General features: G+C 74.4%; 38 protein-coding genes. 17 read left to right on the top strand and 21 right to left on the bottom strand.

What is annotated here, in order from left to right; all coding sequences use genetic code 11:
* Positions 1-57: 57 nt before the first annotated feature.
* Positions 58-330, bottom strand: coding sequence for an RICIN domain-containing protein (locus ACWDCZ_RS24345; protein WP_449816950.1), 273 nt, complete (start codon positions 328-330; stop codon positions 58-60).
* 354 nt (positions 331-684) lie between these two features.
* Complete coding sequence (locus tag ACWDCZ_RS24340) at positions 685-1,338, bottom strand: hypothetical protein (RefSeq protein WP_049649252.1); 654 nt, start codon at positions 1,336-1,338, stop codon at positions 685-687.
* Positions 1,339-1,652: 314 nt separating this feature from the next.
* Between ACWDCZ_RS24340 and ACWDCZ_RS24335 the strand changes: the two genes are divergently transcribed.
* Positions 1,653-4,550, top strand: coding sequence for an AfsR/SARP family transcriptional regulator (locus ACWDCZ_RS24335; protein ID WP_449816949.1), 2,898 nt, complete (start codon positions 1,653-1,655; stop codon positions 4,548-4,550).
* Between the two features lie 132 nt (positions 4,551-4,682).
* On the opposite strand, the gene ACWDCZ_RS24330 is transcribed toward ACWDCZ_RS24335, so the two are convergent.
* The 4 genes from ACWDCZ_RS24330 to ACWDCZ_RS24315 all read right to left on the bottom strand — a co-directional run bounded on the left by ACWDCZ_RS24330 (position 4,683) and on the right by ACWDCZ_RS24315 (position 8,043).
* Positions 4,683-4,955, bottom strand: coding sequence for a hypothetical protein (locus ACWDCZ_RS24330; protein WP_449816948.1), 273 nt, complete (start codon positions 4,953-4,955; stop codon positions 4,683-4,685).
* 208 nt (positions 4,956-5,163) lie between these two features.
* Positions 5,164-5,673, bottom strand: coding sequence for a hypothetical protein (locus ACWDCZ_RS24325; protein ID WP_449816947.1), 510 nt, complete (start codon positions 5,671-5,673; stop codon positions 5,164-5,166).
* Positions 5,674-6,127: 454 nt separating this feature from the next.
* The gene (locus tag ACWDCZ_RS24320; protein WP_049649268.1) at positions 6,128-6,991 is read right to left on the bottom strand and encodes a serine hydrolase; all 864 of its coding nucleotides are present in this window, start codon (positions 6,989-6,991) and stop codon (positions 6,128-6,130) included.
* A 101-nt stretch (positions 6,992-7,092) separates the two neighbouring features.
* Positions 7,093-8,043 (bottom strand): LysR family transcriptional regulator, encoded by a 951-nt coding sequence (locus tag ACWDCZ_RS24315; protein WP_375876100.1) that lies wholly within the window; start codon positions 8,041-8,043, stop codon positions 7,093-7,095.
* 165 nt (positions 8,044-8,208) lie between these two features.
* Here ACWDCZ_RS24315 and bla point away from each other — a divergent pair, with 165 nt between their 5' ends.
* The 3 genes from bla (at position 8,209) to ACWDCZ_RS24300 (ending at position 10,992) form a co-directional block, all read left to right on the top strand.
* Positions 8,209-9,168, top strand: a complete 960-nt coding sequence (bla, locus tag ACWDCZ_RS24310) for a class A beta-lactamase (RefSeq protein WP_449816946.1) — start codon at positions 8,209-8,211, stop codon at positions 9,166-9,168.
* 82 nt (positions 9,169-9,250) lie between these two features.
* Positions 9,251-10,330 (top strand): MBL fold metallo-hydrolase, encoded by a 1,080-nt coding sequence (locus ACWDCZ_RS24305; RefSeq protein WP_449816945.1) that lies wholly within the window; start codon positions 9,251-9,253, stop codon positions 10,328-10,330.
* 167 nt (positions 10,331-10,497) lie between these two features.
* Complete coding sequence (locus ACWDCZ_RS24300; protein ID WP_449816944.1) at positions 10,498-10,992, top strand: HAD domain-containing protein; 495 nt, start codon at positions 10,498-10,500, stop codon at positions 10,990-10,992.
* Positions 10,993-11,410: 418 nt separating this feature from the next.
* On the opposite strand, the gene ACWDCZ_RS24295 is transcribed toward ACWDCZ_RS24300, so the two are convergent.
* Positions 11,411-12,565, bottom strand: coding sequence for a DUF6183 family protein (locus ACWDCZ_RS24295; protein ID WP_449816943.1), 1,155 nt, complete (start codon positions 12,563-12,565; stop codon positions 11,411-11,413).
* Between the two features lie 330 nt (positions 12,566-12,895).
* Here ACWDCZ_RS24295 and ACWDCZ_RS24290 point away from each other — a divergent pair, with 330 nt between their 5' ends.
* The 4 genes from ACWDCZ_RS24290 to ACWDCZ_RS24275 are packed head-to-tail and all read left to right on the top strand — an operon-like array spanning position 12,896 to position 18,721.
* Positions 12,896-13,879 carry an ABC transporter permease gene (locus ACWDCZ_RS24290; RefSeq protein ID WP_449816942.1) on the top strand — a complete coding sequence of 328 codons (984 nt, stop codon included), beginning with the start codon at positions 12,896-12,898 and terminating at the stop codon, positions 13,877-13,879.
* A 22-nt stretch (positions 13,880-13,901) separates the two neighbouring features.
* Positions 13,902-14,849, top strand: coding sequence for an ABC transporter permease (locus ACWDCZ_RS24285; protein WP_449816951.1), 948 nt, complete (start codon positions 13,902-13,904; stop codon positions 14,847-14,849).
* Positions 14,846-16,972, top strand: a complete 2,127-nt coding sequence (locus ACWDCZ_RS24280; RefSeq protein ID WP_449816941.1) for a dipeptide ABC transporter ATP-binding protein — start codon at positions 14,846-14,848, stop codon at positions 16,970-16,972. Before ACWDCZ_RS24285 ends, ACWDCZ_RS24280 begins: the two co-directional genes overlap by 4 nt.
* A 51-nt stretch (positions 16,973-17,023) precedes the next feature.
* On the top strand, positions 17,024-18,721 hold the full coding sequence (locus tag ACWDCZ_RS24275; RefSeq protein ID WP_388048406.1) for an ABC transporter family substrate-binding protein: 1,698 nt from the start codon (positions 17,024-17,026) through the stop codon (positions 18,719-18,721).
* A gap of 114 nt (positions 18,722-18,835) precedes the next feature.
* Here the strand turns inward: ACWDCZ_RS24275 and ACWDCZ_RS24270 are convergent, their stop codons facing one another.
* From ACWDCZ_RS24270 to ACWDCZ_RS24245, 6 genes are all read right to left on the bottom strand, one after another.
* Positions 18,836-21,163 (bottom strand): Helicase associated domain protein, encoded by a 2,328-nt coding sequence (locus ACWDCZ_RS24270; RefSeq protein WP_449816940.1) that lies wholly within the window; start codon positions 21,161-21,163, stop codon positions 18,836-18,838.
* A 50-nt stretch (positions 21,164-21,213) separates the two neighbouring features.
* Positions 21,214-21,510: a hypothetical protein gene (locus tag ACWDCZ_RS24265; protein ID WP_449812296.1), complete on the bottom strand. Its 297-nt coding sequence runs from the start codon at positions 21,508-21,510 to the stop codon at positions 21,214-21,216.
* Entirely contained in the window at positions 21,507-22,214 is a 708-nt protein-coding gene (locus tag ACWDCZ_RS24260) for a hypothetical protein (RefSeq protein WP_049649264.1), read from the bottom strand. Before ACWDCZ_RS24260 ends, ACWDCZ_RS24265 begins: the two co-directional genes overlap by 4 nt.
* Complete coding sequence (locus tag ACWDCZ_RS24255) at positions 22,211-24,373, bottom strand: hypothetical protein (RefSeq protein ID WP_449816939.1); 2,163 nt, start codon at positions 24,371-24,373, stop codon at positions 22,211-22,213. The genes ACWDCZ_RS24260 and ACWDCZ_RS24255 overlap by 4 nt, the downstream gene beginning before the upstream one ends.
* Complete coding sequence (locus ACWDCZ_RS24250) at positions 24,373-24,849, bottom strand: hypothetical protein (RefSeq protein ID WP_449816938.1); 477 nt, start codon at positions 24,847-24,849, stop codon at positions 24,373-24,375. Before ACWDCZ_RS24250 ends, ACWDCZ_RS24255 begins: the two co-directional genes overlap by 1 nt.
* Positions 24,850-25,054: 205 nt before the next feature.
* A complete protein-coding gene (locus ACWDCZ_RS24245; RefSeq protein ID WP_449816937.1) occupies positions 25,055-25,972 on the bottom strand; it encodes a helix-turn-helix domain-containing protein in 918 nt (305 codons plus the stop codon).
* A gap of 229 nt (positions 25,973-26,201) precedes the next feature.
* Between ACWDCZ_RS24245 and ACWDCZ_RS24240 the strand changes: the two genes are divergently transcribed.
* The 3 genes from ACWDCZ_RS24240 to ACWDCZ_RS24230 all read left to right on the top strand — a co-directional run bounded on the left by ACWDCZ_RS24240 (position 26,202) and on the right by ACWDCZ_RS24230 (position 29,587).
* A complete protein-coding gene (locus tag ACWDCZ_RS24240; RefSeq protein ID WP_449816936.1) occupies positions 26,202-26,909 on the top strand; it encodes a CHAP domain-containing protein in 708 nt (235 codons plus the stop codon).
* Between the two features lie 381 nt (positions 26,910-27,290).
* Entirely contained in the window at positions 27,291-28,808 is a 1,518-nt protein-coding gene (locus tag ACWDCZ_RS24235) for a S8 family serine peptidase (protein ID WP_449816935.1), read from the top strand.
* Between the two features lie 239 nt (positions 28,809-29,047).
* Positions 29,048-29,587, top strand: a complete 540-nt coding sequence (locus ACWDCZ_RS24230) for a hypothetical protein (protein ID WP_143204700.1) — start codon at positions 29,048-29,050, stop codon at positions 29,585-29,587.
* Between the two features lie 125 nt (positions 29,588-29,712).
* Here the strand turns inward: ACWDCZ_RS24230 and ACWDCZ_RS24225 are convergent, their stop codons facing one another.
* Genes ACWDCZ_RS24225 through ACWDCZ_RS24215 form a run of 3 tightly spaced genes read right to left on the bottom strand, consistent with a single transcriptional unit; the run spans position 29,713 to position 32,317 of the window.
* A complete protein-coding gene (locus ACWDCZ_RS24225) occupies positions 29,713-30,315 on the bottom strand; it encodes a hypothetical protein (RefSeq protein WP_074005420.1) in 603 nt (200 codons plus the stop codon).
* Positions 30,312-31,571, bottom strand: coding sequence for a DUF7224 domain-containing protein (locus ACWDCZ_RS24220; protein ID WP_449816934.1), 1,260 nt, complete (start codon positions 31,569-31,571; stop codon positions 30,312-30,314). Before ACWDCZ_RS24220 ends, ACWDCZ_RS24225 begins: the two co-directional genes overlap by 4 nt.
* A gap of 2 nt (positions 31,572-31,573) precedes the next feature.
* On the bottom strand, positions 31,574-32,317 hold the full coding sequence (locus ACWDCZ_RS24215) for an ATP-binding cassette domain-containing protein (protein ID WP_380739715.1): 744 nt from the start codon (positions 32,315-32,317) through the stop codon (positions 31,574-31,576).
* Positions 32,318-32,719: 402 nt separating this feature from the next.
* Between ACWDCZ_RS24215 and ACWDCZ_RS24210 the strand changes: the two genes are divergently transcribed.
* Both ACWDCZ_RS24210 and ACWDCZ_RS24205 read left to right on the top strand, forming a co-directional pair.
* Positions 32,720-33,700: an endonuclease/exonuclease/phosphatase family protein gene (locus tag ACWDCZ_RS24210; protein ID WP_380739712.1), complete on the top strand. Its 981-nt coding sequence runs from the start codon at positions 32,720-32,722 to the stop codon at positions 33,698-33,700.
* 195 nt (positions 33,701-33,895) lie between these two features.
* Positions 33,896-34,231: a hypothetical protein gene (locus tag ACWDCZ_RS24205; RefSeq protein WP_375876079.1), complete on the top strand. Its 336-nt coding sequence runs from the start codon at positions 33,896-33,898 to the stop codon at positions 34,229-34,231.
* A 30-nt stretch (positions 34,232-34,261) separates the two neighbouring features.
* Here the strand turns inward: ACWDCZ_RS24205 and ACWDCZ_RS24200 are convergent, their stop codons facing one another.
* From ACWDCZ_RS24200 to ACWDCZ_RS24185, 4 genes are all read right to left on the bottom strand, one after another.
* Entirely contained in the window at positions 34,262-36,610 is a 2,349-nt protein-coding gene (locus ACWDCZ_RS24200; RefSeq protein WP_449816933.1) for an FtsX-like permease family protein, read from the bottom strand.
* Positions 36,607-37,293: an ABC transporter ATP-binding protein gene (locus tag ACWDCZ_RS24195; protein ID WP_049654433.1), complete on the bottom strand. Its 687-nt coding sequence runs from the start codon at positions 37,291-37,293 to the stop codon at positions 36,607-36,609. Before ACWDCZ_RS24195 ends, ACWDCZ_RS24200 begins: the two co-directional genes overlap by 4 nt.
* Complete coding sequence (locus tag ACWDCZ_RS24190) at positions 37,290-37,823, bottom strand: PadR family transcriptional regulator (RefSeq protein WP_117484913.1); 534 nt, start codon at positions 37,821-37,823, stop codon at positions 37,290-37,292. The genes ACWDCZ_RS24195 and ACWDCZ_RS24190 overlap by 4 nt, the downstream gene beginning before the upstream one ends.
* A 156-nt stretch (positions 37,824-37,979) precedes the next feature.
* Positions 37,980-39,236, bottom strand: coding sequence for an alpha/beta hydrolase (locus tag ACWDCZ_RS24185; RefSeq protein WP_449816932.1), 1,257 nt, complete (start codon positions 39,234-39,236; stop codon positions 37,980-37,982).
* Positions 39,237-39,381: 145 nt separating this feature from the next.
* On the opposite strand from ACWDCZ_RS24185, the gene ACWDCZ_RS24180 reads away from it, so the two are divergent.
* Positions 39,382-39,840 carry a MarR family winged helix-turn-helix transcriptional regulator gene (locus ACWDCZ_RS24180; RefSeq protein WP_049654428.1) on the top strand — a complete coding sequence of 153 codons (459 nt, stop codon included), beginning with the start codon at positions 39,382-39,384 and terminating at the stop codon, positions 39,838-39,840.
* A gap of 110 nt (positions 39,841-39,950) precedes the next feature.
* Positions 39,951-40,235, top strand: coding sequence for a hypothetical protein (locus ACWDCZ_RS24175; RefSeq protein WP_117484918.1), 285 nt, complete (start codon positions 39,951-39,953; stop codon positions 40,233-40,235).
* A gap of 52 nt (positions 40,236-40,287) precedes the next feature.
* On the opposite strand, the gene ACWDCZ_RS24170 is transcribed toward ACWDCZ_RS24175, so the two are convergent.
* On the bottom strand, positions 40,288-41,100 hold the full coding sequence (locus ACWDCZ_RS24170) for a maleylpyruvate isomerase family mycothiol-dependent enzyme (RefSeq protein WP_074005407.1): 813 nt from the start codon (positions 41,098-41,100) through the stop codon (positions 40,288-40,290).
* A gap of 221 nt (positions 41,101-41,321) precedes the next feature.
* Here ACWDCZ_RS24170 and ACWDCZ_RS24165 point away from each other — a divergent pair, with 221 nt between their 5' ends.
* Entirely contained in the window at positions 41,322-41,846 is a 525-nt protein-coding gene (locus ACWDCZ_RS24165; protein ID WP_074005406.1) for a SigE family RNA polymerase sigma factor, read from the top strand.
* The gene (locus tag ACWDCZ_RS24160) at positions 41,833-42,705 is read left to right on the top strand and encodes a hypothetical protein (protein ID WP_449816931.1); all 873 of its coding nucleotides are present in this window, start codon (positions 41,833-41,835) and stop codon (positions 42,703-42,705) included. Before ACWDCZ_RS24165 ends, ACWDCZ_RS24160 begins: the two co-directional genes overlap by 14 nt.
* Positions 42,706-42,813: the final 108 nt, after the last annotated feature.

The raw sequence follows: 42,813 nt of genomic DNA, 5'->3' as shown, positions 1-42,813 counted from the left end.
CCCCTCCCTCCCCGGGGGCCGCCCGCCGGCCGGTGTTCGGGCCGGCGGGCGGGGGGGTCACGGGTTCAGCTGCTGCAGGGTGAAGGCCGTCGCCCGGTAGGAGTACTGGGCCACGATGGAGTTGGCGTTGGCGGCCTCCGCGACCGCGAGCCAGTTGCCGGAGTGCTGCAGCTTGAGGACGAAGGCGCCGGAGGCCGGGTCCACGGTCTTCCAGAACTTCTGGTTGGGGCCGATGTCGCCCGAGCAGTCGAACACGCTGATCCAGGAGGCGTCCACGCTCCCGCTGTTGTAGCTGCCGATGCAGTCGCCGTTCTGCCGGTTGCGCAGCACGTAGCTGCTGGTGTCCTCGGGGGGCGCCCGGCCACCGGCACAGGCCCCACTGCTGGTTGCGCTGGCCGTTCCAGGGGTACTGGATGAGCGCTCCGTCGAAGAAGGTGCCGCCCTGGCTCATGTCGAGGACCTGCCCGGCCGGGGTGTTGATCCGGTAGTACCCCGAGCAGCTCCAGCCGTTCCAGTCGGACCAGCCGAACTTCGGCGGGGTGTCGGCGGACGCGGGAGCGGCGAGCAGCGTGCCGCCGGCCAGCGCGGCCAGGATGCCGGCGCCGAGCGTGCGCAGGGCGCCCGTCGTCCGGCGCCGTAGCGGGTTCGTCATGGGTTCCTCCGTCGTGGTGTGGGGTGGGCGGGTCAGCAGGAGAGCCGGATCTGGGCGGTGCGGCGCAGGGTGCCGGCCGGTTCGGTCTGGGCGCAGTTGACGCTGCCGATCTCCGGCAGCTCGTAGGTGGTGAAGCTCCCTCCGCCGCCGTCCGGGAAGGCGTTGATCCACACGCCGGTGGTCGGGCCGGTCTGGGCGCAGACGAACTTGGCGTACTCGCCCTGGACCCGGCGGGTGCCGCGGTAGAGGCCGTAGTAGCCGGGCTGGTTGAGGTTCCAGGTGGTCGAGACGGTGGTGCTGGTGGTGGTCGAGGTGGTCTTCTGGACGGAGAAGCCGACCTTGGCCTCGATCTTGACGAAGAGCACGCTCGCCGAGGCGCTGATCTCGGTGCTGCGGTTGACGACGGTGGTGACGGAGTCCACCCGGCTCAGGGTCTCGGTGCGCTGGCCGGTGGTTCCCGGGGCGACGTAGACGGCGAGGAAGTCGGTGACGACGGGGTCGACCTGGAGGGACGTCACGTCCAGCCAGGTCTGGTCCACGGCGGGGTTGCAGTTCGTCGTCGGCGGGCGGGTGCCGGCGTGGGCGGTGCCGGCCCCGATGCCCCCGATCTCCAGCAGGGTCATGATGATCGTGGCGGCGGCCGCGGCCGTCGCCGTCCGTCGGCGGGGCCGGTGGACGAGGGTCATCTGTTCTCCTCCGTGCTCTGGTGGATGGGCCGCACCCCTGCGGCCGGAACCGTGCCGGTGCGGGTGCGGGTGCGGGCGGTGGGGCGGTCCGTCGTGGGGGATGCCGTCCGGCCCGGTGACGATCCTGCGCAAGGCCGTCATGAATTCCTCACGACCCCATCACGCCGCGGGAGGGCGCCCCGGAGCGCGGCGCCGCGTCCAGGGCGCCATGGACACGCCGCCGCGCCCGGGCGAGGATGGCCCTGCCGCACCCGTCACTGGGGCTCGGGGCGCAGGACGACGCACGGCACCGTTCGATCGTCGGAGGCCATGGGGTGGAGTTCAGGATCCTGGGAGCACTGGAGGTGCGGGCCCGGGACTCCGGCCCGCTCGCCGTCGGCGGCCGGCTCCAACAGGCGCTCCTGGCCGTGCTGGTGGCCCACGTCGGCCGGACGGTGTCCGTGCCCCGGATCGTCGACGCGGTGTGGGACGAGTGCCCGCCCGCCACCGCCGACCGCCAGGTCCGGAACATGGTCGGGCTGCTGCGCCGCGCGCTCTCGCCCGGCCCGCGGCGCCCTTCACCGATCCGTACCGACGGGCCGGGCTACCTCCTCGCCGCGGACGGGGTCCGCGTCGACGCGCGGGAGTTCACCGCCCGGGTCGACGCCGCCGCCCGTGCGGGTGCCGACGGCGCGCCCCTGCTGCGCGAGGCCCTGGACCTGTGGCGCGGCCCCGCCCTGGACGGCCTGCCGGGCCGCGCCCTCGCCACCATCGCCGCGGGCCTGGAGGAGCAGCGGATGGCCGCCCTGGAGCGGCTCTTCGAGCTGGAACTGGCGGCCGGCCGGCACGAGCGGATCGTCCCGGAGCTCATCGGCCTGGTCGGGGCCACTCCCCTGCGCGACGGCCTGGTGCGGCACCTGCTGACGGCCCTGCTCCGCAGCGGGCGCCGGGCGGAGGGCCTGGCCGCGTACCGGCGGTATGCGGCCGACCTCGCGCGGGAGCTGGGCCTCGACCCTTCGCCCGAACTCCGCTGCCTCCAGCAGGAGTTGCTGGGCTCCGGCGCGCCGAACCCGGCCCCGCCCCGCGAGCCCGCCGCATCGAGGCGGCCGGCCGCCGCGGTACAGCGGCCCCTGCCGCGTCCCGCCCAACTCCCCTGGGAGTCACCCGCCTTCGTCGGCCGCGAGGCTCAGCTTCGCGCCATCGGACGCCACCTGGTCGGCCCCGGGGGGCCGGGCGGCCGTGCCCCGGCCCCCGGGGCCATCGCGCTCGTCACCGGTGCCCCCGGGGCCGGCAAGTCGGCCCTGGCGCTGCGCTGGGCCCACCGCACCCGGGACCGCTTCCCCGACGGCCAGCTCTTCACCGACCTGCACGGCTGGTCGTCCACCGGCCCGCAGCACCCCCACGCCGTCCTGGGCTCCTTCCTGCGCGCCCTGGGCGTGCCGGCCGAGGACGTCCCCGCCCGGCTCGACGAGACGGCGGCGCTCTACCGGTCCACGCTGGCCGGCCGGCGGGTCCTGATCGTCCTGGACAACGCCCTGGACGCCGCGCAGGTCCGTCCGCTGCTGCCCGGCGCCGGGGGCTGCGCGGTCCTCGTGACCAGCCGTGAGCGGCTCACCGGCCTCGTCGTACGGGAGGGCGCCCAGCGGATCGAGCTGGCGGAGTTCAGCCCGGACGAGGGCCGCGCCCTGGTGCGCCGGGTGCTCGGGGCCGAACGCGTCGAGGCCCGGGAGCAGGCCGTCGCCCGGCTGCTCGACGCCTGCGGCCACCTCCCGCTGGCCGTCGCGCTCGCCGCCGCCCGGCTGCGCGACCGCCCGCACCACGACCTCACGGACTTCGCCGCCGAACTCGCCGGCAACCGGCTCGACGTCCTCAGCGCGGACGGCGACGACCGGTCCGCCTGCCTGCGCACGGCCTTCTCCTTCTCCTACCGCGCGCTCGACGAGCCCGCCCGACGCCTGCTGGGGCTGCTCGCGACGAGCCCCGCCGTCGACCTGTCGGCGCCGGTCGCCGAGGTGCTCGGCGGCCTGGAGCGCGGAACCGGCGCGCGGGTCCTGCGCCGGCTGGCCGACGTCCACCTCCTCACCGAGCACCGCGCCGACACCTACCGCTTCCACGACCTGCTGCGCCTGTTCGCCGCCGAGCAGGGCACGCGGCAGGAGAGCCGACGCTCCCGCCGCCTCTGCCTGGAGCGCTGGTACGCGTGGTGCCTCCACCACGCCTGTGCCGCCACCCGGACGCTGGTGCCGGGGCGGCCCCACGTGGCGCTGCCACCGCCGCCCCGGGGCCTGGGCATCGTCACCTTCGCCGACCCCGCCCAGGCGCTGCGGTGGTGCGACGAGCAGCGGGCCAACCTCCTGGCCACCGCCGCCCACGCCTTCGAGCACGAGGACGACGACGTCGCCTGGAAGCTCCCCTCACTGCTGTGGCCCTACCTGCACCGGACCGGGCCGCACGCGGAACGCCTGGCCGTGAGCCGGACCGCGGTGGCCGCCGCCCGCCGGCTCGACGATCCGCTCGCCCTGGGCCTCAGCCTGAACGACCAGGGGCACGCCTGGGGCTCCGCGGGCGACCTGCCGCAGGCCCGCCGGCACTACGAGCAGGCCCTGGGGCTCGTCCGCGCGGCCGGCGACCGGGCCGTCGAGGCACTGGTGCTGGCCAGCCTGGGGGTCTCGCACTTCAACTGCGCGGACTACGCCGGGGCGGCCGACCACTTCGAACGCGCCCTGCGCCTGCTGGCCGCGGACGGTCCGGGCGCCGCCCGGTGGACGGTCCTGCTGTGCGAGACCAACCTCGCCAGCAGCCTCCTGATGCTCGGCCGGGCCGAGGAGGCGCAGGCCCTGGCCGAGCGGCTGCTCGCACCGGAGATCCGCCGGCTGGGCGGCGTCCCGGAGTGCAGCCTCCTGAACGTCGTCGGCATGGCCCGCTATGCCGCCGGCCGCCCCGAGGAGGCGCTGGTCCACCTGGAGCGCTCGCTGGCCGTCGGCCGGACCATCACCGGATACGTCGACCAGCGCGCCAACTCCCTGACCGCCCTGGCCGCCGCCCAGCAGGCGCTCGGCCGCGACGCCGACGCCCTGCGCTCCTGGGAGGAGGCCCTCGCCATCTACCGCGAACTGCCCGCCCACTACCGCGACGCGGCGGTCGGCCTGCTGACCTCCCTCGGCTTCACCCCGCCGACACCGCCGACACCGTCGTCCCCGGGGCACGAGCACGCCGTCCTGCCTGGCCCCTGACGACGCTGAACGTTCACGGCCTGTCCGGAGCACCGGACAGGCCGTGAACGGAAGGACGGTCGACCAGGCGACGGCGCCGGGCCGGGGCGAAGGCCGCGGGAACGGCGCCGACCGGCAGTCCGTCCGGGTTGCTCACCGGTTCGCGGTGGGTGACCCCTTGCCCGACGCGACGTCGTTGCCGGAGATGCCGATGCCGGAGACGCCGCCGGCGGCCCCGTTCTCGGTGGGCGACTCCTTGCCCGGCGCGACGTTGCCGAAGATGCCGACACCGGAGACGGGGTGGGAGCCGGTGGCGGCGAAGGCCGGGGCGGCCGTCGCGGCGCCGCCCGCGACCAGTGCCGCGGTGAGCGCGACCGCCGGGGCGAGGCGACGGGCCTGGTTCAGGACACGGTTGTTCTTGCGCATGCGAATTCCCCCTGGATTTCCGCTCCGGCACGCGGGCGAGACCGCGTCCGGGCAGCACGAAGTACACCTGGTGACTGAGTGATGCGTCGGCGGCCGGTTCCGGTTTCCGGCCGCTCACTCATCAGACGTGCGGGGGGCACGGAGGTTGCAGGTGGGCCTGGATTTTTTTTCGGCCCGCGAAACCCCGTGGGGACGCCGGCCGGCGGCGTCAAACCCGCCCGCCGGGGACGGGGGCGAGGCGGCCGAGCATCGCGATCACGGTGATCCGCGTCCTGCTGTCGTTCGTCGCCGCGCAGTGGGCGTCGACGCCCCGCTCGTCCGGTGCCTCGTTCGGCTCGGCCAGTCCCAGCCGGATCAGGTCGACGGTGTACTCGTGGCACCGGGAGTAGTCCGCGGCGGCGCTCACCGCTTCGGCATGGTCGATGCGACCGGGATCCGCGGCGCGCAGCAGCGCCGGGGTGGGCGGCGGGCCCAGCGTCTCCCCGATCCACCCCGAGACGGCCTCCCGGGGGCAGCCGCGCTCCAGCTTCGAGGTGGTCGCGGCGGAGAGCGCCAGGTGGATGAGGAGCGTCCCGAACCAGGCGGTGACCTCGGCCGGGGGCGTGTCCGTGCCCGCCGGCGGCATCACGGCCTGGTACAGCGCGGCCGGGTCGTCGGCGTGCGCGGCGGCGACGACCGCCTTCATCGCGCTGTCGAGGGCGGCCCTGTCGATGGTCATGTCAGCGGTTCTCCCCATGGTCGGCGGCCGTCAACGTAGCGCTCCGGCACGGTGCGTGGCCGGTGAAGGGGCGGATTTTCCCCGGTACGCGTGAGGAGGGGGTCGACCGGATTGACGGCTGTCGGCTGTCGGCTGTCACGCGATTCCCCGTGGGCCGCGGTTTCGTGGCGGCGTGATTCCCGACCCTGGTGGTCACGAGTCCCCCCGGGGGGACGGTGACCGGCACCAGGCGCACGCGGTGGCGGCACCCGTGGCTGTGGGCCGTCGCCTTCCTCCTGCCCGTCGTGCCGTTGGCGGCGCGGCCCTCGGGCCCGGGTCGGGACGCCCTTCGGCGCACGGGCCGTCAGGCGACCGCCGACGGGTGCGCGATGGCGGAGGCCGGGACGCGGGTGGCGCGGCAGCGGTGCCGCAGGGGCCTGCGGCGAAGCCACTGCCCTGGCCGGTGGGGCGCCGGTCAGTGCGCCCGGCCGGCTGCCGCCTGGGCCCGGAGGGCGTCGACGGCGAGGCGGGCGGCGGTGCCGATGGCGGCGTCGGCGGCGGGCAGGGTGATGGTGGTGGCGGCGGCGCGGGTGAAGACGGCGAGGGCGTAGCGGCCGCCGTCGGGGTATTCGACGACGCCGACCTCGTGGCGCAGCGTGGGGAGGGTGCCGGTCTTGCCGTGGACGCGGACGTCGTCGTAGGGGAAGCCGGAGGCCAGGCGGTGGGGCCAGACCTGGAGGCCGAGGAGGCGTCGCAGGGCGGTGCCGTGGTCGCCGGGGCAGGCGTCGCCGTGCCAGAGGGCGGCGAGCAGGGTGGTCATGTCGCGGGGGGTGCTGTGGTTGGTGAAGGCGGGGTCGAGGACTCTGAGGCGGGCGACGACGGCGGGGTCGACCGGGGAGTCGGGGCCGGTGTCCTCGGCGAGGGCGGCGATGAGGTCGCGGAGTTTGTGGACGGCGACGGTGCGGGTGAGGCCGAGGTCGGCCATGGTGCGGTTGACGGTGTCGAGGCCGATCCGGTCCCACAGGGTGTCGGCGGCGGTGTTGTCGCTGACGGCGGCGGTGAGGTAGGCGAGGTCGCGCAGGGAGAGGCGGGCGTCGTCGAGCATGGCGCCGAGGCCGGTGGACCCGGGGGTGCGGCCGGCGGCGGGGACGTCGACCTGCCGGGTGAGGTCGATCCGTCCGGCGGCGGCCTCGCGGTAGAGCGTCACGAGCAGGCAGAGCTTGTGGACGCTGGCGGTGGAGACGGCGGTGTCGGCGCCGAGGCCGATCTCGGCGCCGGTGTCGAGGTCGCGTGCGTGGAGTCGGCCGGTGACGCCGGCGTCGGCGAAGGCCGCGGCGATGCGGGTGCGCGCGGCGCGGCCGTGCGGGGTCCGGTCGGCGGCCGGGCGGTCGGCGTGCGGGTGCTCGGCGGCCGGGTGGTCGGCTGTGGTGCGGTCGCTGGTCACAGCGGGAACTCCATTGCGGGCCGGGGGTAGAGCGGGGGGCGGTGGGGCGGCTGGGGCAGCAGGCCGCCGGGTCCGGTCAGCGCCTCATGGGCGGCCTGGGCGAACAGCCGGACGGCGGGCCCGCCCCGCCCGGTCGGCCAGGCCGTGGAGGTCCGCCAGGCCAGCGGGGTGCCGGTGAGCGGACGCCAGACTGTACCCGGTGGGGGTGTGGTGCGCGGCACCAGGGCGATGGCGCTGCCGGTGAGCACGAGCGCCCCCGCGACGTCCGGTCCCGGCGGGTCGACGACGGCTTCAGGGGTGCAGCCGTGCCTGGTCAGCGTGGTGAGGACCTCGTCGTACAGGGCCGGGGCGGTGGCGCGCGGGAAGAGGACCAGGCGCAGGCCGGTCAGGTCGGCCACCGCGAGCTCCGGGCGGTCGGCGTGCGGGCCGCCGGCGGCGAGCAGGGCGCCGAGCGGCTGGTGCAGGACGGGGCCGAAGGCCAGTCCGTCGGCCGGGCAGGGGTGGCGGACGACGGCGACGTCGACGGTGTGCTGGGCGAGTTCGCGCACCACGGCCGCGACGGGCAGTTCCCGCAGTTCGAGCCGGGTGCCCGGGGAGGCGGTCTCGAAGCCGGTGAGCAGCGCGGCGAGGGTGGCCGGCCCGAGTTCGGGCGGGACGGCCGCGCGCAGGGTGCCGGCCCGTCCGCTGCGCAGGTCGGCGGCGGTGGCGAGGAGGCGGGCGGCGCTGTCCAGGGTCTCCTCGGCCTCGGCGAGCAGCAGCCGGCCCGCCGGGGTGAGGTCGACGCCGCGCGGGCCGCGGTCGAACAGGGTCACGCCGAGTTCGCGTTCGAGGCGCTGGATCCGCTGGGAGAGCGAGGGCTGGGCGATCCGCAGACGCTCGGCGGCGCGGCCGAAGTGCCGTTCCTCGGCGACGGCGCGGAAGTGGCGGAGGTGCCCCAGCAGGTCCATGGCCAGTAATCATAGGCGTTTTCTTATCGCTCACTTCACGATTGCGGTCTTGGACTGGGAGGTCCGCGGCCTGTTTAGCTGAGCGTGATCGCGCGGATCGCGGCGGTGTGGACCACCCCCGCGGGGCGCGACCGTGATGACACGAACCACCTGGGGAGACCACTGATGACGCCCGACCTCCGCCGTACCGGCACCCGTACCCGTACCCGCGTCGCGCTGCCCGCGGTGGCCCTGCTCGTGGCCGCGCTGGTCGGCGGGTGCGGCCGGGCGGACGGCGCCTCGACGGCGGCGGCCACCGGCGCGACTGCGGCGACGACAGCGGCGGGGGCGGCCTCCGCCGCCGCGGCGGACGCGGCCTTCGCGGAACTCGAGCAGCGGTTCGGCGCCCGGCTCGGCGTGTACGCGGTGGACACCGGCAGCGGCCGGGAGGTCGTCCACCGGACCGACGAGCGGTTCGCGTTCGCGTCCACGATCAAGTCGCTCGCCGCCGGGGCCCTGCTGCGCAAGGCCTCCGACGCGGACCTGGACAAGGTCGTCCCCTACCGCCAGGAGGACGTGCTGGCGTGGGCACCGATCACCTCGCAGCACGTGGCGACCGGCATGAAGCTGCGTGACCTGGCCGCCGCCGCCATCCAGTACAGCGACAACACCGCGGCCAACCTCGTCTTCGCCGAACTCGGCGGCCCGGCGGCCGTCCAGCAGTCCCTGCGCGACCTGGGCGACTCGACCACCAGCGTCGACCGCACCGAACCCACCCTCAACGAGGCGACCCCGGGCGACACCCGCGACACCAGCACGCCGCGCGTCCTCGCCGCCGACCTGCGCCGCTACGTGCTCGGCGACGTCCTCCCGGAAGGCCGGCGCGGGCTGCTGACGGACTGGCTGGTCGGCAACACGACCGGCGGCCCGTACATCCGCGCGGGGGTGCCCGCCGACTGGCGGATCGGCGACAAGACCGGCAACGCGGGCTACGGCACCCGCAACGACGTCGCCGTGGCGTGGCCGTCGGGCGGGCGCGCCCCGATCGTCATCGTCGTCCTGACCGACCGCGGCAAGGCCGACGCCACCTCCGACGACGCCCTGATCGCCCAGGCGACGAAGACCGTCGTCAGCGCCCTCGGCTGACGACCGTATCCGCATCCGTCCCGAAGGAGCATCCCCTCCCGAAGGAGCGCCCCTTCCCGACCGACCAGGAGCCCCGACCGCGATGATCCGACCCACCCGCCGGGCCGACACGGACGCCGACTTCACCCGGCGCCGTCTCGCCCAGCTCGCCGTCCTCGGCCTCGCCGCCGGGGCCGCGCCGGCCGCCCTTCCGGGCACGGCCTCGGCCGCCGCCCCCTCCTCGGTGAAGGCGTCGTCCGCCGGCCGCGCGCACTACGACCGCGCCCGCCGCCTCGCCGCCGACGACCCCGTGCTGCGGGCCCTGGTGACGGCGCTGACACCCGGCTCCGTCCTTCCCCCGCTGCCCGCGCCCGCGCCCGTCAAGCTGTTCGACAACCTGGTGCTGCTGAGCGCGGGCTGGGTCTCGGCGATGGCGGTGCTGACGGACGACGGCATCGTGCTGATCGACGCGCTCACCTCACCCGCCGATGCCGAGGGCGTCGTCGTCCCCGGGCTGCGGGCGGTCGGCGCCGACCCGGCGGCGATCCGGCACATCGTCGTGACCCACGGCCACGCGGACCACTTCGGCGGCGCCCAGACCCTCGCCGACCGCTGCGGCGCCCGCGTGCACATGTCCCCGGCCGACTGGGACCTCCTCGCCCGCACCCGTCCCGCCGACGCCCCCGTCCGCGACCTCGACATCGCGGACGGCGCACAGCTCACCCTCGGCGGCACGACGATCGAGCTGCACCACACCCCGGGCCACACCCCCGGCACCGTGTCCCCGGTCATCCCGGTCCGGGCGGGCGGCCGGTACCACAGCGCGATGCTGTGGGGCGGCCTCAACCCGCCCTCGACGGTGGCGGAACTGCGCACCCTCCTCGCCTCCGTCCACTCCTTCCGGGCCGTCATGCGCCGGACGAACGTGGAGGTCGAGCTCTCCAACCACCCGAACGACCACGGCCTCGAACGAGCCGAACAGCTGCGGCACCAACCGCCCGGCGCCGCGAACCCCTTCCTCCTCGGCGGCCCCCGCACGCAGCGGTACATGGCGGTCATGGACGCGATGGTGCGCGGCCGCATCGCCGACGCGGAGGCTGCGGAAGCGGCGGGGGCGGGAACCGGGGCACGTGGAGCCCGGACCGTGGCGGCGCCGCACGCCTGCCGCGGGATTCGGGCATGAAGCCGGAGCTTGTCGTCTGCGTGGTGTCCGAGGCAGACGCCGCTCCTCCAGGTCGGGTGGACAAGGCCGCACCACCCCGCACATGTACAGGTGGTGGATCGTTTCCCGCGTTCGCGGCGGTCGCTTCCCGTTGTGGCGGGGGTCCTACGGCGGCAGGATGAGTCGTCGTGACTGCCGACCTGCCATTGTTGCTTCTGGACGTCGACGGGGTGCTGAACCCGTTCGCCGCGGCGGTGTGCCCGGCGGATTACCAGGGGTACGGGTTCTTCCCCGATGAGGAGCCGGTGCGTCTGAACCGGGTCCACGGGCGGTGGCTGAACGGACTTGCCGAGCACTTCGAGATCGTCTGGGCGACGGGTTGGGAAGAGGAAGCGAACGAGATCCTCGCGCCGTTCCTGGGGCTGGAACGGTTGCCGGTCGTCTTCTTCCCACCCAAGCCGTTCGAACCGTGTGAGAAGGTGCCGGCGGTGGCGGCCTTCGTCGGAGAACGGGCAGCGGCCTGGGTGGACGATGCGCTGACACCGCAGGCCCGGGCCTGGGCCGACGGCCGCGCGGCCGCGACCTTGCTGGTCGACACCGATCCGTGCGTGGGCCTGACCTGGAGTGCGGTCGAGCAGTTGTCGCGGTGGTCGATGGACCTGAGGCGGCCGAAGGCTGAGTGACCGTCGGTGCCCGAGACCGCGAGGCGCTCCGATGCCGCTCCGCCGACCGGGACGTCACCCTGATCAAGCGGGCCACCGCCCCGGCCACCTCCGAGGCCCTGCGGCAGTACACCGGCATCGAGGGCCTGCCGGACCAGCGCGTCACCGGCTACCCGCTGGTCGACCCCACCGCCGCCGACCAGGCCGAGGCCCGGGCCACCGGCCTCCTCACCCGCTACGTGCTGCCCAGCGCCACCCTGTTCACCGCCCTGGTCGCCTGGCTGGTCACCGGCCTGGCACTGCGGCCGGTGGACCGGCGCCGCACCCGCCCTGCGGTCCGAGGAGGGGTGCACCGACGTTCGTCCGGTGGATCCCCGAACTCGGCCGGGGGGGGAGGCCGGGTTGCGGTCGCGGGGCTGGCGGCCGGGGTGGCGCGTGGTCAGTCGGTGTCGGTGGCGGCCAGGACCGCGAGGTGTCGGCCGTCGGGGTGCAGGGCGGCGAGGGCGAGGTCCCAGGCGACGTTGTGGAACCAGGGGGCGGACGCGGTGCCGAGGCGGAGCCAGGTGGTCTGGCGCACGCGGTCGGCGGTCCGGGTGATCGGCGCGTCGGCGGGGGTGCCGGTCAGGGCGGCCAGGGAGCGCCAGGCGGCGAGTCTGCCGTAGGCGCCGTAGTTGCCGTGGCCGTAGGCCGGTGCGCGCAGGGCGGCGGTGAGCAGGGTCCGCAGGGCGAGGTCGGGGTCGGAGGGGTGGAGCCGGGCCGGGGTCTGGCCGGGCGGCCAGGGGGTGAGTGGCAGGAGCGCGAGGAGTGCCGGGAGGTCTTCGGGGGTGACCGGGTCGGGCAGCCAGAACTCCTGGGCGGCGAGCTTGCCGTTGGACTGGGCGAGCCAGTGGGCGACGGCCGCGCCCATGGCCTCCGTCGTGGCGGGTACGCCGGTCTCGGTCGGTTCGGCCGCGGCCGCCCGCTGCCGCGTCGCCGGCGTGGTCTCCAGCGCGTCGCCCGGCTCCGGCCACACGGCCGGGACCGTCCAGGTCCAGTCGTCGGCGGCTCCCGCGGGGCGCCGCAGCCCGTGCTCCTCGGGCAGCAGGGCCAGCGGCAGTACGGCGAGCGGGTGGCCCTCGGCCAGGAGGGTGTCGGCGAAGGCGCGCAGCGCGGGGTAGCCGTTGACCGCGTCCGAGACGAGCACCGTCTCGTGGAGCAGGCAGGCCGCGAACTCGCGCGCGTCCGCGGTCTCGGGTGCCCGGTCGAAGACCTCGTCGGCGATGTCCTCGATGCGGTGCCCGTGGGCGACGACCGCGGCCAGGTAGCGCGGGGAGACGCCGGGGTGCGGCGAGTCCAGCACGCGCACCAGGGCGCGCAGGCTCTGCGGCCCCGGGCGGGCGGCCAGGGCGTTCAGTGTCCAGTACAGGGCCGCGGCACAGTGCCCCTGAAGGTCCCGTCCGGCGGCGGTGCGGGCGGCGAGTTCCGCCGCGAGGCCGCCGGCCCAGTCGAACTCGCCGGTGGCGACCCGCGATTCGACCTCGGCGCGCAGCACGGAGACGTCCGCGTCGTCGGCCTCGCACAGGGCGTCCACCGTGCGGGTGATGTCCTTGTCCATGGCGTGATTGTTTCCCGGCGGCGGGTGGTCCGCCGCCGGCGGCGCGCCCGCCGACGCTCGGCGTCGGCGCGGACCGGTGGCCGCCGCGGCCCCTGCGACCTGCGGATTCGACGAATTGTGACGCGAACGCGTCCATGTGCTGCGGGCGCGTTTCGTGTTCGTGTCCACTTGCCCTGGTCCCTGGTGCCGGGTGTCGCTCGCACACAGACTGGCCTCTGCACGGTCGTGCAACCACCCCTTGGATCGAGGAAGTTCCACCCGCATGCCCAACTCCCCCAGACCCGGCGCTCCCCGGCCGTACCCGTCGCATCCGGTGGGGAGGTGGCGTCCGTGCTCCGGTACGTGACCCGCAGGGCCGCGGGCTGGTTCCTGGTGATCGCCGTGGCCACCAACGCCACCTACTTCCTGGCCAGTTGGTTCCTCGACCCGCGTTCGAACTTCAAGGAGCTGCGCCCGGTCCGCACCGAGGAGCAGATCTCCCGGGCCCTGGCCCCGTACAACCTGGACCCGCACGAGCCGCTGCTGCACCGCTGGTGGGACTGGCTGACCGGGGTGCTCCTGCGCTTCGACTGGGGCCGTTCCCCGGTCGGGGTGCGGGTGAACGGGGAGATCGGCTACCGCTCCCTGGTCAGCGCCGAGCTGGTGACCGGTGCGACGGTCCTGTCGGTCGTCGTCGGTGTGGCGCTCGCGGTGCACACCGCCTCGCGCCAGTACGGCTGGCGGGACCGGGCCGCCCAGGCCCTGTCCATGGCGCTGTTCAACGTCCCGGTGTCGATCGCCGCCCTCGCGCTGGTGCTGCTGGCCATCCGGCTGAACGAGCAGGCGGGTTGGCACTTCCTGTACGTCGCGGGCGAGAACTCGCCCGGCGTGGAGGGGTTCTGGGCGACGGTCGGCGACCGGCTGCTGCACCTGGTGCTGCCGACGATCACCCTGACCCTGACGGGGTACGTGGGCTACCACCTCACCCAGCGCTCGCTGCTGCTGGACGTCATCGGCTCCGACTTCGTGCGCACCGCCCGGGCCACCGGGCTGACCCGCGCCCAGGCGATCCGCCGGCACGCCCTGCGCACCGCGCTGATCCCCACCGCCCAGTCCGTGGCCTTCGGCATCCCGGCGGTGTTCACGGGCGCGGTGCTCACGGAGACGATCTTCGGTTGGAACGGCATGGGCCAGTACTTCATCCAGACCATCAGCAAGAACGACGTGCACGGCACCGTGGCGACCGCCGCGTTCGCCGCCGCCCTGACGGCGGTCGGCGCGATCCTCGCGGACATCGCCACCGTCCTCCTCGACCCGAGGGTGCGGGTGAGCTGAGATGAGCACCCCTGTGACCCCCGTGAGTCCCGATGTGACCCCTGTGGGTCCCGACGCGGCCGCCGAAGGTGTCCTGGCCGCCGAGCACGACAAGCACGACGGCCGCTACCTGGGCCGGCGCCGCCTCTACCTGCGCCGCTTCCTGCGCAACCGGACCGCCGTCGCCGGCGTGGTGATCTTCCTGCTGCTCGTGCTGTTCAGCGCGCTCGGCGGCCTGTTCACCCCGTACGGCTTCGCGGACACCGACTTCTCCGCCCTCACCCAGGCCCCGAGCGCCGAGCACTGGTTCGGCACCAACCAGGGCGGCAACGACGTCTACGCCGCCGCCGTGCACGGCCTCCAGCGCTCGCTGGTGATCGCGGTGACCGTGTCCCTGCTGACCGTCGCCCTCGCCGCGGTCGTGGGCGCGGGCGCCGCCTACGTCGGGGGCCGGGTGGAGAAGGCGACCCTCGCCCTCATCCACTTCCTGCTGGTCGTGCCGTCCTTCCTCGTCCTCGCCCTGGTCTCGCACCGGCTGGCGGGCGACTGGCGGGTCCTCATCCTCGTCCTGACGGTGTTCGGCTGGATGTCCACCGCCCGCGTGGTCTGGTCGGTGTCGACGTCCCTGCGCGAGCGCGACTACGTGCGCGCCGCGGAGTACATGGGCGTGCGCCCCCTGCGCATCGTGCTGCGCCACATCATCCCCAACCTGGGCTCCCTGCTCATCGTCAACCTCACCCTGGGCGTGGTCTCCACCGTGCTCAGCGAGACCGCCCTGTCCTTCCTCGGCTTCGGCGTCCAGACCCCCGACGTGTCGCTGGCCACGATGCTCGCCGACGGCGCGGGCACCATCACCAGCGCCCCCTGGCTCTTCGCCTTCCCCGCCGGGCTGACCGTCCTGCTCACCGTCTCGATGACCTTCGTCGGCGACGGCCTGCGCGACGCCCTCGACCCCACGTCCACCACCGGCGCGGCAGGAGCCCGACGATGACCCTCGCACCCGCCCCCCGCACCGGGCCCGCGACCGGCCCCGCCGGGCCCGCACCCGTCCTGTCCGTACGCGGCCTGAGCGTCTCCTTCCCCTCCGAGGCCGGGCCGGTGGAGGCCGTGCGCGGCGTCGACTTCGACCTGCTGCCCGGGCGCACCCTGGGCATCGTCGGCGAGTCCGGCTCCGGCAAGTCCGCCACCGCCCTCGCCGTCATGGGCCTGCTGCCGCCCACCGCGCGGATCGGCGGCCGGATCCTGCTGGGCGGCCGCGACCTGGCGGCGATGGACGACAAGGAGCTCTCCCGGGTCCGCGGCAAGGACATCGGCATGGTCTTCCAGGACCCGATGTCCGCGCTCACGCCCATCTTCACCGTCGGCCGGCTGCTCTCCGAGGCCCTGCGCGTGCACCGGGAGCTGTCCCGGAAGGACGCCTGGGAGCAGGCGGTGGAACTGCTCGACCTGGTCGGCATCCCCGACCCGCGCGAACGCGCCAAGTCCTTCCCGCACGAGTTCTCCGGCGGCATGCGCCAACGCGTCGTCATCGCCCTGGCCATCGCCAACAGGCCCTCGGTGCTCGTCGCCGACGAGCCCACCACGGCGCTGGACGTCACCGTCCAGGCGCAGATCCTCGACGTGCTGCGCCTGGCCCAGCGCGAGACCGGCGCCGGCCTCGTCCTGATCACCCACGACCTGGGCGTGGTGGCCGGCCACGCCGACGACGTCGCCGTCATGTACGCCGGGCGGATCGTCGAGCACGCGGGCGTCGACGAGCTCTTCCGCCGTCCCACGATGCCCTACACCGCCCGCCTGCTGGCCAGCGTCCCGACCGTGGACAGCGGTGTCCCGCGGCCCCTGGTCCCGGTCGGCGGGGAGCCGCCGTCCCTGGTCGCCCTGCCCGGCGGCTGCCCCTTCGCACCCCGCTGCGCGGTGGCCGTGGACGTGTGCCGGACCACCGAACCAGGCCTGGCCGCACCGGACTTGACCTCAGCGGACCTGAACGCACCGGCGCCGGCCGGGCGGCCCGGCCGCGCCGCCTGCCACCGCGCCCGGGAGATCGCCGACGGCAGCCTCGACCCGGTCGGGGCGGCCCCGCCCGTGCCGACGGCCGGCCCCGCCGAGCGGACCGCCGGCGAGGTGGTCCTGCGCGTCGAGGACCTGGTCAAGACGTTCCCCGTCACCAAGGGCGCCCTGCTCAAGCGCCGGGTGGGCACCCTGCACGCGGTCAGCCACGTCGGCTTCGAACTGCGCGCGGGCGAAACCCTGGCCCTGGTCGGGGAGTCCGGCAGCGGCAAGACCACCACGCTGCGCGAGGTGCTGCGGCTGCGCGCCCCCGAGGGCGGCCGCATCGAGGTGGCCGGCACCGACGTCGCCACGCTGCGCTCGGCCGCCGAGGTGCGCGAGCTGCGGCGCCACGTGCAGATCGTCCTCCAGGACCCGACGGACGCCCTGGACCCCCGGCTGACCGTCTTCGACCTGCTGGCCGAACCGCTCCAGGCCGCCGGCGCCGACCGCACCGCCGTCCGCACCCGGGTCACCGAACTCCTGGACCTGGTGGGCCTGGACCGCGCCATGGGCGACCGCTTCCCCGCCGCCCTGTCCGGCGGCCAGCGCCAGCGCGTCGGCATCGCCCGCGCCCTGGCCCGCGAGCCGAGGCTGCTGGTCCTGGACGAGCCGCTGTCCGCCCTGGACGTCTCCGTGCAGGCCGAGATCATCAACCTGCTCGCCCGGCTGAAGCGCGAACTGGGCCTGGCCTACCTCGTGGTGGCGCACGACCTGGCCGTGGTGCGCTACTTCTCCGACCGCGTCGCGGTGATGTACCTCGGACACGTCGTCGAGTCCGGCGCCACCGAGGAGATCTTCGCCCGGCCCCGGCACCCGTACACCCGGGCCCTGCTGTCGGCCGTCCCGGTACCCGACCCGGAGCGCGAGCGCCACCGCGAGCGCATCGTCCTCGCGGGCGAGCAGCCCAGCGCCGCCCGGCTGCCGCAGGGCTGCGTGTTCGTCGACCGCTGCCCGCTCCACCGGGAGGCCGACGAGGCCGTACGCACGCGCTGCCGCACCGAGCGGCCGGCGACCGTCGGCGCCCCGGACGGCTCCGACCACCGGTACGCCTGCCACGCGGTCTGACCCCCGCCCCCCGCTCTTCCCCGTCTCACCGAATCCCACCAAGGACACCCCATGCGTCGGAAGCTCGCCCTGCCCCTCGCGCTCGCCGCGGCCGTCTCGGTCGCCGCCACCGCCTGCTCCTCCTCGTCCCCCTCCGGCGGATCCACCGGCGCCTCCCCCGGGCAGGACGCCAAGAACGCCGCCAAGGTCGCGTCCTCCGTCACCGACTACAACCCCCAGCCGTACGAGAACATCAAGGACGGCGGCACCTACACCACCGCGGGGACCTTCGACGAGCAGGGCAACCCGTTCAACGTCAACGGCACCCTGAACGCGCTGCGGGTCTGGTCCTGGTACAACGCCGACGCCATCACCTACTCGCCCACCGGCGAGGTCCAGTACAACCCGGACTACTACAGCGACGTGAAGGTCTCCGTCGAGGGCGGCGACCAGAAGGTCGTCATCACCCTCAACCCCAAGGCCGTGTTCAACGACGGCACCCCGATCGACTGGCGGGCCATCGAGGCCACCTGGAAGGCCAACAACGGCTCCGACAAGGAGTACGCGGCCTCCTCCACCGACGGCTACGACCGCATCACCTCCGTCACCCGGGGCGCGGACGACAAGCAGGCGGTCATCGCCTTCAAGGGCGTCAACGCCTCCTGGTCCGCGCTGTTCACCACCTTCCTGCACCCCCAGGCCGCCACCGTCGACAACTTCAACAAGGCGTACGTCAAGACCGCCCACCCCGAATGGGGCACCGGGCCGTACACCGTGGGCACCTGGGACGACCACTCCGGCAACATCACCTTCGTGCGCAACCCCACCTGGTGGGGCCGGCCGGGCAAGCTCGACAAGCGCGTCTACGTCAACCTGGAGAGCGCCGCCTCGATCAACGCCTTCAAGAACGGCGAACTCGACTACGCCCCCGTCGGGACGGCGGAGAACCTCAAGCAGGTGAAGACGGTCAAGGACGCCGAGATCCGCAGCGGCGGCAGCCCCTTCGAGTACTCGCTGTACCTCAACACCAAGTCCCCGCTGCTCGGCGACGTCCAGGTCCGCAAGGCCGTGCAGGAGAGCATCGACCGCGCCCAGATAGCGAAGATCCGGTTCCAGGGCCTCGACTACACCGAGCCGCTGCCCGGCTCGTCGGTGCTCTACAGCTTCCAGCAGGGCTACCGCGACAACGTCGCCTCCGTGCTGAAGTACGACCCGGAGCAGGCGCGCAGGACCCTGGACGCGGCCGGCTGGCAGCCCGGGGCCGACGGCATCCGCGCCAAGGACGGCAAGCAGCTCGCGATCGGCTACACCCTGCTCGGCGACGGCCCCATCGAGAAGGCCACCGCCAGTGCGTTCACCGCGATGCTCAAGGCCGTCGGCGTGAAGGTGGACGTCAACAAGGTCTCCGAGAACGACTTCTCCAAGGTCCTCAGCGACCGCCGCTTCGACCTGTTCATCTCCGGCAACCGCTCGACGGACCCCTTCGGCGCCCGGTACCTGTGCGACTTCTACTGCTCCGACCGCGACTCCAACATCACCGGAGCCGGCACCCCCGAACTGGACAAGGAGATCCGCGCCACCGGAGAGATCGCCGACCTCGGCCAGCAGATCGCGGCCGTCAACGAGGTCGAGCAGAAGGCCCTCCAGCAGTACTCCCTGCTGCCGCTCTACAGCGGCCCCTCCACCTACGGCATCCGCAAGGGCCTCGCCAACGTCGGCGCCGCCATCTTCTACAGCCCGCTGCCCGAGACCGTCGGCTGGCAGAAGTAGCGGCACCGCCGGCGCCCGGGACGGTCGGCTCTCCGGACCGTCGGGGGACGCACGGCGCACGTCGGACGTGCGCTCGCCGAAGGACGGCTCCGCGGGCCGCCCTTCGGCGGAGCATCACCCGGTCCGGCCGCCGGTGGCGGTCCCGGCGTGCCGGTGGAGGGCGTCCAGGAGCGTGATCTGACGGTTAGTCAGTTTGCCGTCGGTGCGGGCCTTGTCCTGTTTGCGCAGCCAGGTGCCGGGGCGGAAGGCCGGGTCGGCCTCGCCGCCGGTGCGGTTCACCGGGCCGTCGAGGGCTCCGCCGGCGGCGAGGTAGGCGAGCAGGCGGCGGTAGGAGCGGTTCCAGTCCGGCTCCAGGCGCCACAGCTCGTCCAGCGCGTCCAGCTTCGCCGCCTGGTCGCCGGTGAGGTTGTCGGCCTTGCGCTGGCGGCGCATCCACGCGCCCACCGCGTAGTCGTCCAGCTTCGCGGTGGCGGGGATGGCGAGGTGGCCGTGCCGGCGGTGGAACGCGGCGGCGTACGCGGCGCCGCGTACCCAGGCGTTGGCGTTCTTCGACCAGATCATGCCGAGCGCGTCCAGCTCACTGACCCGGGCGGCATCGAGCAGGCCCTGGCCGTGGAGGTGGCGCTGGCGGGCGAGCCAGGAGATCAGCTCGGCGTGCCTCGTCCTGTCGACGGGGTCGAGGTGGCCGTGCCCGGTGTGGAACCCGGCGGCGACGGCGTGCATCCGCTGCCACTCGGCCGCGCGCGGGTTGAACGCGCGCAGCTTGACGGTCTGGAGGATGCGCGCGGCGTGCCGACGGGCGTCGACCTTCAACCACTCGACCGGCGACTCCACCGGCGCCACCGGCTGCCGATCGCCCTCGGCCGGCTTGGCCGCGGTGGTGTGCGCGGCGGGCTGCGAGCGGTGGGCGCGCAGCTCGGTGATCCGGCCGACCACCCGGGCGTCGTGCGCCACGAGAGCGCGCAGGACCCGCCAGATCGTACGGAAGCTGGAGGCCTCGATCTCGGTGTCGGCCTCCGCCTTCACGGCCTCGCTGGCGTCGTGGACCTCGGACGGGTGCGCGGTGGCGGTGTCGTCGCCGGCCTGAGACGTCGGCAGGTAGACCGGGATGACGATCCACGAGACCTTGCCCTGCCGGTAGGACTGGCGCAGGGCGCGGCCGACAGCCTGGACGATGTCGATGACCGAGCTCTTGGGGTCGGCGAAGCAGACGGCGTCCACCGCGGCGACGTCGATGCCCTCGGTCAGCAACCGGCTGTTGCAGAGGATGCCGCACTCCTCGCCGTCCTCGCCGGTGTGGGCCTTGAAGTCGGCGAACGCGGCCCGGCGGTCGCGGAGGCGGTCGGTGCCGGCGACCGCCTTCGCCCAGATCCGCTCCGGGCGCTCCGCGTCCTCCAGCAGCCGGGAGGCGTCCGGCAGGGTGTCCGCGAACTCCCGTGCCGCGCTGACCCGGGAGTGGAAGGTGATGACGCGGCGCAGGTCGAGGTCGGCGACGGCGCGCAGCACGGCGATCTGCAGGGCCAGCCGCAGCAGTTCCTCGTTGGAGCGCTGGGTGCGCAGGTCGGCGACGGCGGGGAGGCGGAGCAGTTCGCGCAGGTCCTCGTCGGTGACGACGGGGACCAGGACGCGGTAGTCGGCGAGGTAGCCGTGCTCGATGCCCTGGCCGAGGGTCCAGGTGAAGACGGTCCGGCCGTAGATGCTCTCGTCGTCCATGGAGCAGAGCGCGGGCAGCGCCTGGCCGTCGGCTTCGGCGAGGTCGGCCAGGCCGTCCTTCGCGCGCCGGTCGTCGGCGATGCGCGGGGTCGCGGTGAAGTAGAGCCGCCGGGTGGCGGGGACCTGGGCGTCGTCGTGGACGGCCGCCCACGCCTTGCTCTCGGCGCCGGCGGTCCGGTGCGCCTCGTCGATGACGACCAGGTCCCAGGCGGGCAGGCCGAACTCGCGGTGGGCCTGGACGATCCGCTCCAGCGAGGCGTAGGTCGCGTACACGGTGACCGGCTGGTCGTCGGGGGCGCCGGCGACCAGGTCGGCGATCCGCGGGGCCTGGGTGGTCACCCGGGCGTGGACGCGGCCGCCGGCCTCCGCGCTCTCCAGCGCCTCCTCCCGTGAACAGGCCGCCACCGCCAGGCCGCGGCGTCCGCCTCGCAGGGACCAGGCCTCGGCGGTCTGCTCCAGCAGCTCGATCGTCGGCACCAGCACCAGCACCCGCCCCCGAGCGGCCAGGCGCCGGGCGCAGCCGGCGGCGATCAGGGTCTTCCCGGAGCCGGTCGCCGCGACGACCGTCGCGCGGCCGCCGTCCTTCACCTCGCGCACGGCGGCGGCAACGGCGTCCTTCTGGAACCCGTGCAGCGGCAGCGGGTTCGCCACGGCGATACCGAGCGGCCGCGCCGGGAGCGGCGGCCCGGTCGGCGCGTCCTGCTCGGCGGTAGCGGTGGTGCTCTCCACGACGCGGGTGTCTCCTTCGCGTACTGGGTGCCGGGTGCTGGGGGGAGGGGTCAGTGCTCGTCGGGGTAGGCGTAGCGGTGGAGGGCGTCGATCAGGCCTTCGACCAGGTCGCCGAACGGCGTGGTCCGCCAGTCGCCGTCGAAGCCGCCCTCGGCCAGGAGGATGTCGGCGAGTCGGTCGGTCAGCTCCTGGGCGTCCTCCTCGCTCGGCGGGGTGGCCGGGTCGAGGGCCACGCCGCGGGCCTCGGCGGCGCGGCGCAGCACGGTGAGCTTCTCGTCGGAGCCGGCGAACCATGTGGGGCGGTGGGGGTCCGGTGCGGTGTGCCGGTCCGGATGTCCTGCGCTCACCGGTTCTCCCCGGGGATCCAGCCGCGGACTTCGAGGTACTGGATGTCGGCGTCGGCGATGGCGCGGCCGGTCTCCACCAGCCACGTCTTCATGGCCTCGGTGACGTCGCCGTGGTGGTCGGCGACGCGCCGGGACCACTCGGCGGCGTCGAAGCCCCCGGTGCCGGCGGAGCCGTAGGTGCGCTCCTCGGTGCCGTCCGCGCGGGGGACGAACCCGCGCCGGATGCCGCCGGAGTCCTGCTCCGAGCCCGCGCTGTAGACGTACTGGTCGGCCTTCATCCGGACGGTGAAGGCGAGGCGGCCGCCGGCCCGGCCGGTCTCGTGCACCACGGGTGCGAGGTGGCCGGCGCCGGACCTGATGGCCTGTCTCCCGGCGCGGCCGGCCATCGACCCGCCGGCCTCGCCGACGGTGTCCTTGCCCCGGACCCGGGCCTTCTGTCCGGTCCTGGTGCGGCGGCGGCTGGTGTTCGCCTCCGCGATCCCGGACAGCGTCTCCTCGTCGCGCTCGCCGCCGCGGACCGCCCGGACCAGCTGGCGCAGCGCGCCGACCATGCTCGCGCCCTTGCCCTTGGTGAAGAACTGGGAGACGAGCGAGGCGTCGCGGCCGAGCATCGTGGCGACCTGGCGCTTGGTGTAGCCGTGGTCGATGAGCTGCTGGGTCAGCCGCGCGGCCTCGTTGGGCTGGTTCGGGTCGGCCGGGCTCACCGGGTCTCCTCTGCGGCGAGTTCGGCGCGGCCCAGGCCGCGCAGCTTCAGGTACTGCTCCTGGCTGGTGGGGTGCTCGACGGGGCCGGTGAGGTGGCCCTTGAGGAGGTAGTCGCCGGGCTCGCCGCGGTAGGGCCAGGGCTGGCGCTCGGTCAGGGCGATGCCGTCGGTGCCGAAGTAGACGACGGTGCCGGGCTTGGCGTGCAGCGCCCCGGCGTACCCGACGATCTGCTTGCCGTCGCGGTACTTCATGTCCAGCAGCGCCGCCCGGGCCCCGGACCACACGTAGGCGGCCCACTCGGGGTGGGCGTACGGGTCGCGGGAGAAGCCGGCCTGCCGCTGCCAGGTCACCACCTGGTCGTCCTGGCCGAGGATCTCGACCCCGGCGGGCAGGGTCTCGCCGACCGGGGTGGTGCCGGAGACCAGGCGCGGGCGCTGGGCGAAGCCCCCGAGGCCGAACAGCAGCACCGCGCGGACGGCGCGGGAGGCGAGGTAGGCGGCGGTGCGCTGGCGGTCGTCGCCGTGCATGCGGGAGAGGTTGGTCAGGTCCGCCCACGCCGACTTGAGGCGCTTGCCCCACTCGTCGAGCGGCTTGCCGTCCTCCCAGAGCAGGCCGCCGAGGACCTCGACCTTCCACGGCATCAGGTGGTTCGACAGCGCCAGGTGGACCTCGGCGCCGCCCGCCCAGGTGGTGAACGTGGTGCCGGGCTCGGACGGGTAGACCCAGGCGCGATCACCGGTCACCGGCGCGGGCAGCAGGCCGACGTGGTTCCAGCCCTGCGGGACGGTCACCTTGACGTTCCAGTGCGAGCAGGACATCAGCGCCTTGACCTGCTCGGCCTCCGTCATCGCGGCGAACGCGGCGGCGGTGATCCGGCGCGGGGTGCCGACCGGCGACTTCCACAGGTGCTTGGCGTAGGCGAAGGTGCGGTCGTACTCCACCAGGGCGGGCAGCTGCTCCGGCACGCGCGGGGGCAGGACCAGCTCGGTGCGGCCCTGGCCGCCGGTGGCGTGCAGCAGGCCGCGCAGCTCCTCGGACAGGACCGGGTAGCCGCCGGCCCACTTGCCGGTGGTGGGGACGGTGCGCGACCACAGGTCCCGGCCGGTCTGCGACGGCGAGCCCATGAGGACGGCGTCGTCCCAGTGGCGGCGCAGCGCCTGCCACAGCAGGGTGAACGCCTGACGGCAGGTGACGACGTCGGCGCCGTCCGGGTCGAACCACTCCCCCATGGAGCGGATCTCGGTGGTACCGCTGTCCGGGGCCGCGGTGGGGGCGTAGCGGCCGACGGGCTGGCGCTGGTGGACGAAGTGGCCGGCGAGCTTGTCGCGGCCGGAGCCGACGGCGGTGGTCCACCGCTCGGACGGGGTGTTCAGCCAGGCGGCGACGGCGTCCTTGAGGGTGGAGTAGCGCTCGGCGCCGTCGTGCCAGGGGGCGCCGGCGGTGATGTAGACGCGCTCGGTGCCGGGCGCGGTCGCCAGGACGGCGTCCAGGATCTCCCCGGGGGTGCGGGCGCCGAGGTCGACCCGGACGACCTGGTCGCGGACCGCGAGCATCCCGGCGGCCGCGTCCAGGAACACCGTGGAGCGGGCCTGCTGCGTGAAGTTCGGGCGCTTGGAGAGCAGGCCGGTCGTCACGGCCTCGAACCGGGCGCCCGCCGGGCCCTCGGGGAGGGTGGGCAGCTCGCGCGGGCCGGCCTCGGCCACCGGACGTACCGAGGCCGCTGGGACGACCGGCGCGGCGACGGCCGGGGTCGGCTGCTCGACCGGGGCCGGCTGCTCGAGTACGGCGGCGGGGCGGGTCAGCGCCGGGGCGACGGCGGCGGGTGGCTCGGCAACCGGCGCCGGATCTGCCACTTCCTCCGCTTCCGCCACTGCCGCGACGGGCACCGGGGCGGGCGCGGCGGCGCGGACGGCGGCCGGGGTCGGGTCCAGCAGCGGGGCGATCCGCACGACGTCGCCGACCGACAGGCCCGCGGCCTTCGCGATGGCGTCGGCCTTCGCGCCCTCGTACCCCGCCAGCCCGGCCACCCGTCGCGAACGCTGGGCGGCGAGCCTGTCCAACTCCTTCCGCGCGGCCGCGACCTGCTTCTCGGCGGCCGCGATCCCGGCGCGCAGCTCGCGCAGACCGGCGAGCTCGGCGGTGTACGTCTTGCGGTCCATCAGGCGCCGCCTTCCGCGGTGACGGTCGCGGTGGCGAGCGCCGCCGTCTCCCGGTCGATGCGGGCCAGGGCGGCCTTGAAGACGGGGACCAGGTCCTCGTTCATGACGTAGCCCGTCGTGCGCTGGTAGGAGGGGTTCTCGGGGTCGTACTGGGCCTCGACGGGCTGCGGCATCCCGACGGGCCAACGCTTCTTGGCGGCACCCCGGTTGACGGCCTTGGTGATCGCACCGGACCGACCGCGCAGGGACTCCGACCCGTCGGGGCCGCGCAGGTGGTCGGAGGCGACCCAGCCCTCGCCTTCGGCGGCGAGGCGGATGATCTGCACGGCGGTGGCCGGCAGGTCCCGCAGGAGTTGCGCGGCCCTGGTGACGGTCCACTGCGCGTCCTGGAGCACCGGCGCCGCCCCGTGCCTGCCCAGCAGCGCGAAGAGCTCACGCGCCAAGTCCTCGGACACGCCCTCCAGGACGAGTCTCATGTGAACCCCCTCATAGTCCCATGGTGTCGGCTAACTCCACATAGGGTAGCGCTGGGGTGCTTCCCGGCAGCGGGCGACCGGGCAGGTGGCCGCCGGCGAGCCGAGCCGGCCCGGCGAGATCGTGGAAGCGCGGGAAGCGGGGCCCGGGACGGTCTCGCCGCTGACCGTCTCGCCGTTGAGCCGGCAGATGTCGAAGACGTCGGTCTCAGGGGCGCCTGGAATCCTGGCACTTGAGCACGGCGGGCGGGGTGGCGCCGTCGTCGAGGCAGATCCTGACGGTGGAGGCACCGCCGGCAACATCCGCGGGGATTGCGACGTTGTAGTTCTCGCTTGCGCCGCAGACGACGCCGGTGTGAATGCTGCCCAGTTCGCTGCCGGAGGCGGAGTAGCTCGTCGCTGTGGTGTCCCGACAGCCGGACGAGTCCTCGGACTTGCCTTGCCCGCTCAGGCCGACCGAGCGGTTGTACCAGGTCAGGGTGCCCTTCGTGGAGGTGTTTCCGTAGATGATGTCGAAGTCGGTGGTCGGGAAGGCGGCAGGAGGCGCGGCGGCGGGCGACGACCGGCGGGCCTCGTCCGCCCCGCCGGTCGTCGCCGTCGGGGCGAGCAGGCGGTGGACCAGCAGCCCGCCCGCGACCACCCCGGCCAGGGCCGCCGTCGCCCCCGCCACCCAGGCGACCCGGTGCCGGCTCCGGCCCGCCGCCGGGGCCGCCGACGGCTCCCCGGCCCCGGCGGCCACCACCGCCCCACCCACGGCCTCTCCTGCCGCCACCGCGACCGCCGCCACCGGCACCGGGGCCGCCACTTTGGCGGATGCCGCCCCCGCCCGCAGCTCCTCGTCCACCCGCGCGCGCAGGGCGAGCGCCTGGTCGAGGTCCCCCTCCGCCAACCGGTAACAGGACCAGAGCGCGCGGACTGCCGCCTCCGGCGCCGGGTGCCGGCCGTCCGGGCTCTCGTAGCGGGAGACGGTGGTCTGGGCGATGTTGAGCCGCCGGGCCACCGTCTTCTGCGGCAGTTCCCCCGCGCGGGCCCGCCACTCACGCAGCGTCCGCGCCAGCTCCACCCGCGCCGACGGCCCGGCCCCGACCCCCTCCGCCTCCGGCCCGGTGACTCCCCTGTCCGGCATCCGTCCGCTCCCCTCTCCTTCGGCCCGTGCATATCCGCAGCTCGGAGCACACGCATACCCGACTGCATACGAATGAGTAACCATCTGATCGCGCAGCGTAGGAGTCGGCGGCCCGGCCGTGCAACGCTGACGACCAGCCGGTGAAACCCCCGGCGAATCCCACCCCCCTCCCGTACCCGGGCATTCGTATGCCGCCCCGGGGCACGGGATGCACTCGAAGGAGTCACCGATGTACCCGACCCGTCACCTCACGCTCCCCACCCTCAAGCAGCGCACGGGCCGCGCCGTCGCCCTCGCCGTGCTGGCGGCGGCCGCGCTCACCGGGACCGGCGCGGCGGACGCGCTCGCCCTCCCGGCGACCCCGCCCGCCGCCGGCTCCACCGCCACCGCCGACAGCAGCACCACCGCCACCGTCACCGTCACCGGCGGGACCGCTGCCGACGCCGACGCCCTGCGCGAGGGTGCCGCGGCGCCGGCGGCAGCCACCTTGCGGGACCGGATCGCGGCGGCGGCGCGCGGTCAGATCGGGGTCACCGAGAGCAGCTCGGCCTGCCAGAAGTACCTCACCGGAAAGGGCCAGACCTGCCGCAACACCTCCTGGTGCGCGGCGTTCGCCGAGTGGACCTGGCGGCACGCCGGGGTGAAGAGCGTCCCGACCACCCTGCTCGGGCGAGGGGTCGGCAAGTGGGGGCAGGAGCACCACCTGTTCCACGCCGGCTCGCCGAAGCCCGGTGACCTCGTCGTCTACGGCCCGCCGGCCTACGAGCAGGGCGGCCACGTGGGCGTGGTGGTCTCGGTGAACCGTGACGGCACCCTGGACACCGTCGAGGGCAACGTCAGCAACAAGGTGACCCACCGCCACATCGACCCGCGCACCGCCAAGGGCGGCGTCAAGAACTGGAAGATCTCCGGCTACGTGACCCCGCCCGGCGCCTGATCCCCACCTCCGCTCCCCGGCCCGGGGCCGCGTCCTCCGTGGGGTGGAGGGGCGGCCCCGGGCCGGGGGGGTTCGCGGGCGGTGCGGCTGGGGCCGGGGACCCGGGCCCGGTCACGGTGTACGTCCTGGCGACCAAGCCGTGGCGTTCCGGGGGCAGTTGTCGATCCCTGCTCTCCGGTTCGACGCGGGGCCGCGCACCTTGGCGGATGTCCGGGGGGCGTGCCCGGTGCGGGAACTCCCGGTCGCGCGGGCCGTCTTGGGCACGGTCGGCATATCGGGGCGAGGTGGTGGACAGCTTTACTCCCGTACCACCCTCATGTGCCTGCCCGGCCGTCACTCTGCCGTCGGGCGGGTCCCCCACCCTGATGATGCGGAGACCACATGGCTCGACGACGTTCCTTGCCCCGGCTCGGCCTGGCCGTCCCGGTCGCGCTGGCGCTGACCGCCTCGCTCGGCTTCCTTCCCGCCTCGGCCTCGGCGGCGCCCCGAATACCGTCCGCCGCGCAGGCCGAGGACGCGCACACCCTGTCGTACGTCGTCAACACCAGGACCGACCACCGCACGATCGCCGAGGTGCAGCGGGCCATCACCGCGGCCGGCGGCACCGTCGTCGTCACGTACGACGGGATCGGCGTCATCGTCGCCCACTCGGCGGACCCCGGCTTCGGCGGGCGGCTGCGCGCGGTGCGCGGTGTGGAGTCGGCGGGTGCCACGCGGACCGCGCCGCTGAGCGCGGCGGGGACCACCGAGGCGGGTGCCGTGCGGCGCCTGTCCGAGGCCGAGGTGGCGACGATCGCGAAGGCGTCCGGCAGCGGCACCGAACCCCTCGAAGCCGAGCAGTGGGCCCTGCGGGCGATCGGCGCGGACAAGGCCGCGGAGATCAACCCGGGCAGCAGGGACGTCACGGTCGCCGTCGTCGACACCGGCGTCGACGACACCCACCCGGACCTCGCCCCGAACTTCTCCCCCTCGCAGTCCGCGAACTGCGCCAGCGGCAAGGCCGACACCACGTACGGCTCCTGGCGGCCGGTGGACGCGAACTACTTCCACGGCACGCACGTGGCGGGCACGATCGCCGCCGCCCGCAACGGCGTCGGCGTCGCGGGCGTGGCACCCGGGGTGAAGGTCTCCGGCATCACCGTCTCCCAGCCCACCCCGCGCCAGCTGATCTACGCCGAGAGCGTCGTCTGCGCCTTCGTGTTCGCCGCCGACCACGGCGTGCAGATCACCAACAACAGCTACTACGTGGACCCGTGGCAGTACAACTGCCTGGACGACCCCGACCAGAAGGCCATCGTCGACGCGGTCAACCGCGCCCAGCTCTACGCGCAGCGCAAGGGCACCCTCAACGTCGCCGGGGCCGGCAACGCCAACCACGACCTGGCCTCCGACGGCTTCACCGACGGCGGCAGCCCCAACGACTCCACCCCGTCGAGCCGGACGGTCGACCCGCACAGGTGCTGGGACCTGCCCGCGCAACTGCCGGGCGTCGTCACGGTCAGCGCGACCGGCGCCAAGGGCGCGAAGGCGTACTACTCCAACTACGGCCTCGGCGTGATCGACGTCGCGGCGCCGGGCGGCGACCAGTACCAGGCCTCGGACACACCGTCCAAGGAAGGCGGCATCCTGTCGACGCTGCCGGGCAACCAGTACGGCTACGAGCAGGGCACCTCCATGGCCACTCCCCACGCCTCCGGTGTGGCCGCGCTGCTGAAGTCCGCCCACCCGGAGGCGACCCCGGCCCAGTTGCAGGCACTGCTCAAGGCCCAGGCGGACAACCCGGGCTGCCCGGCCGGTCCGAACGGCGACGGCGCCGCGGACCCCGTCTGCGCGGGCGGCAAGCGCGTCAACGGCTTCTACGGCTTCGGCATCGTCAACGCGCTGCGCGCGGTCAAGTAACCGGCGCCGCACCCGTCCCGTGCCCGAAACGCGCTGACGCCCCCGGCTGTCCAGGCCGGGGGCGTCGGCGCTCGCGGCACGCCGGGTGCGCGCCACGCCCCACAGGTCGGGCGGTAGGCCCCGGGACCTTTCGGGCGGGTGCGGGCATTGAACGTCAACTACGCTGCTGTCACCATCAGTTGGCCGATGCAGGACCGGTCCGCCGAGCGGGCGCGGATACGGGGAGGGAGGCGGCGAGGGTGCGGACGGCAACACGGATCGCGGCGGCGGTACTGGCGGTGGCGCTCCTGGCCGGAGCCGCGGCGCTGACCTGGACGCTGACCGCGGAGCGGATGAGCGCGGCCATGGGGCTGGGCCCGCCGGACGGCGTCGTCGTGGTGGAGGACTGCTACGAGGTGTCCGACAGCGAGGGCTACAACGACGGCACCAACTGCAAGGGCAGCTTCACCCCCGCCGGCGGCGGCGCGGACCAGGCCCGGCCCATCGTGGTACAGGACACGAGCGGAAAACACCGGGCCGGCACCCGGCTGCCGGTACGGCTGGCCAAGGGCGTGGCCCACGAACCGTCGGCATCACCCGCCATCAAGTACGGCATCGCCGCCGCCATGATCCTCGTCCTGGGCACCGTGTCGGCCGGCTGGCTGCTGACGACCGCCTGGCGCGGCCACGCCCCGGAGGGCAGCATCCTGCTCACCAGCGCCGGCGTCGGGCTCATGGCCGTAACGGTCCTGGGTATCGCCGCCGGCCTGCTCGCCGGAATCGTCGCCCTGTTCCTCTGAGCCGGATCGGCAGCCCGTCATGCGGCAACCGCTCGCTGCCTCGACTCGGGCGGGCACGTCATCGGTGCGGCCACGACCGAGGCCCCCCTTCATCCGACGGTCCCGCTCCGACAGCGATCGAGACGTCAGTCGCCATCGACACCGGCACGCCGGCGCAACGGGGGGACGACGAGCGAGAGAGCACCGATGGCAAGCAGGACCAGAGCTTGTATCGACGCGGTAACTGATCTGGCGTCGTGCAGTGGCCAGGCCCAGATGCCGGGCCTGTTGTGCACCAGACCGAAGGAGGCGCACAGGAAGGGGAACAGCGCAGTGGCCGCCGTGGCGACTCGCCCTCCCGCGAGCCAGCGGATGATGAGGGCGAGGCCGAGGTAGCCGGCGAAGTCGCGGGCCAGGGCGGTGGCGGCGCTGCCCGCGCCCGCCGTGGATGCCACGACGGCGGCCAGCGCGCAGACCACAACACATGCGGCCATGAAGACCGCGTCCCATCCGCCCACGGCGCGGACCGCGACGCGCTCCGCGACAGCGTCGGCACGGGCCTGGCCCTCCAGGATCAGGCAGACGGGAACCAGCGGAAGGAGCGAGGACATGGGCAGGTCGAACGTCAGCCCGCCGATCACCACCGGGATGGGGACCATCACGGAGTCGGCGCCGCTGCCCAGCAGGATGCAGGAGAGCAGGCCGACGGCGACGGCGGGCACGTACCTGATGCGCAGCCACCAGATCATCGGGCCGCCTGGAAGGAGGGCGTGCCCGGCTGGTGGTACTGCGCGGGGTCCAGGACCGGCTTGACGTCGCAGCGACCCAATGTGTCCGCGTTCTTCTGGAACCAGGCGAGCTGTTCACCCTGCGGGAGTGTCATGACCTGGCGGGCGAGCTGCACCTCCTGTGGCCGGTAGCTGCCTTCGACCGTCCTGGGGGTGACTCCGGCCGTGAGCTTCAGCCAGGACGACAGTGGGGCGACCGCCTCCACGCCGGGCCAGCGGGCGAACGACTCCTTGGCGCAGTCGGGAGCCCCGTTGGGGATGTACCCCAGCGCGACGAGTGATTGCACCTCGTCCTTGCCGGGCCGGGCGGATAACGGTGCCACCGTCAAGGGCCGTGCCAGACCAACGGCTTGGAGACGCTGGTGCGCCTCGATCGCCCAGTCGGTGATGCTGGTGGCGTCGGCCCGCTGCTCGGGCCACAGGCACACCCGTGGCGCCGCCGTGGTGCAGGTCTGCTCGCTTTCCGGGCGTGCTTGCGCCGCACGGTATCCGAGAGGTGCCGCGATCCCCGCCCCTGCCGTAGCCGTGGCCACCAGTGCCAGGACGGCGGTCAGCCGGTAGTTCCCGCGCAGCCTCGTCCAGATCCAGGCGGCGACCACCATCCCGACAGCCACGACGGTCGGCGCGAGGACCGCCCGGGTGGCCGGCAGTTGGTCCAGCGCGCAGCACTCGGTGAGGTTCCGACCGTTGAGCTGGCGGACCCAGAAGGCGTCGAGGGTCGACGGGTAGGCCATCCAGAGGAAGCTGGCGACGAGGGCCAGGGGCACGGCGAGCAGCCGCGGCAGGACATGTCCGAGCACGTAGCCGACCACGGCGTGCGCGAGGACGACCAGCAGTTCCAGGAGGATGACGACGGGGGTGGACCAGCCCGGAACCCCACCGGCCTGCGGAACGAACAAGGCCAGGGCGGCCAGGACGGAGACCGTGCCGAGGGCCAGGGTCGGGGCCAGAACGGAGAGGGCGATGGCGGTGGCGGAACGGGCGGGTGCCATACCGAGGACCGCGGACCGGCGCACCTTGAGGCCTTCCCAGGCCCCGCAGGCCGCGACGGCGGGCGCTGTGAAGCTGAGCAGGAAGCTGCTCTGGGCGGTGACGGAAGGCCAGTAGCCGTCGGTGATCCAGCCGGTCATTCTGCCGCTGTACATCGTGATCCACACGAGCAGGACGGGCATGGCCCGCACGGCTGACGAGATCCGGAAGATGGTGCGCCAGGGCACGGTCACACCTCCCCGGTGACGATGCCGGCATAGGCGGTCTCGGCACGCCGTTCCGCGGGGACACCGTGCGGCGCGAGCGTCAGGAAGGACTCGATGGGCCCTTGATGACGCACCTTTCCCTGGTCGAGGACGACGACCGAGTCGTAGGTCTCGGCCAGGTCCTCGGTCTGATGAGTGGAGACGACGAAACTCGTGAGGTGGCGCAGCTCGCCGATCAGTTCCCGGAAGACTCCGCGCTGGACCGGGTCGAGTCCCGCCGTGGGCTCGTCCAGGAGCACGACCTGGGCGTCGTGTACCAGGGTCTGGGCGATCCCCAACCGTCGTAACTGTCCACCGGAGAGTTCCCCGCTGCGCCGGTCCGCGAGCGAGGTGAGCCCGACCTTCTCGATGGCCTGCCGGGACCGCTCCCAGGCCTCGCTCCGCGACATGCCCTTGAGCCAGCCCGCGTAGGCCGCCTGTTCCCGCACTCGCAGGCCGGGCACCGGCCGCACGTGCTGAGGGAGCCAGCCGACCTTCCGACGGTAGGCCTTGAGGTCCTTGGAACTGCTCGTGTCCAACCCGTCAAGGGTGATGCGACCGGCCTCGGGCCTGAGGGCGGAGGCGATCAGGCCCAGCAGGGTCGACTTGCCGGCGCCGTTCGGGCCGAGCAGCACGCTGCACCCTTCTCCCAGGCGGAGGCTGAAGGAGTCCAGGACTCGGGAGCCCTTGCGGTAGCCGAAGGAGCAGTCAGTTACTTGAACAGGCATGATCACCGATCCGCTTTGCATTCTGAGCTGGTGAGAGATGTGGTGCCGCGTCACCCGGACGCTTTCCCACAGACACGTGCAGCATCGGCTATCCCACTGCACGCCGGTCCGGGCGGTTGACACAGCTGGGGCATCCATGCGGGTGCCGGCACGTGTCGGAGCGTTCCTCCCCGGAGATGGCGACGGAAGCATGCTCACATCCGTTGATCTGCACCGTCTTCCTTCTGGAGGGCTGTGCCGCGAGGCCTGCTACGAAAGTTCGGATCCGATGATGCCGTACAGATCGGCGAGGGGCCCGGCTTCGGCCGGTGGTGCGGAACCGGGGCCCCGGGCGCGGGCGTCCGTCCTTCTCGACGGCGGCCGGTGATCATGGCTGCCGGCCGCCGCCCTGGAAGGAGCACCGTGACCGACCGTACGTCGAAGAGCGCGTCGCCCGCCGGCCGGAGCCGTTGGCGGCTCGCCGCGCTGGTCGGGTGCGGGGTGCTGCTGCTGGGCCCGGCCGGGCTCGCGGTGGTGCGGCTGCTCGGGTGGGACGACGGCACGGTGCTGGCCCTGCCGATGGCCGGGCTGCCGTACGCGGCGCTGCTCAGCGTGCTGCTGCTGGCGGTGGTGGCGGTGCTGCGCGCACGGTGGCTGACCGGGGTCGCGGCCGCGCTGGTGGTGCTGCAACTGTGGTGGCTGGTGCCCCGGTTCGTCCCGGACGGGGCCCACGCGCCCGCCGACGCGCCCCGGCTGCGGGTGGCGACCAGCAACAACTTCATGGGGCAGGTCTCGCCGAAGTCCCTGGTCGACCTGGTGCGCGAGCAGCGGATCGACGTGCTCGCGGTCGAGGAGCAGAGCGACTCCGCCGCCGACGCCCTGGATGCGGCCGGCATCCGCACCCTGCTGCCCCACCGGGAGCGGCCGGCCGGCACCGACACCGCGCTCTACACCCGGCTGCCTGTCGGCTCCGCCGCCGACCCGGCCTGGCCGACCACCAACCTGACCGTCGACGTCGGCGGCCGCCCGGTGCAGCTCGTCGCCGTCCACACCTACTACCCGCTCGGCGACGCCCGCCGCTGGGCCGAGGACCTGCACGGCCTGCGCGCCGCCGCGCCCGGACGCAACCACAACGCGGTCCTGCTGGGCGACTTCAACGCCACCCTCGACCACAAGCCGATGCGCGACCTGATCGGCACCGGCCTGACCGACACCCACGAGGAGCTCGGCGCGGGCCTCTTCCCCACCTGGCCCCAGGACCACCCCGACTACCGCGTCCCGGCCGTGATCCAGATCGACCACGTCCTGCACGGGCCCGCGCTCACCGCCGTCGACGTCTCCGAGCACGCCCTGCCACGCAGCGACCACCGCGCCGTGGTGGCCGAACTCGCCGTCCTGCGCTGAACGCTGGACCCGGGGAGCCGGGGGCAGCGGTCGGCCGGCGGTCGGCCTGCGGGAGTGAGTGTCCCGCGACGGACGACGGTACGGGGTAGACGCCGGCCGGGCGCGGCCAGGGGTGTGCGGCGGGCGCGGAGTTGAGTATCCGTGCTCAGGACGGGCCGGGGGTTCCGCGGTGAGGATGGCGGGATGCTTCGGTTGGTGGTGGACGTTCTCGTGGCCGTTGTGCTGACCGCCGTGGAGGTGGTGGCGCTGGTTCTCGCCTTCTTCGCCGTCGGGCTCAAGCGGTGGGCCGCGGACAAGAGCGGTCGCGGGGTCACACCCGGCCTGAAGCGGGCCGCCCGCGCCGTGGCGGTGGTGTCGGTAGCGCTGCCCTTGGCGTGCGCGTACGGGCTGTTCCTCCTGCGGCTGCCGGTCGCGGCGGCCGCCCAGTGCCTGCTGGTGGTGGCCGTACCGTTCTTCCGCCCCCTCCTGATCGGTGTGAACCGTCTACGGGAAGGCGTCAAGCGTCGCCGGCACGGACGCCGGCGACGCTGACGGCCCCTGGACGGTCCGCCGGGGGCGGGGTTATTCGTGGCGCAGGGCGTCCGGGCGCATCAGGCGCAGGAGTTGGGGCAGGCCGAGGGCGGTGGTGAGGAGGACGGCGCCCGCGGCGGTGGCGGTCATGGCGAGCAGGGAGGCCCAGTCGGTGTTCAGGGGGACGCCGGAGGAGTACTGGAGGACGGTTCCGGTCAGCAGGCCGGCGGCGGTGGCCAGGGCCAGGCCGAGGGCCACCGGGAGGAGGGTCTGCCACAGGACGGACAGGGCCAGGACGCGTCGGGGGGTGCCGACGGCGTTCAGGACGCCGAGGACGCGGCGCTGTTCGCGCAGCCGTTCCAGTTGGCCGACCAGCAGGCTGAGGGCGACCAGCAGGAGGGTGATCGCCGATCCGGCGGTCAGCAGGCGTTTGACGGCGAGGTAGGTGGCGTCGGGGGCGGGGTCGAGCGGGAATTCGGTGCGGGCCTGGGGGTCGATCGCCATGACGGCGGTGGTGAGGTGTTCGTTCGGGTCCGGGAGGGCGTCGGCGAGTGAGACCAGGACGGTGGCCGGCTGTCCGCGCAGGGCGTCGGCGGGGACGGCGGCGGGGGTGAGCAGGAGCAGGCCGGCTCCGATGCGGCCGTTGGGGTCGGCGTCCTGGACGGGGGTGACGGTGGCGGTCGGGGCGGGCAGGGGGAAGGGGGCCGGTTCGCCGGTGCCGCGGTAGTAGGCGGCGTGGACGGTCGTTCCGGGCGGGACGGGGTCGGTGCCGGGGCGGGCGGTCGGGCCCTGGAGGGCGAAGGCGTCGCCGTCCTCGCAGTGGGGCAGGGTGGCGAATCCGCGCAGGACGGCGCAGGAGGCGATGCGGACCGAGGGCAGTTCCCAGGACTTGGCCGTGGCGCTCTCCAGGGCGAACTCGGTGTAGGCGGCGGTGGCCTGGATCCCGGGGCTGCGGGCGAGGCGGTCGGCGAGGGCGTCGGCGGTGGGGCCGCCGCCGGGGAAGGTCACCGACTGCCGGTAGGGGCCGGTGGTGGGCTGGGGCCGGGCGTACTGCTCGTACTGGGTGCTGATGCCGAGGAAGAGCGTCTGCAGGGCGATGGCGCCGGCGATGGCGACGACGACGCCGCTGACGGCGGTGGCGGCCGGCCCGGAGCCCGTCTGCAGGCGGCGGGTGGCGAGTTGCCAGGACAGGGGGCCGCCGCCGGCCCGTCGGGTGACGGCTTCGACGAGCCAGGGCAGGAGGGTGCAGACGCCGGTGAGGGTGAGCAGCACGCCGAACGCGACGAGGAGTGAGCCGCGGGTGCCCTGGGCCGGGTCGGAGAGGGTGAGGGCGAAGACCGTCAGGGACAGGCCGGCCAGTGGCAGCATGAGGCGCCATCCGATGCGGCGCCGGCCGGGGTCGGAGCGGCGGACGGTGCCGAGCGGGTCGAGGGCGGCCCGGCGCATGGCGAGCAGGGTGACGCCGACGGCCATGAGCGGGACGACGACGGCGATCGCGGCGGCGATGGCGGGCTGGGGTGCGACGTCCTCGGGGTAGAAGCTGAATCCGGCGAGGCGGACGCGTCCGATGAGCTGTCGGCCGAGGAGGAAGAGCGCCGTTCCCGCGGCCAGGCCCAGCACCGTTCCCACCAGGGACTCCCCCGCGGCGATCCGGGCGGTCATCCGGCGGTCGGCGCCGCCCAGGCGCAGTGCGGCGAGCCGGCGGTCGCGGCGTTCGCCGCCGAAGCGGGCGGCGGCGGCGAGGAAGACGCCGACCGGGGCGAGCATCACGGTCAGGCCGACGGCGTTGAGCAGGACCAGTTTGGGGTCCATGTCTTTGGGCGGTGAGAAGTGGCCGAACGCGGTGATCCGGACGGCGCCGGTGTCGACCGAGAGGTGGTCGCCGCCGAGGACGTAGTCGGCCTGGCCGGGTCCGAGCAGTCCGGCGGGGCCGATGGTGCCGGTCACGGGGTAGGGCAGGCGTTCGCGCAGCAGGTGGTTGGCGGGGTCCTTGAGGAGGTCGGCGAGGGCCGGGGAGACGGCCATCGTGCCGGGGGCCGGGTAGGCGGCGAGGCCGGGCGGGAGTGCGGCGTTCGGGCCTTCGGGTTGGACGACGCGGCCGCGGACGGGGGTGCCGTGGAAGGCGGTGTCGGCGGTGGCGACGAGGACGGTGCGGTCGCCGGGGGTGGGCAGGTCCTCGTCCCGGAAGGTGTCGTTCTGGGTGTAGAGGCGCTGGTCGCGGTGGTGGACGAGGCCGGGGAAGGAGGCGGTGAAGAGCAGGAGGGCCACGCCGAGGCCGACGCCGCAGGCGGTGAGCAGCAGGCGGCCCCAGCCGTCCCGTCCGCTGGTGACGGCGAGCCGGGCGCCGAGGGCGAGTTGGTCCAGGTGCGGTCGGCGGACCCGGGGGTCGGTGGCGCTCACCGGGTGGTGGCCAGGTCGCGGGTGCGGCCGTCGCGGACGACGATCTCGCGGTCGGCGTAGGCGGCGACCCGTACGTCGTGGGTGACGAGGACGACGGCGGCGCCGCTCTCGCGGGCGGCGCGGGTGAGCAGTTTCATGACGCGTTCGCCGTTGAGGGAGTCGAGGGCGCCGGTGGGTTCGTCGGCGAAGACGGCTCGGGGGCCGGTGATCAGGGCGCGGGCGGCGCCGACGCGTTGGCCCTGGCCGCCGGAGATCTCGCCGGGGCGTTTGGCGGCGGTGTCGGCGACTTCCAGGCGTTCCAGCCATTCGGCGGCGCGGGCTTCGGCGGCTTTGCGGCGGGTGCCGTTCAGGCGCAGCGGGAGGGCGACGTTCTCCAGGCAGGAGAGTTCGGGGACGAGTTGGCCGAACTGGAAGAGGAAGCCGAAGTGGGTGCGGCGCAGGGCGCTGAGTTCGCTGTCGGTGCTGGTGGTGAGGGAGCGGCCCTGGTAGGTGATGGTGCCCTGGTCGGGGCGGGTGATGCCGGCGAGGCAGTGCAGGAGGGTGGACTTGCCGGAGCCGGAGGGGCCCATGACGGCGACGAGTTCGCCGGCGGCGACGGTGAGCGAGGCGCCGGCGAGGGCCGGGGTGGGGCCGAAGGACTTGTGCAGGTCCTGGGCGTGGAGGAGGGGTTCGGCGGTGGTCAACGCGGGGTCTCCGTCAGGCGGGCGGTGAGGTCGTCGAGGCGGGCGGCGGTGAGTTCGAGCCAGCGCAGGTCGGCTTCGAGGTGGAACAGGGCGTGGTCGCAGATCAGTTCGTCGGCGAGGTCGCCGGCGAGTTTGCGGCGGGTCAGTTCGCGCATGGTCCGCAGGTGTTCGGCGCGTTGGGTGTCGAGGACGTCGGCGGCGGAGCGGCCGGTGAGGATGGCGAGCACGACCTTCTGGTAGAGGGTGCTCTGCAGGTAGGGCTGCGGGTCCTCGGGGTGGGCGAGCCAGTCGGCGAGGTCGGTGACGCCGGCGTCGGTGATGGCGTAGCGCTTGCGGTCCGGTCCGCCGCCGGCTTCCACGCCCTCGACGACGACGTGGCCGTTCTTCAGCAGGCGGGAGAGGGTGGCGTACACCTGTCCGTAGTGCAGGGCGCGGTCGCGGCCGAAGTGCTCGTCGTAGAGGCGTTTGATGTCGTAGCCGTGGCGGGGCTGGGCTTCCAGGAAGCCGAGGAGCATCTGTCCGAGTGACATGATCAAGGACTATACACACCATGTATACATGGCATGTATAGCGAGGTTCGGGGCTGCCGCCGGTGCGGGCTCCTCCAGCCCGGGGCCGCCCCCGGGCTCGGGGGAACGCCCCGGGGCGTGGAGGTGCCCCGGGGCGCGGCCGTCCGTCCGCGCGGGTCAGCCGCGGCGCAGCACGGTGAGCGGGGCGGGGGCGGTGCCGAGCCACCAGGTGGGGTCGGCGCTGCCGTCGGTGGTGCGGCCGTCGCGGTGGACGTAGTGGCGCACGTCCCGTCCGGGGTCGGTGAACTCGCCGGCCAGGGCCCGCTCCAGCCACTCCGCCCCGAACCGGAAGACCTCGGCCGCCACTCCCCCGAGCGGGTGGAACTCGTCCTCGTAGACCCGCAGTTCCTTCGGCGCCCGGATGCGCTCGAAGCTCTCCAGGGCCTGGGCGAGGTCGGTGAGCTCGTCGAACTCGCCGATGCCGTGGAGCACCGGGCAGGCGATGTCGGCCACCAGGTCGCCGAGCGGCATGCGGTGGGCGAGGTCGCGGTCGAAGGCCTCCTCGTCGGTGTACCCGGCCATGTACATGTAGTTGTTCTTGAAGGTCGGCTGGGCGCGCTCGAAGATCGTCGCGAAGTCCCCGGTGACGGCCTCGAAGGCGGCGAGCGCGGCCAGGCGGCCGTCGGCGGCGGCGGCCCGGGAGCCCCAGTAGCCGCTCATCGAGATGCCGAACATGCCGATCCGGTCGGCGTCGACCTCCGGGAGCGCGGCCAGGTGGTCGAGGTAGCGGCCGATCGCCCGCTCGTAGTTGCCGAGGTCGACGGTCAGCCCGCCGGCGCGGCTCTCGCCCTGACCCGGCCCCTCGATGGACAGCGCGACCATCCCGCGCGAGGTGTAGTAGCGCTCGGCCGCCCAGATGTAGTCCTCCTTGATCATGTCCATCCCGGGGCCGAGGATGACGGCCGGCGCGTTGCGGACCGGCCCGGCCGGCAGGTGCAGCAGGGCGAAGATCCGCGAGCCCTCGAAGTCCAGCTCCACCCGCCGCACCCGGCCCTCGCGCAGCGCGCCCAGGCGCTCCACGCAGTGGTTGGCGTGCTCGCGCATGGCCGCCTTGCGCGGGTCGGCGGCGTCGAAGAGCGAGTACTGCGCCCGGCCCCACATCACGGCCGCCCTCAGGTAGAGGTCGGCGGCGGTCTGCGCGAAGCCGCCGCGCTCGTGGTGGGCGGCGCGCTCCTCGGCCTGGCCGGCCACCGTCGCCCACGCCTTGGGCAGCATCGCGCCGCTCCTGACGAGGGCGAAGACCTTGGCGAAGTCGGTGTGGTCGTGGCCCAGCTGCTCCATGGTGCCGACGGCCTCGGGGTGCAGCGCGTCGAAGCCGCCCTGGGCGAGGGCGATGTCCAGGGCCCAGCTCTGGCCGGTGGAACGGACGGTCATGACGGTCTCCTCTACGGGGTCCGACGGGGGGATCCGGTTGCGGGTCCCCCGGCGGGATCCGATTGGCTAAGCACTTAATGAATAAGTACTTAGCTATTAAGTCCCGAGGCTAGGCTGCTGTCAACCCGACGAAGAGGACCGACCAATGGCCGAGCCGCCACCCACCGACGACCGCGCCCGGGCGCTCGACCGCCTGGCCCGCGCCGCCTACCGCCTCAGCGCCGCCGACGCCCGGCTGCGCGGACGCGCCACCCGCACCCCCGGCGCGCTCTCCCTCACCCACGCCCGGGCCCTGCGCACCCTGGCCGAACAGGGCCCCCTCAGCATCGGCGGGCTCGCCGCCGGCACCGAGACCACCGGCGCCGCCACCACCCAGCTGGTCAACGGCCTGGTCGCGGCCGGCTACGTCACCCGCACCCGCCAGCCCGAGGACAAGCGCTCCGTCCTGGTCGCCCTCACCGACACCGGCCGGGCCCTGCACGACCAGCGCCAGCGGGCCCTGGCCGACGCCCTGCACGGCGACCTGGGCGACTACGACGACGACGCCCTCGACCGGGCCACCGAGGTGCTGCAGCGGCTGTCCGCCGTCTACGACCGGCTGTGACGCCGTGAACCAGCCGGAGCGGGGGCGTCCCTGACGTCCGGGGGCGCCGGGGCTGGGCCGGATGCCGCTGTGCGGGTGCAGGGGGGCGGCGTTGCGGCGAGGTTGTGGTGGTGGACACCGTCATCGTGCTCGAACCCGATACGCCGACCAACGTGCGGATCCTCGGCCCCGGCCGCGTGCCGGCGGACCCCGAGAACCCGGTACGGATGGCGCACGCCGCCCCCGCGGAGGCCTCGGGCGTCTGCGGGCCGCTCACCCTGTGCGGCCTGCGCACCTCCGAGATGACCCTCGCCCCGCACCGCTCCCCCGGGCCCGGCCGGCCGCGCTGGAACACCTGCGGGGCGTGCCGCGACGCCGAGGGGGGAGCGGCGGCCCGCGCCCCCGGTCCGGCGTAACCCGGACCCGGCCCGGCCCCGGCCCGGGCGGGCCGCCCGGCGGGGTCAGGGGTCAGGGGGCGGCGAACAGCCCGGGGAAGGACGGGGCCAGCCAGGGGCGGCGGCCCCAGGCGAGCACCTCGCCGCGCAGCAGGGCGCCGGGGGCGCTGCGCCGGCCCAGCGCGATGAGCAGGAACGCCACCGGTTCGACGAGGATCGTGCAGTCCGGGCGGCGGGGCGGGTCCTGGCTCACCGCGGCGGCGCCGTCCGTGAAGGTCACCGCGAACCCGTCCAGGCCCCGGCCGCGCAGCCGGTAGCAGGCGCTGTGGCCGGCCGCGGCGCGGGCGTCCGTCACCCGCGGCATGACCGTGCGCACGAACGGCATCGCCAGCCCGACCCGGCGCCGGTCGATCGGGTGCGGGCGGCCGAGGGCGACGGCGATGTCGTAGAGGTGGCCCAGCATGTGGGTCAGCAGGTAGGCGCCGAGGGTGTCCAGGTCCATCCGGCCGAGCGGGGTGGACACCGGCTCGGTGCCCGCGCGCGGCGCGGCCGCCACGGTGAACTCCCGTGCCCGCCGGGCGATCTCCTCGGCGAGCACGTCCGGGTCCCGTTCGGGCCGCTCGGCCAGCGAGGCCGCGTTCGCCGCGGCCAGCGAGCCCGGGGTGCCGTCCCCGTACGGCCGTTCCTCGCCGGCGGCCAGCGCGGCCATCAGCTCGTTGGCCATCGCCAGGTGGGCGGCCGCCTCGGCGACCGTCCACTCGGCGCCGGGGATCCGGGTGTCGCCGCGGCAGCCGGCGAGCAGGGCGACGGCCTCGTCGCCGACCGCGGTGACCTCTTCGAAGAGCGCGGTGCGCGCGGCACCGGGAGAGTGCGGGGGGAGAGTCATGGAGGTGAAGCGTGGACGAGCGCCGCGCCGCTGTCCAGGTCCCCGCACCGCCCGGGGCACCGGGCCGACTCCCGGACCGGCTCGCGGGTCCGCGCCCGCAGGCAACCCGAACCGCCCCCCGACGCGTCGAGCTGCCGTGAGAGCAAGAACGAACACGCGGCCCGGGCGGCCGCCACGGCAGACGGGGACGGCACGGACACCATGGCGGGGACGACGGCAGGATGACGAACGCGACACCGCCGGACTTCGAGGAGTTCGTCGCCGCCTGCGGGCCCAAGCTCCTGCGCACCGCCTGGCTGCTGACCGGCGACCCGCACCAGGCCGAGGACCTGCTGCAGACGGCGCTCGCCAAGGTCTGGCCCAAATGGACGCGCATCGCCCCCGACCGGCCCGAGGCGTACCTGCGGAAGGTCCTGGTGAACTGCCACGTCTCCTGGTGGCGGCGCCGCTGGACCGGGGAGCTGCCGCACGGCGAACTGCCGGAGCCGCCGCCGGGCCCGGACCCGTACGACGGGGTGGTGCTCGGCCGGGTGGTCGCCGAGGCGGTGCGGTCGCTGCCGCCGCGTCAGCGGGCCGTGGTGGTGCTGCGCTTCTTCGAGGACCTCAGCGTCGAGGAGACCGCCGAGGTGCTGCGCTGCAGCACGGGCACCGTCAAGAGCCAGACGCACCGGGCGCTGGCCGGCCTGCGCGGCCGGCTGCCGGCCCGGGAACTCCTGCTGGACGGGGGACCCCGTGAACGGCGCTGACCTGCTCGACCCGTACGGGCCGGGCGACGGCGGGCCCGACGACGAGGAGGAGCTGCGGATCCTGCTCCACCGGGCCGTCCCCGCCCTCGGTTCGCCGGAGGACCGGATGGAGCGCGTCCTCGCCCGGGTCGAGCGGTCCAGGCGCCGCCGGCGGGCGGCCGGGCTCGCCGCGGGCCTCACCGCCGGACTCACCGCCGCCGTGCTGGCCGCCGCGCCCGCGCTCGCGCCGGCACCGGTGCGGGGGGCCGCGACGGGGCCCGCGGGCTCCGTGTCCGCCCCGGTCCTGTCGCCCCCGGCGGCGGCGCCGGCCCCGTCGGTCTCGCCCGCCCCGACGGTGCCGGGGGAACCGTCCGCCGGGAGCGGGGCGACGGTCTTCTTCCCCCGGCTGCCCGAGATGGTCCTCGACCCGCCGGTGAACTGGCACGCCCTGGCCGCGTCGAGCGCCGACCCCCGGGAGCGGTTCGGCTACCTCGGCACCCAGCCGCTGGGGGCGTCCCCGTCGTGCGCGACGGCCGCGGCCCGCTGCCCGCTCGCCGGGCGGCTGGCCGTGGACGGCGCCGTCCTCGCGTTCCGGCTGGTGGACGACCAGGGGCTGGCCGAGAAGCTCGGCCCGGACCCGTCCGGGCTGGGCGACACGGCCCTCGACAAGGAGTGCGCAGCGCTCGGCGGCGACCGCGAGCTGACCGGCCTGCGCGCCATCGACCGCGACGGCCCCGCCGCGGTGGTCGAGGTGACGGCCTGCCTGCGCCAGGCCTCCGACCCGACGGTGCGCCAGGCACGGCAGGCCTTCGACTCCGTCCGCTCCGCCCCGCCGGGCGGCCGCTCGCCGGGCCCCACGGGCCGGGCGGCAACGCCGTAGGCCCCGTCGTCCGGCCCCTCGCCACCCGCCGGGGGCGGGCGGGCCGCCCCGCGGCGGCGGGGGGGGCGCCGCCCGGCCCCCCGTTCTAACTTTGCAAACCAACACCCC

The organism is Kitasatospora sp. NPDC001225 (genome assembly GCF_053597855.1).
This window is presented reverse-complemented; position numbering and strand designations above follow the sequence as displayed.

Bases quoted from the DNA above. Each gene is read 5' to 3' on its own strand.
- ACWDCZ_RS24340 (WP_049649252.1), bottom strand. From the start codon at position 1,338: ATGACCCTCGTCCACCGGCCCCGCCGACGGACGGCGACGGCCGCGGCC.
- ACWDCZ_RS24330 (WP_449816948.1), bottom strand. From the start codon at position 4,955: ATGCGCAAGAACAACCGTGTCCTGAACCAGGCCCGTCGCCTCGCCCCG.
- ACWDCZ_RS24325 (WP_449816947.1), bottom strand. From the start codon at position 5,673: ATGACCATCGACAGGGCCGCCCTCGACAGCGCGATGAAGGCGGTCGTC.
- ACWDCZ_RS24315 (WP_375876100.1), bottom strand. From the start codon at position 8,043: ATGGACCTGCTGGGGCACCTCCGCCACTTCCGCGCCGTCGCCGAGGAA.
- bla (WP_449816946.1), top strand. From the start codon at position 8,209: ATGACGCCCGACCTCCGCCGTACCGGCACCCGTACCCGTACCCGCGTC.
- ACWDCZ_RS24305 (WP_449816945.1), top strand. From the start codon at position 9,251: ATGATCCGACCCACCCGCCGGGCCGACACGGACGCCGACTTCACCCGG.
- ACWDCZ_RS24295 (WP_449816943.1), bottom strand. From the start codon at position 12,565: ATGGACAAGGACATCACCCGCACGGTGGACGCCCTGTGCGAGGCCGAC.
- ACWDCZ_RS24280 (WP_449816941.1), top strand. From the start codon at position 14,846: ATGACCCTCGCACCCGCCCCCCGCACCGGGCCCGCGACCGGCCCCGCC.
- ACWDCZ_RS24275 (WP_388048406.1), top strand. From the start codon at position 17,024: ATGCGTCGGAAGCTCGCCCTGCCCCTCGCGCTCGCCGCGGCCGTCTCG.
- ACWDCZ_RS24255 (WP_449816939.1), bottom strand. From the start codon at position 24,373: ATGGACCGCAAGACGTACACCGCCGAGCTCGCCGGTCTGCGCGAGCTG.
- ACWDCZ_RS24250 (WP_449816938.1), bottom strand. From the start codon at position 24,849: ATGAGACTCGTCCTGGAGGGCGTGTCCGAGGACTTGGCGCGTGAGCTC.
- ACWDCZ_RS24245 (WP_449816937.1), bottom strand. From the start codon at position 25,972: ATGCCGGACAGGGGAGTCACCGGGCCGGAGGCGGAGGGGGTCGGGGCC.
- ACWDCZ_RS24240 (WP_449816936.1), top strand. From the start codon at position 26,202: ATGTACCCGACCCGTCACCTCACGCTCCCCACCCTCAAGCAGCGCACG.
- ACWDCZ_RS24235 (WP_449816935.1), top strand. From the start codon at position 27,291: ATGGCTCGACGACGTTCCTTGCCCCGGCTCGGCCTGGCCGTCCCGGTC.
- ACWDCZ_RS24225 (WP_074005420.1), bottom strand. From the start codon at position 30,315: ATGATCTGGTGGCTGCGCATCAGGTACGTGCCCGCCGTCGCCGTCGGC.
- ACWDCZ_RS24215 (WP_380739715.1), bottom strand. From the start codon at position 32,317: ATGCCTGTTCAAGTAACTGACTGCTCCTTCGGCTACCGCAAGGGCTCC.
- ACWDCZ_RS24190 (WP_117484913.1), bottom strand. From the start codon at position 37,823: ATGTCACTCGGACAGATGCTCCTCGGCTTCCTGGAAGCCCAGCCCCGC.
- ACWDCZ_RS24185 (WP_449816932.1), bottom strand. From the start codon at position 39,236: ATGACCGTCCGTTCCACCGGCCAGAGCTGGGCCCTGGACATCGCCCTC.
- ACWDCZ_RS24180 (WP_049654428.1), top strand. From the start codon at position 39,382: ATGGCCGAGCCGCCACCCACCGACGACCGCGCCCGGGCGCTCGACCGC.
- ACWDCZ_RS24170 (WP_074005407.1), bottom strand. From the start codon at position 41,100: ATGACTCTCCCCCCGCACTCTCCCGGTGCCGCGCGCACCGCGCTCTTC.
- ACWDCZ_RS24165 (WP_074005406.1), top strand. From the start codon at position 41,322: ATGACGAACGCGACACCGCCGGACTTCGAGGAGTTCGTCGCCGCCTGC.